Raw genomic sequence first — 55838 nt, 5'->3', positions numbered from 1 at the left:
GACAGTCCGGGTGCACCGGCTAGCGACGCGATCGGCAGCAGCGGGCCGTCGACCTGTGAGAAGGCAAGACGTCCCCATGGGAAGCCGCCGAACGGCAGCACCGACCGGACCTGCTCGCCGGTGACCCACACGGAAGCGAACACCACCGCACCCAGGCCGGGAACCCTCACGACGAACGCCGCCCGCCGGGCCAGGGACCACGCCATCCCGGTGACCGCGACCACGGCGGCCTCGAGAACCGACAGCGCGACCCACGCGAGCGGTCCCGCTGCTTCGCGCGCCCAGCTCAGATGGGGCAGGAAGAACGCCGCTGCCCACCCGAACCAGACGAGCGCAGTCGACCCCACGCCGAGGCGGCGAGATGCCAGGACGAGAACGCCGATCCCGGCGAAGGCCACCGGCCACCATCCGCGCTCAGGGAACGCTGCGCTGGTCAGCGCCCCTCCCGCCGCGGCGCACAGCAACGCCCGAACTGGCCGAGTGACCTTGCCCGTCTCGACCGTGCTCGCCGTCGCGGCCGGGAGCACGGCAGGCATGTCCGGCACGGCTCCTGGGGCGGGAAAACGACGGATGGGCCCCGCGGCGGCGGGGGGCTCGGATCCATCGAGCGCTACCGCCGCGGGGTGTTCTCACCGTAAGCGCTGGGTGCTCTCACGGACCGCCGGCGGTGGTTGAGGTTCGATGAAGACTCCGGCAGGGTCTCGGGGGCGGTCACTGGTAGACGAAGTTGCTGAAGTACACGTCGACGACCTCTCCCTCGTAGACCTCGGTCAGCTGGGTCGCGAGCTCGTTCTTGAGTGCGTCCCTGCCCTCGGGGGTGTTCAGCTCGTCGATCGACCGCTGGGAGAACAACGCGATCGCGAGATCCAGCGCCTTGACGGTGTCGACGTCCTCGGCCACCTCGGCGGTGAGCTGCAGGCCGAGGCCCAGACGCAGGTAGCGGCCGTTCGCGAGGTTGATGCTGATCGGTTCGACCGCCTGCACGGTGCCGAGCTCGACTTCCGCCGGTTCCGCTTCCGATGCAGCGTTCCCGCGAAGCAGGTACCAGGCCACGCCCGCCACGGCGACGAGGATCGCGACGAGCACGAGGGTGCGTCTGCTGCGCTTGGCCGGTGTCGGTACGGGCGCGGGCGTGGGCTGGGAGTCGGTGCTCGCCGACGATGATGGTCGCTGGCCACCGATCCTGCTGCTGGAACCGATGATTCGCTGTTCGGGCATGCGCCCCTCCTCGCTGCTGGCACGCGCGCGGTGCGGTGCAGCGACTGGATCGTCCCTGGCAGGTCCGTCGGTGAGGGGCCGGCTGATGAAGATCCGACTAAGCTGGGATCACCGGTCGCCGTGCTCCAGGTCCTCGCCCCGGGTCCCGAAGTTGCGTCGGCGCAGGCGCAGCGCGACCACGACGAGTGCGCCGGCTGCGGCAGCGATCGCGACCAGGGCGATGATCGAGGTCGGGCCCCACTGCCAGGAGATCTCCTCCTCGTCCATGCCGCTCGGCGCGGCGGTCTCTGCAGTGTTCTCGGCGCTCGGTGCGGTGGTCTCCTGGATCGGTTCCGGCTCTGGATGGGTGGATCCCTCGTCGACCGACGCCTGGACGCCGGTACCGGCCGAGGCCGTGAACGTGAGTTCACCGGACAGCGGGTGCCCGTCGGCAGAGGTCACCCGCCACTGGATCACGTAGGTCCCGGCAGGTCGAGTCGCGGACAGGGCCTGGGTGACCGTGACGTCGGCGACCGTGGTTACGCCCTCGCTGACGCGCGCTCCATCGGGACCAACCACCGCGACCTCGGTACCGAGCGCCTGCGGTGCCTCGTTGAACGTGAGCGAGACGGCGTCGGGCGCGACATCGACCGTTGCGCCGTCCGCAGGATCCGAGCCCGTCATCCCCGAGTGCGCGGCGGCCGGACCGGTGGACACGGCAAACGCTGCGAGGGCGAGCACCGGGATCAGCGCGAGGCGGGCCACCGACCGTCGGCGCAGCGGCGTGGGCGTGGGGACGTGGTGCATGTCGGACCTCTCGGGGTGGCGCGGTTGCTAGTGGACGTGGTTCGGAACGGGGACCCGGCGGGACGGGTCGCTCAGGTGGTGCGCCGGTCGCGGGCGGCGAGACCGGCGAGGTAGGCGTTGTAGGCGTCGAGCTCGACGTCGCCGTCCCTGTCTGCGCGGCGGTCGCGCAGCGCGGTGCTGACCGTCTCCTCACGGTGCCAGCGGGACAAGACGATGAGCAGCACGATCAGCGTGGGCAGTTCCCCGTAGGACCAGGCCAAGGCACCGGCGGTCTGCTGGTCGGTGACCAAGTCCACCCCCCAACTAGCTGGCGGGTGCCCGAACGCCGTGACCACGGGCATGGTCGCCATCATCAGTACGACCCCGAAGAACGCGTGCAGCGGCATCTCCACCGCCACGTCCAGCGCACGCCCGGCGTGGCTCTGTCGACGCGGTAGCGGGTCACGCGACAGCACCGGGGCCGCGAACAGCACGCCCGCGACGAGGAGCGCCACCTCCAGGGCCGTGTGCCCGGACCACGAGGACAGCACAACACCGGCGGCGTCGGTTAGGTACAGGCCGTAGAACGCGAGCAGGAACAGCGGCACCGTGACTGCCGGGTGCAACGCTGCGGCGGCGATCGGCGACCGCAGCGCGCGGCGCGCCCCGACCAGGAGCACCCGGCCCGGTCCGTGATGCGGGGCCGCGTGCAGGAGCAGAGTGCCCGGTCGGCCGAGCACCAGCAGGGGAGCGACGAACATCATCAAGGTGAGCTGCTGGAACATGAAGACCGAGAACATCTCGTAGCCGTAGCCCTCGACGCCTGCCCCGGTGACGATCAGCAGCACGACGCACCCGCCGAGGAACGACAGCGTCCGGCTCACGGGCCACCGGTGCCCGCTGCGGTGCCGCAGGATGACGCCGATGACGTAGGCGGAACCGAGAAGCACGGCGATCACCGGCAGCACGGGAACCGGCTGGATCCACGGCGCGAGGTAGGAGGCCATACCCGGCGGGACGGTCGGGATCCGAGCCGGCCCTGAGAAGTCCGCGGGGAGCATCAGGTGTCGCGGCGCCCGGTCACGGCGCACCTGACTCGGCGACGACGTCGTCGACGACGGCGCCGAGGGTGGATTCCTCGGCGAGGCCGACGATTCGTGCGGCGACTCGTCCCTGGCGGTCGAGGATCACGGTGGTGGGAACGGCCTGGAGCGGGATGGTCCCCGACAGGGCGCTGACCGCCGTGCCCCCGGAGTCGTCGATCGACGGGTACGGGATGTCGAAGGTGCGCTCGAACGCCAGCGCCGCGCCCGCGGCGTCCTCGACGTTGATCCCGAGCAGACGAACGCCGTCGTCTGCGCGGTCGCGGGCGAGCGCGGCGAGCGTCGGCGCCTCGCTCCGGCACGGCGGGCACGCGGCGTACCAGGTGTTGAGCACCACGATCTGCCCGAGCCAGTCCGCAGTGTCGACCTGTTCGCCCTGGTACGTCGTGCCGGTGACCGCGACCGGCTCGCCCCGTTCGTCGACGTCCCAGGTCTGGACGCTGCCGTCGCCGGAGACGTAGCCCTGGTTCGGCACACTCGCGCCCGTGGTCTCGGACGGGGCGCACCCGGCCAGCGCCACAACGGCAGTAGCGACAAGTGCCGCTGCGCGGAGAGCAGTACGCATCCTGGTCACCGCCCCAGCAGCGGTGCGGGGTCGACGGTGGAACCGTTCACGTACACCTCGAAGTGCAGATGGCAGGCACCAGACAGGCCCGTGTTGCCGGAGTAACCGATGAGGTCGCCCCGGCGCACCTGCTGACCGGTCGACACGGCAAAGCTCGTGAGGTGGTTCGAGCTGCTCATCATCGGCTGACCGTTCACGGTGCCGTAGTTCAGCATCACCTGATTGCCGAACGTCCCGCGCCGCTGCGCCCACTGCACGGTCGCGTCGCGCGGGGCGTACAGCGGGGTGTTGCAGTAGGTGCGTAGGTCGATCCCGGCGTGCAGGCGCGTGTACCCAAGGATCGGGTGCAGCCGCATGCCGTAGCTGGACGTGACGTACATCGGGTTGATCGAGGTCGGGTTGGCGAAGATCGCACCCGCGCCGTTGGAGGGCGGCGGGGGCGCGGCCGGTTGCTGTGCGCCGGGCGCCGCGGGCGCCGGCTTGGCTGCGGCGGCGCGCTGCTGCTCGGCGATGATGCCGGCGAGCTCTTGCTCGACCGCGGCGCGGTCGCTCTCGACCTGGGCGCGCTCGGCTTCGGCCTGGTTCTTCATGCCGGCTAGGCGCTGCTGGGTTGAGCGCTGGTCGGCGATCAGGTCCTCGATCTCCTGCTCACGCGTCGCTGCGGCGGCGCGAGCCTGGTCGGCGCGCACAACCTCGGCCTCGGCCTCGGCCTTCAGCTCGCCGATCCGATCGGTGACGGCGGTCAGACGGGTCTGTGCGTTCCGGGCGTCGCCGGCGAGGTCGGCAAGCTCCTGGACGAGCTCGCGCTGGGCGCGCTGCGCGGTCGCGGCGGCCTGGTAGCGGCGGTTGAAGTCATCGACGCTCTGGGCGTCGAGGACCACCGCGATGGCGGACATGTCACCCCCGCCCTGGTACGCCTGGCGCGCGAGTTGGCCGATGCTGTCCCGGACGTCTTGGTCGCGTGCGGCGTTCTCGGTCAGGTCGGCGCTGATGCTGTCGCGCTGGTCCGTGGCGTCGACGAGGCGGGCCTGCACGAGCTCGGCGCGCCGTTCGGCGCCGGCCAGTTCGTCCTGTGCGGTCCTGAGCTCCTGCTGGGCGGCGGGCAGCCGGGCCTCGGTCGCTGCGAGATCGCTGACGGCCTGCGCGAGGTCGGCGGACAGGCCCTCGATCGACGCCTGCAGGTCCTCGGCGCGGCGCTGGGCGGCGTCAGCGCGTTCCTGGGCTGCACGTCGCCGGTCGTCGAGGTCGTCAGCTGAGCCCGCTGCGGGGGCGAGAGCCACCAGGACGGCCACGGCGACCAGGGTCGCGGTTGCGCGGCGCCACAGACGCGGGGGGCGGGCAACGGGTCGACGCATGCGGGATTCCTGTCGTGGAACGCGAGGGCGCGACCACGGTAGGCCGGGGCGTCGACGACGCAGCGGCGCGGGGGCGCGCCTTCAGCGTTCCTTCATCTGGCGCTGTCTGCGCCGGCTCGTGCCCGCCGTGCGGGTAGCCGGAGCGTGAAGGTGGCGCCCTGCCCGGCGCCGGGGCTGGCGGCTTCCAACGATCCGTCGTGTGCCTCCGCGAACGCCCTGCTCACCGTCAGCCCGATCCCTGAGCCACCGTGGTCCCGGTCGCGGGCCGCGTCGGCCCGGTAGAACCGGTCGAACACGTGGGACAGGTGTTCCGGGGCGATGCCGTCGCCCGTGTCGTGCACGCCGATGGCGACGGCGTCCCGCTCGGCGCGGACCCGCACGACGACGGCGGCTCCGGGGTCGCTGTGCCGCAGCGCGTTGTCCAGAAGGTTGGCCAGGACCTGCCCGATGCGGTCGCGGTCCACGACGACTGCCGGGGCGCGGGCCGCGGTGTCGACCTGGAGGTACACGCCCTTGGCGGCATAGGCAGGGTTGGCCGCAGCGGCCGCGGCGCGCACCAGGTCCTCCGGGGCGGCGTCCGCGAGGCGCAGCGGCAGGCGCCGCTCCTCGGCGAGTGACACCGCCGAGACGTCCTCCGCGAGCCGGCTCAGCCGGTTCACCTGGTCGCGCAGCACCTGCAGCGTCGCGGCGTCAGGGTCCCGCAGCCCGTCCTCGATCGAGTCGACATACACGGTCAGGGTGGCCAGCGGCGTGCGCATCTCGTGGGCCAGGTCCGCCAGCAGCCGGCGGCGGGTGCCATCGACGTGCTCGAGGCGCTCGGACATCGCGTTCATCGCGGTCGCGACGTCGTCGAACTCGGCGCCCAACCCCGGGACGGGAACCCGGCGGTCATACACCCCACGCGCCACGCTCCCGGCGGCCGCGACGATCGGTTGCAGCGACCGGGTCACTCGCCCCGCGATCCAGATGCTCAACACCGAGGACACGAGCAGCGCGAGCAGCAGGGCCGCGCCCAGCGAGACGCTGCCAGCCGTGCCGAACGCCGCTTCGGCGTGCTCGGTCGCGTCGTCGGACGCGTCCTCGTTGTGCTGCAACAGGTTCTCGTGGAAGATCCCGGGCCCGATCAGCGAGGCGACCAGCCCGGCGGTCGCGACGGTGACCAGCGTGACCGCCGAGAGCGCGACGCTCAGCCGGAGGGCGACCCCCCAGCCCCGCCACGGTGCGCGGCTCATCCGTCGCCCAGCTGGTAGCCGATGCCGCGCACTGTGCGGACGAACCGCTGAGTCGCGGCGTCGTCGCCGAGCTTGCGCCGCAGGTGCAGCACGTGCACGTCGATCAGGCTCTCGTCGCCGAACCAGTTCTCCCCCCGCAGCGCCTCGATCAGCGCGCGCCGCGACATGGCGGTCCCGGCGTTGTCGATCAGGCAGGCGAGCAGGTCGAACTCGGTCGGCGTCAGGTCCACCGCCGCCCCTTCGAGTGTGACCTCGCGGCTGCGCAGGTCCACGCGCAGGCCGCCGATCTCACGCGTCGGCGGTGCCAGCGGGCCGGGTGTGCGAGCGCGTCGCAGCAGCGTGCGGACCCGGGCGAGCAGCTCGCGCGGCCGGAACGGCTTGGTCATGTAGTCGTCCGCACCGGAACGCAGGCCCTGCAGCACCTCCGTCTCGTCCGCGCGTGCGGTGAGCATCACCACGTAGGCGTCGGAGAACTCCCGCAGACGCCGGCACACCTCGATGCCGTCAACTCCGGGCAGGCCGAGGTCGAGCACCACGACGTGCGGCGCGATCGAGCGGGCGGTTTCCAGCGCGTGGGCGCCGTCGCCGACCACGGCCACGTCGTAGCCGTCGGCACGTAGGTAGTCGCCGATGACGGCGGCGAGCACGCTCTCGTCCTCGACGACCAGCACGCGCACGCGTTCGGTGTCAGTGGGCATGCGGCACCTTCGCACGTGTGGTCGGCCGCTTCGAGCGACCCTGGATGGGGCCGGGCGCGGCCTTCATCGGATCTTCATGGAACCGGTAGCGGCGACCACCCGCACTGAGCGCAGGTCGGCCCATCGGGGGACCTCGGCGCAGTACCGCGCGTAGGACTCCCCGAACCGCTCGTCAAGCGCGTCTTCCTCCGCAGTGATCTGCCCGGCCGTGAGCACGGCGACGAACCCGGCCACCGGGGCGAGCGCGGCGGGCGACCGCAGGGCCACCGCGTGCGCGAGCAGTGCCGCGGCCATCCCCAGGTACATCGGGTTGCGGCTGACCCGATTGGCCCCGGTGGTCACGAGCGTGCTTGCCCCCGCCGGGGCGAGGGGGTCGACGGTCGTGCGGGCGCGACGGAATCGGACGAGCGCGTCGCCGAGCAGCCACGCCGCGGTGGCGGCAGGAAGCGCGGCGGCCGCGAGCGAGCCGGGGGTGGGCCGCCTCCCCCGGGAGACCGCCAGCTGCACAGCGCCCGCGACCGCGGCGAACGCCACGGGCGGCATCGCCGTACCGACGCGGCGGCTCATGCGTGCCCGAGGTGCTCGTGCGTGCGGTGCGACGCGGGTTCGATCTGGAACGTGGAGTGCTCGACCGAGATCGGGAAGTGCGAGGTCAGGCAGTCCTGGAGCTGGTCAAGGATGCGGGCGGTGTGCCCGTCGGAGAAGCACTCGTCGTCGACCGTGACGTGCGCCGTGATGACCGGCAGGCCGGTGGCGACCAGGGTCGCGTGCAGGTCGTGCACCGCGCGCACGTGCTCGACGCCCAGCAGGTGGTCGCGCACCGCGTCGAGGTCGAGCCCGGCAGGAGTGGACTCGAGCAGCACGGCGCTGGTCTCGCGGAGCAGCTTGATGGCGCGCGGGACGATGAGCGCGCCGATGAGGAGGCCAGCGATGGCGTCGGCCTGCTGCCAGCCGGTGGTCGCGATGACGACCGCCGCGACGATGACGCCGACCGAGCCGAGCGCGTCGTTGAGCACCTCCAGGAACGCGGCGCGCAGGTTGAAGTTCGCCTTGCGCCCGCTGGCCAAGACCGCGATGGCCGCCACGTTCGCGACCAGGCCGATGATGCCGAACACGATGAGCTCGGTCGACGGCACCTCAGGCGGGGAGAACAGCCGCCGGATCCCCTCGACAAGCACGTACCCGCCGACGGCCAGCAGCACCGCGGACTGCGCCAGCGCGCCCAGCACCTCGGCCCGCCGGTAGCCCCAGGTCCGCCGGGACGTCGCCGGCTTGAGGGAGAGGTGCGCGGCGACGAGCGCCATCGCCAGGCCGGCGGCGTCGGTGAGCATGTGCGCGGTGTCGACCAGCAGTGCGAGGCTACCGGTGATCAGGGCGCCCACGGCCTGTGCGACCAGGACCGTCGAGGTCAGGCCGAACGCGATCGCGAGCCGGCGCCTGTGGTCGCCACCGCCCACGGGCGAGTGGTCGTGCCCGTGGCTCACCGCTGGTCCCCCGCGAGGTGCGCGCACGCGTCCGGGCTCGACCCGCCGCGCAGCAGGTCCTCCGCCGCGCCGACGAGCGTCGCCAGGCGGCCCGGGTCGGCGATCGCGTAGATCGAGGACCGGCCGCGCTGCCGCACGGTGACCAGCCCGCAGTCCCGCAGGCAGGCCAGATGCACGCTCACCGTGGACTGCGCGAGGCCGAGGTGCTCGGTCAGCTCGCGCACCGAGTGCTCCCCGGTGAACAGGTGGCGCAGCATCGTCAGCCGGGCCGGCTCGCCGAGGGCCCGGAACAGCGCGGCGGTCGGGGCCGTGAGCACGGCGTCATCAGCGGAGCGGGCGTCGTTCTCATTATCGACCATTGGGGATGTCATCGTCACACAGCGATGGTAGAGCGTTGTGTGCGACGCGTGCCACACCTCAGGTCGAGCCTTCATCGAATCTCAACCTCCGAGGGCCGATGTGCCGCCTGGGGTCGCCTACCGTGCGACCGGAGGGCAGCGCTCCACCCTCTTCCTCACCACCGCAAAGCCGTGCTCTGCCGCGCGGCCGCGCCTGACGACCCGCAGGAGAGACGCCATGAAGACCGACGCTGCCGCCGCGAACCCCCCGCGGCCGCTGAGTCCGCGCGTGCGCAGCGCCCTGATTGCCGGCGCGCTGGTCGTCGTGGCGATCACCGGCCTGCTGATCTATGCCCTCGCCACCGGCCCCCGGGGGCCGGCGCCTCGGCAGGAGGCCGGGGCGCTGCCCGCGACCCGCGCGGACTCCTACGTCCTCGACGACGCCGGCCCGGGCGCGCCGACGCTCGTCGAGTTCATGGACTTCGAGTGCGAGGCCTGCGGCGCCTTCTACCCCGTGGTGGAGCAGATCCGCGAGCAGTACGCGGGTCAGATCAACTACGTCATCCGCTACTTCCCGATCGAGAGTCACGCCAACGCGATGAACGCCGCGCTGGCGGTGGAGGCGGCGGCGCAGCAGGGCCAGGTCGAGGACATGTACCACCGGATGTTCCAGACCCAGGCTGAGTGGGGCGAGCAGCAGACCTCACAGGCCGACCTGTTCCGTTCGTTCGCCGAGGACCTGGGCCTGGATCTGGCCGCGTACGACGACGCGGTCGCGGACCCGGCGACCCAGGAGCGCGTGCAGCAGGACCTCGACGACGGGCAGGCGCTCGGGGTGCAGGGCACGCCGACGTTCTTCCTCGACGGGCAGCGCCTGGAGCTCAGCAGCGTCTCGGACCTGACCGACGCCCTGGACCGCGCGCTCGACGAGTCGGGCGGCGCGTGACCGCCGTCGCCGCCACCCCCGATACGGTCCTGTTCGAGCCCCGGACAGCCGAGCGGCGCCGCGCCGTCGCCCTGGCGGCCCTCGCCGCGGTTGGGCTCGCTGCGGCGTTCGCCCTGCTCCTCGAGCGGTTCGCGGTCCTGGAGGACCCCACTCACGTCCCGAGCTGCACGCTCAACCCGATCCTGTCCTGCACCTCGGTGATGACCTCGGAGCAGGCGTCGGTGTTCGGCTTCCCCAACCCGCTGATCGGCATCGTGGGCTTCACAGTGGTCCTCACCGCAGCCGCGGGCATGCTCAGTGGCGCTCGGTTCGGCGAGTGGTACTGGCTCGCGCTGCAGGCCGGGGTCACCTTCGGGGTGGTGTTCGTGCACTGGCTCGCGTTCCAGAGCCTCTACCGCATCGGCGCGCTCTGTCCGTACTGCCTGGTGGTGTGGGCGGTGATGATCCCGTTGTTCCTGTCGGTGACGCTGCGCAACCTGCAGCGCTGGCAGCTCTCGCTGACCCGGCCTGCCCGAGCGGCCCTCGCGGTGGCCGTCGACTACCGCTCGACGATCCTCACCGCGTGGTACCTGACGATCGCGCTGCTCGCGCTGCAACGGTTCTGGTTCTACTGGTCCACCCTGCTGCCGTGACCGGGACCCATCGCCCTCGGGCGTCGTGCTCGTCCACGAGGTCGCCGAGGTGGTCGTGATCCACAACGGCGTCCGCGCCGCCCGCGCGCCGCGAGGCCCCGCGACCGGGGACGCGCAGCTGGGCCGCGCCGGGGTGGCGCGGGTCGCCGCCGCATGAGACCCACCGAAGCGGTGCTCCTGGCCGCCGACGTCGGATCGACGTTCGCCACCGCCGCCTTCTCCGGCCCCCTGCTCCTCGCGGTGCTCGTGTCACTCGTCGCGGGTGCGGTGTCCTTCGCCTCACCGTGCGTCCTGCCTCTGGTTCCCGGCTACCTGGGGTACCTCAGCGGGCTCACCGCGCAGACCATGCAACCAGTCGGCACCCCGCTCTCGGGCTCCGCACCGGCGCCGCGCCGGGGACGTCTCGCGCTCGGGGTGACGCTTTTCGTCCTCGGGTTCGCGCTCGTGTTCGTCACTCTCGGCACGCTGGCCGGATCCCTGGGCGGGACGCTGCTTCGCTGGCAGGACCCCATCACGCGCGCGCTCGGCGTCGTGGTGATCGTGATGGGCATCGCGTTCCTCGGCGGGGTGCCGTTCCTCCAGCGCGAGGCGCGGGTCCACCGCCGCCCGCCCGCGACCCTGTGGGGCGCGCCGCTGCTCGGGGTCACGTTCGGGCTCGGTTGGACGCCGTGCATCGGCCCCACGCTTGCCGCAGTGATGGCCCTCTCCCTGGAGGGTGGCTCCCCGGCCCGCGGCGCCTTGCTGTCGTCTGCATACGCCTTGGGTCTCGGGTTGCCGTTCGTGCTGCTCGCGCTCGGGCTGCAGCGCAGCTCGCGGCTGCTCGAGGTCGTCCGCCGGCGCCGGCGGATGATCTCCGTGGTCGGCGGCGGCATGCTCGTGCTTATCGGGCTCGCCCTGGTCACCGGCCTGTGGGGCAGGTGGGCGCAGAGCCTGCAGGGGCTGATCGCGATCTTCCAGCCCGTGGTGTGACAGCCACCGCCCGGCCGCGCGGAGGCATGAACCACGCCCGCCTCACCGGACGCGCGATCGATTCCCTGTCGGGGGCGGGGTGGTACCGGCCCTGGTGAGCCGCGAGGCCCGCGAGGCCCCCTCCGGGCTGGGGATGGACCGCAGAACGGTGATCGTCTCGGTGTTCCTGAGGTGAACCTTCAGCGGACCTTCATCGACGACGGAGCTGTTCTCGCCCTGTTGCCGCGAGAGCAGCGGCGATGCTGTCGGAGACCCCCGACGATCCCGGCATGGAGGCCTCATGAGTAGAGACGGCGACCGCCGGTCTGACGTCGTTGGGTGGCTTGCTACCGAGCCCACTTTGGAGGAACTGCGGCGGACCTTCCCGCACGAGTGGGAGCAGGTGCAGATCCGCCTGGTTCGTGCAGCGGATGCTGGCGAGGACGCGCTTCGCGCTCTGGTTGTCGAAGTCAGTGCTCCGCGAGCCGGATCGCCGGACCGGCAGCCGCGGGCGAAGGACCTGGTCGCCCACGAGGTGCGCCGTCAGATGCTCGCGCACGCGATCCAGCGGGCCGCGTTCGAGGCTGAAGCCGGGGCCGACAAGTCCCAGATCGCGTTCGACGCGTTCAGCGGCCGGGTACTGCAGCGGCTGTTCTTCCGGCGCGGCCTGGAGCGCAGACCTGTCTCGATGCTCGCGTACGCGGTGCTGTGGCCGCTCGCGCGCCAGCGCCGCTACGTCATGCCCCTGGTCCGCCCGCGGGGAATCTACTGCTTCTACTCCGCGGCGCTCGTGCGTCAGCTCGCAAAGCTGATCGGGCCGCGCGAGACCCTGGAGATCGCCGCCGGCGACGGCACGCTCACGCGGTTGCTGAAGGAGCGGGGCGTCGACGTCGTCGCCACGGACAACCAGAGCTGGTCGCGGTCGATTGACTACCCCGACCACGTCGCACGCCAGGATGCCGTCTCAGCCCTACGTGCCCGCAAACCCCAGGTCGTGGTGTGCTCGTGGCCCCCGGTCGGCAACGTGTTCGAGCGTGAAGTGTTCCGCACGCCAAGCGTCGAGACCTACATCGTCGTCGGCAGCTCTCGCGAGACCGGCAGCGGGAACTGGTTCGACTACCGGCGACAGACCGGGTTCCAGTTCGTCCACGACTACTCGTTGAGCCGGCTCGTTCTTCCCCGGTACCAGGGGAACGCGGTCCTCGTCTTCCAGCGACGGAAACTCGATGAAGGTGTCCTTGGGATCGACTCGATTCGCTGAGCCCCAGGCCCCCACGCCTCGCCTCGATCGACGTCAGACGACCTCACCCGACCAGCCGGGCTGAGACCAGGACACCGATGCGGCGCCGGATCGTGCGCCACACCCGTGGGAGGTAGCGCGGCCGTCGCCGCACTGTCTGCAGGTCGGCTCATCCGCGGCGGCGGAAGTACCAGAACCGAGTTGCCGTCGAGCAGATGAAGAGCAGCGCGACCCCCGCGATCATCGGGGCGGCGCTCCTCGCCACGACACCGGCGACCGTCAGGCTGCCGCCGACGACCAGAGCCGCGACGATCCAGATGATCGCGACCCGGTCGCCACCCGGCTGGCCGGCCTCGTTACGCACCTTGTGGTCCTCACGGTCCGGGGCGGTCGTCAGATGCCCGAGTACGAGTGCTTGCCGTTGACGAACAGGTTCACGACGGTGAAGTTCGCGATCACGACGGCGTACCCCACGTAGACCAGGTACGCGGCACGCCGGCCCTGCCAGCCACGAGTGGTGCGCGCGTGCAGGTACGCCGCGTACACCACCCACGCGACGAACGTGGCGACCTCCTTGGGATCCCAGCCCCAGTACCGGCCCCACGCCTGCTCAGCCCAGATCGCCCCACCGATCAGCGTCAGCGTCCACAGCACGAACGCGATCGCATTCAACCGGAACGACAGCGCCTCGAGGCGCACCGCGCTGGGGACCGTCCGCAGCCACAACCATGACGGACCGGTGATCCGCCACCGACGCAGCGAACGGCGCAGCTCGTCGCCCACGCGCCACGGGCGATCCAGCCGGGACCGCCCGGACTCGCGGGAATCCTGCAGGACCTGCAGCACCGAGGTCGCGAAAGCGACGGTGAAGATCCCCGTTGCTGCGATGGCGATGCTGACGTGGATGACCAGCCAGTAGCTCTGCAGCGCCGGCTGCACCGCGTCCGCCCGCAGGTAGAACGAGTTCAGCGCGACCACGAGGGACAGCACGGCGATCCCGGTCACAAGCACCCCGACGAACGGCAACATGCGGGTGCGCCGTACGGCAAGAAAGACCACCGCCGCGACCAAGATCCCGACGATCGTGAACTCGTACATGTTGGCGGTCGGCCACCGCCCGGCCGCCACTCCACGCAGGACCACACCGCACAGCAGCAGCGCCGTCGCCAGCGTGGCGGTCGATCGCGCGATCCCCGCCGCGCGGCCGGGCGCGGCGATGGTCGATTCTGCGGTCGTGATTTCGGCCGCGCCGGCACCGACGGCGACCGGGCGGCGCTGCGTTCGGGCCGAGGCATCCGCGACGCGGGCCAGAGCGGTCGAGTACGCGACCAGCGCGATCGCGTACGCAGTCACCGCGCCCCACACGAGCAGGGTGCTGAGGTCTCCGATCGGCACGCCGATCAGCCGATCCGGATGAACAACGGGTCGGACTGCCAGATCTTCCGGATCTGGACCGTCTTGCCGGGTACGGGCGCGTCGACCTGCAGGTTGTCACCGGCGTAGATCGCGATGTGCCCGGGCGACCAGATCAGGTCGCCCGGCTGCGCCTGGTCGCGCGGGACGACCGTGCCTGCGTCTCGTTGGGCCGTCGACGTGCGCGGGATCTTGATGCCGACCTGCGCGTACACGTACGAGGTAAAGCCGGAGCAGTCGAACCCGCTCGGGGTCGTGCCGCCGTACACATAGGGCACACCGACCAGACCCGAGGCGACCGCGACGACGGCGCTGCCGTTCGCGGACTGGGGCACTGGTGCGCCGATCGCGGTCAGCTCCTGCGGTTCGGTGGGCTCGGTTCGTCGCGAGGAGCGGGCTGCCGCCTGATCGGGTCGAGCAGCCGCTTCCTCGACCACCGGCGGGGGAGGCGGTGGCAGCACCGCGGTCGCGCCAGGGACGTCGAACGACCAGGTCGCGGTGACGGGCGCGACTGCACTCGGGGCGGCGGAGGCCAACGCCCGGGCCCCGGCCAGGGCGTTGAGATCGAGAATGCCGGCGCTGCTCTCAGCCGGTTGTGCGGACGCCGGAACCGCTGTGAGCGAGACCGCTAGCCCCGAAGTTGCGACAAGCGTGCCGACCCGACGGCCGGCGAGCGCTCCGGTCGCCCGCGCATTCGCGCTGGCGTCGGTCAACGGCGTCCGGGCGGGGCCGGGAGTGCGATGGCGCGAGCTGACGCGCAGATGAGCAGGCATGTGGGCTCCAGTCGCCTGCGAGGTGCGTTGTCGGTTCGAACGAAGCTCTTCGACCGACCCGGGACTCGCTTTGCCGCCGAGGGCGGTTGAGTGCCCGTGGAGACTGGGTCCCCCCGCTCCTGCCGCGCAACATCGACAAGCCGGGCGGTGGCAGGACTCGGCGTCCGCGCGGCCCCGGACGGCGCCCGGTTCCGAGCGACGCTAGACGGAGCGTCTCAAGCGCTGGTGCTCGCCATCGCACTCTTCAGCGAACCTTCATCACCGCTCCCCAGCCGGGAAGGGCTGCGGGCCACCCGGACGCCCGCGCAGAACGCCCTAGCACACCTCGGGCCGTGGCTGGCAAGCGGGAGGCCGTCGGCCCTCCTCGGCGAGCGCCCGGGCGAGTTGCAGCCTGCCGGGACCGTCTGCTCCCCGGCTGCGACCAGCGGTCCGCAGCTGGTGCGTCAACGCCACCCCCGGGCCGGAGACGCCTGCTAGACATCTTGGCCGGTCCCGAAATCCGGTCGTTGCCGGGTGCCCGCCCGGACGTCCCCGTCGCGGAGGTGGAGCCTGCGACCGGAGCACGTGACCATCCAGCTTCGACCCCCCGGATAGGACGGCGTTCGCTGCTCTGGACACTCCTCTGCGAAAGCGCCCACATCGGCCTTCACCTGCGGCTACGTTGGCCGCAAGGGGCGAAAGTACAACGATGGGATCTAGCGCATGTTGAAGGAAGTCACCACGACGGCACTGGCGGTGGGCCTGGTCCTGCTCGGCACGGCCCCGGCGATCGCCGCCGGCGCGCCGTCGCCCGATGTGCCGCTGACGCAGGGCGAGCCCGGTGACGGTGTCGTCAACGACGACACCGCCCTGCGGGCCGAGCTCGACGCGCTCGCCGCGGTCCAGAGCGAGGACGAGGTCGACGCGATCCTGAACTCCGGGCAGCAGGTCCAGGCCCTGTACGACGTCGAGGCCGGCGAGTACGTCTCGGCGTTCGTCGAGGAGCCCACGATCGTCACGCGGGCGATCACTCAGCGCGGCCCCGGGTGCGCGAGCGGTGACGCGTGCATCGTCAACAAGACGATCGGGTTCTACGGGACCGGTCAGCTCACGTTCAAGTCCTCGATCTCCGGGGTCACCAAGGTCAGCGCCGGCAACAAGGTGACGACCTGGTGGCGCAGCGCCACGGTCGGCGTCTACCAGAACGTGAACGTGACGACCACGTTCACCAGCCCGATCACCCTGGTGTCCATCACCAGGAGCTGACGGCGCGCGCCGGCGGCGCGCACAGGAGCAGGGCAGGAGCCCCGGGGCGCCTCGGCGACCCGGGGCTCCTGCGCGTCCCGACCCGCGAGCAGGCCCGGTCGCGACCGCGGTCAGCCGGGGATGTTCCGGGGGTCGCGGCCGTAGGAGTTCTTCTCGTGCACCTGGCCATCCAGCCCGTGGATGTGGTGCTCGGCGCCGCGCGCGATCGCCTCCTCGCGGCCCGCCGCCACCGCGGCGTCCTTCGTGTCGTGCCGGTCGCCCACCTGGCGGCCGGCGACCTCGTTGATCCACGCACCGTCGCTGTGCACCGTGTGCACGCCGTTGCCCTGGCTCATTGGAGACCTCCTAGTTCGACGTCACGGCCAGTTTCACCGCGCCATCGATCGACGGCATCTGCAGCCGGGGCAGCACGAGGTGGGCAAGCGCGGAATCGTCAGGCATTCGCGTGGGAACCGGGGTCGGCGCGTTGAACGCGACCCGTCCCGGGGACCGAGCCGCGGGTGTGTCAACGCCACGCCCTACACTCGTGCCTGCCACCTCACATCACGTAGCTGACTGTTCCAGGACCCGGTGGGAGGGGTCGCCTCATGCCTCGCAGCTGCGGGGAGATGGGAGGTGGTGGCAGTGGCAGACGAACCGTGTCAGCACTGTCAGAGGACCGAAGCTTCTGAACAGCGAACGACCGGCCGAGCCGCGAAGGTTGCACCCTTCGTGAAGCAACTCATGCCGGTCGTCGTGGAAGTTATTCGCCTCATCCGTGAACTCGTAGCCTGAGTTCACAACACCGTGGTGACGTCCCGTCATGGACCTCGTCCGTGGCGGGGCGTCGCCACACTGCTATCAGGATGTTAACACCGTGGTGGCTAACGGGCACAGAGCCCGTGAGCCACAGCGGGACTCGCTGACATGACGAGTGCGGGAAGTTCCGTCGTCACCACGAGCGCAAGATCTTCCGGACGCGCTGCGAGAACTTCTCGCGGACAAGATGGCGGACAAGATCCCGGAGCGCCCGGCTCCCCGACGCCGTGACCTGCGAGAACATCGACGCGACGTCGCGCCTGCCGCCTGCCGTATCCCTCGCAGCGACTCGCGCTCCGCGCTCCTAGCTGCTCGCCCCACCCCGGGTCCGGGGCGCTCGAGGTGCACCACCGCCAGCCGGCGCCCCAGGGGCACCAGCTGGTACCGGTCGCGCCTACGGCGCGCTGCACCCCATCGGCGCCCGAGCCGGCCTCCCACCACCAGGCCATCGCGGCCCACCTCGGCCGGTATCAGGCCGTCGCTCCCCACCCGATGCCTGCGCGCCATGACGTAGCCCACCCCGTCGCTGCGCGCCGGCATGCGCGACGTCACAGCGCTCCGGCCTCGCGCGGGGCCCCTCCCGCTCCTCGGCCTGATACCTCGCGCCTGCCGGTGAGGCCCGAAAGACACGGGCACTCACCGGCCGGACCAACCGGTACCGGATCACACCGAGGAGAGGGTCACCATGACCACCACCAGCACCACCCAGCCCGCACCCGCCGCACTGCCTGACGGCGTCGAGTTCCTGTACATGAACCCGGCCGACCTCATCGTGGACGCCAACATCCGCACCGACGCGGCCATCACCCCCGAGTTCCGCCAGTCGATCCGCGACCTCGGCGTCCGCGTCCCCGTCACCGCGGTCCGCGCTCCCGAGGGCATCAAGGTCCGCGAGGGCCAGCGCCGCACCATCACCGCCACCCAGGAGCAGGTCCCGGCCATCCCCGTCTACGTCGTGCCCGACGGCGGCGACGTCGAGCGGATCATCGGCCAGTTGGCCGAGAACCACGACCGCGCCGCGATGACCCAGCCCGACACCGCCGCCGCCTACGAGCAGTTGGCCCTGCTCGGGCTGTCCGCCTCCCAGATCGCCAAGCGCACCCGCCGCACCAAGGCCGAGGTCACCGCCGGGCTCACCGTCGCCAAGTCCACCACCGCCGCCGAGGCCGCCGAGGGGTACGCGCTCGACCTGGTGTCCGCCGCGCTGTTCGCGGAGTTCGACGGCGACGAGGACGCCACCCGGACCCTGCGGTGGGCCGCCGAGCGCGGCGGCTCCCTCGCCCACGCCGCCCAGCGCATCCGCGACGAGCGCGCCCGCACCCAGGCGCTCGACACCGAGCGCGCCCGCCTCACCGCCGACGGCGTCACCATCACCCCCAAGCCCGGGTACTACGAGGTCACCCCCCGCCGCGAGGTCACCGCCCTGCGCGCCAAGGGCCACACCGAGCCCCTGACCCCCGAGCAGCACGCCACCTGCCCCCACCACGCCGCCTACGTCCACTACGACGACGCCACCGCCACCGCCGAGGCCGTCTACATCTGCACCGACTACAAGGCCGCCGGGCACCTGCGGTGGACCGACCCCGCCGCCAAGGCCGAGCGGACCCCCGTGTCCGAGGCCGAGCGGGCCGAGCGCCGCCAGGTCCGCGAGAACAACGCGGCCTGGCGCTCGGCCGAGAAGGTGCGGCGCGACTGGCTGGCGGCCACCATCGCCCGCCGCAAGACCCCGCCGAAGGGCGCCGCCGAGTTGGTCGCCGACGCCATCGTGAACCAGGCCTCCCGGCTCTCCTACGCCGCCGACCGGGGCTTCCAGGTCGCCGCCAGCCTGCTCGGGCACACCGGCGAGTACGGCGGCCGCCAGTACATCGCCAACCTGCTGAGCAAGGCCAACACCCCCCGCTCGCACGTCATCACCCTCGTGGTCGTCCTGGCCGCCATCGAGGAGTGCACCGGCGTGCACTCCTGGCGCAACGCCTCCGGCGACAGCGGCGCCGCCGACTACCTGACCACGCTGGAGACCTGGGGATACCAGTTGTCCGACATCGAGCAGGTCGCGTGCGGCCGCACCCCCGCCACCGACCCCGACCCCGAGCCCGCCGAGGCGGCCGCACCGGCAGCCTGACCCCCAGCCGCAGGACGCCCGGCCGGAACCAGTCCGAATGGCTCCGGCCGGGCGCGGGCGGCGGATCGCAGGGGCAGGACCACCGCCCGCCACACCGTAGCGAGGAGAGGACCACTCACCACCCCATCCTGGTGAGCCCCCGCGCGCCCACAGCCATCGGGCGGGTGTGGCCGGCGCCGGGCGCATCGAGCGCCGGCACCGACCGCCAGGGCCTCCGGCCCCGGACCCCGGCGACGATCAGCCCGCAGCCGGTCACCGCACGCTGTTCACCGCGGCCGCGGACCTGGGGGCCGCTTCAGCAGGAACGCGCTCGAGCCCGATCCGGCACCTCGCATTTGGGCGCCAGCAACTCTACTCGCGGTTCGAGATCCACTGATCGAAAGTCCCCCGACGCAGCGCTCTGACCTGCTAGGTTCCGTCTGGGCGCCGATTGGCGCCCAGAATGCAATTTTCCAGGGGGCTTTTCCGCATGCGCTCTTTCCGTTCCCTCATCGCCGTGGCCACGTGCGCAGGAGTCCTGGCCATCTCCGGCCAGGCCGCGATCGCCGACGACGACACCGACGCGACCGTCATCGACGGCATCGAGGTGAGCGTCCCGGGTGTCGAGACGTCCGCTGACCTCGAGGCGTTCATCCTGTCCGACGAGTCGAAGACCGTCACGAGCAACCCTTCGAACGGCGAGATCATCTCGGTCGAGACCGGTCAGTCCCTGGTGTCGCCGCTGACGACCTCCTCGAACGTGTGCAAGACCGGCAACATGTGCCTGTTCGGCACCGGGGTGCCCAACGCCAACTACGGCTTCACCGGCGCCGGAACGATGCGGGGCAACTGGCCGGCTCGCACCAAGTACACGTCCGGCAGCTGGACCGCCAAGGTCAGGTTCGCCAACGGGATCGTGAGCCCCGAGGTCGGCCCGAACAGCACCAACCTCTTCGACAGGGTCACCGACGTCATCGCCGTCAGCCTGCGATGACGCACCGCGCCTTCTGAGACCAGAGTCTCCTCGGCGCCCACGCGAGTACGACGAAGGCTCGTTCACCGGCTCGGTGAACGAGCCTTCGTCGTCACCGGACGGCCTGGCACACGAGCGACGCCCGCGTCCCTGGCCCACACGATCCGCTTGATGACCGCGGCCATTGCTGCGGGCGCGGTCACCGGCAGGCCCGGGCTTGCACCCACTGCTCCGGCAGGAACGTGCCTCGGCCCGGCACCAGCACCCCGTGCTCGGTCACCAGCAGCTCGTAGGCGCACAGCGCCTCGTCGACCGCCAGCGGCTGCCCGCACTGCAGCACCGGGTGCGACGTCAGGACGACCAGGGTCAGGGCCCGGGTGTCCTCCCCGCGGTCCCGATCGCGGATCCACGACCCGTCGACGGTCGCCGGCCCGCCGGCGCCCGGCGGGGCCGCGAGCACTCCCTCGGCATCGACCAGGAGCTCGTACACCCGGGCGGCGTCCTCCGGGTCGAGCGGCGTTCGTCCTCCGGGGCAGAACAGCACGCCGTTCGTCGTCAGGACCTCGATCGTCTGCGTCTTCGCGTCGTTGCGAGCCATGCCCGACGGTCCCGACAGGTCGTTGAGTGTGGCAAGGGCGAGAACCTCACACCCGGGTCCTGCTCGCTGGCCGGCGCCGACCCTCCACGGCTCCGACCAGCGAGGACGGCGCCCGCGATCGGGTCCGGGACGCCGCCGGACCGCACCGTAGCGACTCATCCGTCTGTTGCGTACACCCAGGTGACCACCTATCCGGCGTGCCGTAGGTGCCCGCGCGCCCAAGATACTCAGCCGGCGCCGGCAGACGGCACCAGCTGATGCCCGACGCGCCTACGGCGCGCAGCACCCCTCCGAGCGCGCCGGTCGGTCCCGTCGTGCCTGGCCATCGCGGCTCACCAGGGCCGGTACCACCCCGCCCGCACCCCACCCGATGCCGTGCGGGCCTGAGCGATCCCACACCGACGCTGCGCGCCGGCATGCGATCCCTCACCCCCACCCGTCCCCGCGCGGGGCCCCGACGCGGACGGCGCGGCACCTCGCGCACGCCGGTGAGGCCGGGCACGCCCAGCGCTCACCGGCCCACCAACCCCGACGCGAGGAGGAACCCGTCATGGCCCGCAAGATCACCACCCGCACCACCCCCGAGCAGCGCCGCGAGCAGGCCACCGCCCTGCACAACAGCATCGCCGAGCAGGTCGAGACCCTGCGCGGAACCGACCAGTGGCGCGCGTTCCTCGACCTGTCCCGCGGGTTCCACGCCTACTCACTGAACAACCTGCTGCTCATCTGGTCCCAGCGACCCGACGCGACCCGCGTCGCCGGGTTCCGCCAGTGGCAAGCCCGCGGCCGCCAGGTCCGTAAGGGCGAGAAGGCCATCCGCATCTTCGGATACGCCACCGCGAAGATCACCGACGGCACCGACGCCCCCGACGACGAGCGCACCGAGACCGACGAGAACGGCCAGCGCCGCCGCGTCTGGTACCCCGTGCTGTCCGTGTTCGACATCGCCCAGACCGACCCGACCGACCCCGACGCCGCCGACCCCGCCGACCTGACGAAAACCCTCACCGGCGCCGACCACCTCGGAGTCCTCACCGCCGTGAGCGACTACCTGACCGCCGGCGGCTGGCGCGTCGAGCGCGAGGCGCTGCCCCCGGGCCTGGGCGGGTTCACCGACTTCAAGACCCGGCGCGTGGTCATCGCCACCGACGTCGAGCCCGCACAGGCCGCCAAGACCGCGCTGCACGAGGCAGCCCACGCGTACCTGCACGGCGACCTGGAGCCCGGGGAGTACCAGCAGCACCGAGGCACCTACGAGACCGAGGCCGAGTCCGTCGCCTACGTCGTCGCCGGCCTGCTCGGCCTCGACACCAGCGCCTACACCATCGGGTACGTCGCCGGATGGTCAGACGCCGACACCGACCTCATCCGCTCGACCGCCGCCAACGTGCTGCGCGCCGCGCACGCCATCGCCGACGCCATTACCACCCCCGCCAACCTCGACGCCGCCGCCTGACCAACCACGGTGCCCGGCCGCACACCGCAGCCGGGCACCGCGGCCCCCACCCCCCGGGCGGTGCGCGGCCCTCGCCGGCATCGAGCCGGCGAGGACCGCCGGCCGGGCGCCGACGCGAGGACAGGTGGCCGTCGCTGCCGTCGCCCGGCCGTCGCGGACCCCGTGCGCCGCGGGCGCCGGCGCCCACGGCCAGGGCCTCCGGCCCCGGACCCCGGCGACGATCAGCCCGTAGCCAGCTGGCCCGGTGCACCCCTCGCCCACCCGGGCACGCCGCGAGCTCCATCGCTGCGCGGCTCGCGGCGCACACAGGTGGACGACGGGACCCAGCAGGCGCCCGCACACAGGCCGCGCCGTCACCCCGAGCAGTCGGCCGGCGGTTCGGATCGCGCGACCTGTGCACGGCCTCACCCCGGTGGCGCTCACCTCGAGCGCGTGGTGCACCGCGGCCGCCGCGGGCGGCGCGGCCCACCGCCAGGGCCTCCGGCCCCGGACCCCGGCGACGCGTCGCGAACCCGGTGCTGTGGTCCCGGGCGGGGTGCGGGTCACCTGCGGGCCCATCGATCCGAGCCGCTGATCGTTGTCGCGCCGCCGTGGGCGTCAAGGGCCGATCACCTCCCGTAGCCGGTCCCGGAAGGTGCTCCGCACCTGCGGTGGCTGCGTCGGTCGGTCTGGCCCTTGACCCCCACGGCTCTGCGACATGGGCCTCCGGCTATCGAAGCGATGGCCAGCCGCACCGAGGCCACCGGCGCCGGAACCAACCGGCTCTGACCAGGAGGAACACCCTGCGCACCACCCTGAACCTCACCGTCGAGATCGACACCGCCGCCTGGGCCGAGGCCTACGGCAGTGAGACGGCCGCCGACATCCGCGCCGACGTCCTCACCTACCTGCGCACCCACGTCAACGGCGCAGCCGGCCCCGTCAGCGTCATCGCCGCCAGCGTCGTCGCCGATCCCGAGCACGGCGACCAGCACCCCACCCCGGCAGTCCAGATCGGCCTCCACCGGGCCAGCGCGCTCGCCCAGGTCTGGCTCAGGAGCGTGGACCTCCCCGCGTACAACGCCTGGCAGCAGCGCTACATGGCCGCCGACACCGTCGAGGACGCACGCGCCGACAAGCACGAGCTCATCGCCCAGTGGTGCGACGCCGGCTGCCCGGCGCCCGCACCGGCCCCCAGCCCCGCGCCCCGCGGCGGGCTGGCCCGCATCGTGCGGCGCCTCACCCGTCGCTGACTCCACCCGCTCGCCCTGTCAGCCGCCCACCCGACAGGAGGACCACCGTGAACATCACCGTCTACAGCAAGCCCGACTGCGTGCAGTGCGACGCGACCTACCGCGCCCTGGACAAGGCCAGCCTGCAGTACGAGATCGTCGACATCACCACCGACGCCGACGCCCGCGACTACGTCATGGGCCTGGGGCACCTGCAGGCGCCCGTCGTCGTCGCCGACGGCCAGCACTGGTCCGGGTACCGCCCGGACCAGATCACCGCCCTCGCCGACCACTCGCACGTGAGCGTCGCGCCGTGAACCCCGCCGACCCGACCGAGGCCCAAGTCGTCGACGAGCTCGCCTACCGGGCGCTGTGGTCCCGCGCCGAGGCCGAGACCATCCGCGCCCGCGACCCGCGGTGGGCGCTCGGCGGCGCCGCGCTGCGGCCCGCGCTCGCCGCGCTGATCCACGACCACGACGCCCACCGCCCCGACGCCCCCGCCCGCGGGCCGGCCCGCGCAGCGAGCATCTGGGACTGGATCGAGACCCGAGCAGCCCAGGTCGACGCACGGCGCGCCGCTCGCCAGTCCTGGGCCCTGAACGGGCGGCGAGGACCGCAGCCGGCCGGCCCCGCACGCGAGGTGAGAGACGGCCTCTACGCCCGCGCCGAAGGGCGGCCCGACCCGGGCCTGCTCGCCCACGCGCCCGCCGTGCTCACCGCGCTGCCCGCCATCATCGCCCCCGACGCGCACCAGGAGGGCAGCACCGCGCGCCTGCTGCACACCCTCGGCCGGCTCCGCGACGCCGACCTCGCTGCCCAGCTGGAGGTGCTGGCATGACCACCACCCTGCCCATCGATCGGATCGTGCCGAACCCCGAGAACATCCGGAGCCAGCTGCGGGGCATGGACGAGTTGGTCGCGGCCGTGCGCGAGGTCGGGATCCTGCACCCGATCACCGTCACCCCGAGAGCCGACGGCCGGTTCCGCATCATCGACGGCCACCGCCGCTACGAGGCCGCCCGCCGCGTCGGGCTCCAGGTCATCCCCGTCATCGCCCGGCGCACCCGAACCGGGATCGACCACACCTTCCTCATGCTGATCGCCGCCCTGCACGACCCGCTCACCCCGCTCGAGGAAGCGGCCGCGTTCGCCAAGCTCCGCGACGCCGGCGTGCCGTTCGTCGACATCGCCCGCAAGAGCGGACGGTCCGCCGGCACCGTCCGCGACCGCCTGGCCCTGCTGCGCCTGCCCGAGGAGGCCCGGGCCATGCTCGATGACGGCCGCCTGCCGCTGTCCAGCGCCGTCGACCTGGCCCGCGGCGTCACCACCGGCACCCCACGCGCGGTCCCCGCCCGCACGGACGGCCGGCGCACCGGCTGGTTCACCAAGACCCACCGCCTCGCTGACGCCGTCCGCGCCGCCTGCACCCACCGCGGCACCCGCCAGATGGTCGGCGGCATCGGCTGCGGCCAGTGCTGGGAAGACGCCATCACCGAAGACGCCTCGCAACGGCCCGATTCTGTGGTCCCTTTTCGTGGTACTCTTTAGTCATGCCGGTGGAGTGGACGGACAGCGCAGCGCGACACGCGATCTCGCGTGAGGACGCCCTGTACGCAATCACCCACGCCGTCGGCAGCGAGGAGTTGGAAGGGCGACCTGGGGAGACGACGGTGGTGTACGTCGGCCGCCCGCACGCGCAGTCCGACCGCTACCTCGAGGTGATCGTCGCCCAGCGCCACCCGCGCACGATGGTCATCTTCCACGTGATGGAGCTGTCAGACCTGTACCGGCACCTGGTGAGCGAGGGAGAGTGAGCACGATGAGCGAGTACGACGAGCTGGCCGACCGCGCGCAGCGCGGCGAGATGACCAGCAAGCCGGGCACGGCGCGCCGAGGCCCGAGCGCCGCCGAGGCTGGCCGGCAGATGCTCATGCAGGCCACCGGGCAGAACGACCCGGACGAGGCCGTGCGGGTCGCCCTGGGTCGACCGCGCCTGGGTTCCGAGGGCCCGTCGCCGGTCTGGAAGGTGCGCGCCAGCGCCCAGCTCGACGCCCAGGTCCGCGCAGCGGCGGCCGCCAGGCACGTCCCGATGTCGCAGCTGGTCCGAGAGGCTGTCGCCGCGTACCTCGTCAAGGCCGGCTGAAGTCCTGACCCCCCGGGCGGCGGCCGACGACGGTCGGACCCCGACGGCCGGGCGTCGACGCGCGGACAGGTGGCCGTCGTTGCCGTCGCCCGGCCGTCGCGAACCCCGTGCGCCGCGGGCGCCGGCGCCGGCGCCCGCGGCCAGGGCCTCCGGCCCCGGACCCCGGCGACGCGCGCCCGCCCGGGCCGTGGTCCCGGGCGGGCGCGCGGGTCACCCGCGGGCCTACTGATCCGAGCCGCTGATCGTTGTCGCGCCCCCGTGGGCGTCCTCGGGTTCTGACCAGAGGACGCCTTGGCCGGCGTCGATTGGTCGAACGCCGGCCGCGATCGCGGCCGCAACGTTGTCTCCTGCGCGGACGGCGTCCCTGACCGCAACAGCCCGGCCGCGCGACCCGCGTACGTCACGCAGCGGGCTGCCGAGCTGGTGGCGCCGGGCGGCCCACTCGCGGCGGTTGCCCGTCTGGTCCGTCGCGTGCAGGTGCTCGGGGTTCTGGCAGAGCGAGTTGTCGCACTCGTGCGCGAGAAGCCGGGGCAGCACATCGCCCGGATGATCGAGCGCCCACGCGAAGCGGTGTGCGATCACGACCAGTCCGCTCCTGATCCAGAACCGGCCATGCCCGGCCGAGGCGACCGCGCCACACCACCACCAGCAGTCCGACGGCCCGCCTGATCGCACGTAGCGCTGGAACCGGTCGACCACCCGCGGGTCCTGAGCCGCGTCACGCACGTCGCGCGCGCGTTCACCGCCGCTGTTCCCGGCTCCGCGCGTACGCGGAGCCGGGAACAGCGCGTCCTCGCTCACGAAATCAGTGCGTCCGTCAGCTCGGGCGCGGCGCCCGTCGCCGACGCGCCCGGCGCCGGCACCGGCACGAGGGCCGGCGCCGGCGCCGGCACGTCGTCGGCAAGTGCTCGCAGCCGCTTGCGCTCGGGCTCGTCGAGCTCGAGCAGCGCCCGCTGCCACGCTGCCGGCTCGCCGGCTTCGGTCAGCCGCGCGACCTGCGCGCCCATGCGGCGCTCGACCGCACCGACTTCGTCCTGCAGTCCCGCGATGCGCTCGAGCAGCTTCGTTCGCTCGTCGCCCGCGGCGAAGAACGCGGCCGCCGCTTCCTCGACCGCGCGGTCGCGCTCGACGCGCGCGGCGTCGGCCCGCGCTCGTGCCGCACGCGCACGCTCACGAGCCGAGATCCTTGCTCTCGTACTTCCAGCCATCCCCAGGAACCTCCCTAGTCGACCCAGGTCGAAGCACGTAGCTCGACCCAGGCGCCGAAGTTCCCCTAGCCAGCACCAACCCTAACCCTCACTCCCTCGACCTCCGGCCCCTGCGACTCACGCGCAGCACCCCAGACTCAACACACCTCTTGCACTACAGTGAGTGGCCGCGAGGTTCAGCCGCCTCCGCTCGCTATCGAGAACGATTCTCGCTCGGGTGGAGGTGTGCGCCGCGGTGATGACCGTCCACGTGCTGCACGCCGGCGACGGGTACACCTACCTCACCCGGCAGGTCGCCACCGGCGACGTCCCCCGCCAGCGCGGGGAGGACCTGAGCGCCTACTACACCGCCTCGGGGAACCCGCCAGGCCGGTGGGTGGGGGAGGGCCTGGACTCGCTCGGGGTGTCCGGAAGGGTCACCGAGGCGCAGATGAAGGCGCTGTTCGGCGAGGGTCGGCACCCGGACGCCGATGCGATCGAGCGCGCGCTGGTCGCCGGCGGCGCGAGCGTCAAGGACGCGATGGCCGCGACCCGGCTCGGCCGGCGGTTCATGCTCGCCGACCGCAAGGACGACGACGGGTTCATCAAGGTCCTGCGCGACGAGCACGCCCAGTTCCGCGCCAGGCACGACCGTGACGCCGAGCCCGGCGCGGAGCGCGACGGCCTGCGCCGCTCCGCCGCGGCCCGGTTCCTCACGGCCAAGGGTGAGGCCGCGGGGCCGGCGGCGGTCGGGAAGTACCTGGCGGCGCGGGGGAGCGCGGAGCGCCAGCCGGTCGCCGGGTACGACCTGGTGTTCACCCCGGTCAAGAGCGTCTCGGTGCTGTGGGGGCTGGGAGATGAGCACGTGCGCGGGCAGGTGCTCGCCGCGCACGAGGACGCCTGGCGCGGCGCGCTGTCCTGGCTGGAGTCCCAGGCCGCGCTCACCCGGGTCGGGGCTGGGGGAGTGGCGCAGGTCGACACCCGCGGGTTCTCCGCCACCGCGTTCGACCACTTCGACTCCCGCAGCGGAGACCCGAACCTGCACACCCACGTCGCGGTGTCGAACAAGGTCCTCGGCCTGGACGGCAAGTGGCGATCGCTCGACGGCCGGGTCATCCACGCCCTCGGCGTCGCGGCCTCCGAGCGGTACAACACGCTCGTCGAGACCGGCCTGAGGTCGCGCCTCGGCGTGCGGTTCGTCGAACGCTCCACCGGGCGCGCAGGGCGCCGGCCGGTGCGCGAGCTCGACGGGATCCCCGTCGAGCTCAACACCGAGTTCTCCCGCCGGCGCGAGAGCATCGAGGCCACGTACAAGGACCTGGTCGCCGACTACCGCGCCCGCCACGGGCACGAACCACCCCGCCCGGTGCAGCACAAGCTGGCTCAGCAGGCGACCTTGACCACCCGCGCGGGCAAGGAGACCGGCGTCTCCCAGGAGACCCGACGCGCGCAGTGGATGCCCCGCGCGATCGCGGTCCTCGGGTCGCCCGAGGCCGTCGAACGCACCCTTGCAGCGACCCAGAACCGGCCAGCGCCACCCCTGGAGGCGATGCCCCCGCACGCCGTTCTGGCCGACCAGGTCCTCACCGAGCTGATGACGACCCGGGCGACCTGGAAGTACAACCACGTGCTCGCCGAGTCCCAGCGCGTCGCCCGGCAGTGGGTCGACCACGTCGGGCCCGAGTCCGTGCAGGCACTGGCCGAGGTCCTGACCGACCGCACCCTGGCCGCCTCGATCCGGCTCACCCCACCCGAACCGAACCCCGTACCCGCGGCGCTCCAGCGCGTCGACACCACGAGCGTCTACGTCCAGCACGCCGGCGCCAAGTACACCGCCAACCCGATCCTGGACGCCGAGGACCGGCTGCTCGCCGCAGCCCGCCGGCCCGGCGGACTCGTCATCGGCGAAGACGTCGTCGCCCGGCACCTGGCGGGCCCAGGGGCCTCGCCCGACCTCGGACGCGCGCCACTGGACCCCGGGCAGGCCGAGCTGGTGCGCCAGTTCGCGACCGGGGGGCGCCTGCTCCAGGTCGCGGTCGGACCCGCCGGCGCCGGCAAGACCACCGCCATGCGCGCCTTCACCCGCACGGTTCAAGACGCCGGCGGCACCGTGATCGCGCTCGCGCCGGCGGCCAACGCCGCCGCGCTGCTGGGCAAGGAGATCGGCGTCGAGGCCTACTCGATCCACGCCTTCCTCGCCCGTCAGGGCCTGGACCCCGACGACGCCAAGCTGCTGCGCGGACCCATCCCGGCCGACCTGCCCGCCGGCGAGCTCACGCCCTCGACCATCGTCCTGATCGACGAAGCCGGCATGGCCGCGACCCCGCACCTGGACGCCGTGGTGCGCCTCGCCGCGATGCACGGCGCGAGCGTGCGCGCCGTCGGCGACTGGGCACAGCTCCAGGCCGTCGGCGCCGGCGGCGCGCTGCGACTCATCGACGAGCAGGTCGGCGGCGCGCACCTCGTCGACGTCCACCGCTTCAAGACCACTGGCGAGGCACAGGCCACCCTCCGCCTGCGCAGCGGCGACCTGAGCGTCATCGACGACTTCTACGCACCACAGGACAGGCTGCGCGGCGGCAGCATCGAAGCGATGACCGAGGAGATGTACGCGCACTGGTGGGCCGACCACACCGCAGGTCGCGACGCCGTCATGATCGCCCAGGCCAACACCGACGTCGTCGCCCTGGCCGCCCGTGCCCGCAAGGACCTCGTCGACGCAGGCATGGTCACCCCCGAGGGCGTCCGCCTGCACGACGACAACACCGCCGGCGTCGGTGACCACATCGTCAGCCGCCTCAACGACACCGACCTCAAGATGCGCACCGGCACCGACTACGTACGCAACGGCGCCACCTGGACCGTCCTGGCGACCAACCCCGACGGGTCGCTCCGCGCGCGCTCGATCGCCCACGGCGCGCAGGTCGACCTCCCGGCGGCGTACGTCGCAGAGCACGTCGAGCTCGCCTACGCCTCGACCGTCAACCGCACCCAGGGCATGACCGTCACCGCCGGGTACGCCCTGGTCACCGAACGCATGGGCCGCGACGGCCTCTACCCGGCGATGACCCGCGGCACCCACACCAACATGGCCTTCGTCGTCGTCGACGACCTCCTCGACGTCGACCCGCACCCACCCGGGGCCCCGCCCCGCGCGGTGCGCGAGGCGATGGCATCGGCGATGGGCGCGACCGACGACACCCCCTCGGCCACCGCGACCACCGCAGCGGAGGCCGAGCGGGTCGTGTCGCTTGCCACCACGCACCCGGCCTACGAAGACGCCCTCGCCCGCGTGCTCGACCCCGGCCGCGACGACCGGATGGCCGACGTCGTCCGCACGGCGCTGCCCGACTACGCCGCCGAGCTCGTGCTCGAGGACAACGCCTGGCCCACGCTGCGCGACGTCCTCGCTGCTCACGAGCGAGCCGGGCAAGACCTCGAACACCTCCTCAGCTCCAGCTTCGCCGAGCGCGAGATCGACACCGCTCGGTCCGTCGCGCGCGTCATGTGGCACCGCGTCGGCGCCCCCGAACTCCCCGCCCCGAGCGACGCGCGGCTGCCTTCGTGGGTCAGCCCGGCACCTGACCCGGGCGGCCACGAGATCGCCGACGCTGAAGTCGCGCGATGGGCTGTACGACAGGTCGACGAGATGGCGAGCCGCGTCGACCAGCTGGTCGACCGGGTGGCCGAACACCCGCCGGCCTGGGCCGAGAACCTGCACCCGCGACCTGAGCACCCCGGGCCCGAGCGCACAGCCTGGGAGGCCGACATGCGCACCGTCGTCGCCTACCGCGACCGATGGGACATCCGCGACGACACCGAACCCGTACCCGCCGACAACGTCGCCGGCATCCAGAAGGCCGCCCGCGACGAGGCCGAGCGGGCAGCCAGCCGGCTTCAGACCGACACCCCGAACCCCGAGGCCGGCGTCGCCGCCGAACGCGCCGCGCTCGCCGAACGCAGCCAGGCCGCAGTCCAGGAAGCCCGCCGCGCCGCGCAGCAGGCATCCGAGGCCGCCGACACTCTCGCGCACCCCGGAACCACGCCGACAGACGAACGCCTCGACGCACTGCGCGCCGTGCGCGACCGAGCTTCGACCCCCGAGCTCGACGACCTGCGCGATCGTCTGCGCACGCTCGCACCAGACACTGCACCGGCGAGCGGCTACGAGGACATCCGCGCCCTGGCGGCCCGGGCGCAGGCAGCCCAGGCCGACCGGCAGGCTCACGAGCAGCAACAGGCTGCCGATCGGGCACGCCAGGCCCACGTCGACCGCTACGAACGACCCGTGCCACCGCCGGCACGTGGTCCTGTCCAGCGCTAAGCACCGACGGTCAGGCATCGACGAGATGACCCGCACGAGCGCGAGCGCGGCGCGGTGGCAGGTTGCGTCTGAGGGCGGGCGCCCGGCCGCTACGGAACGGTCGCGCGCCGGCTGCGAGAACGCTCTTGACCGGGCTTCTAGATGTACTGCCTTGAACGCATGAACGCAGAGACTCCCCGTGCGCTGCCTGCCGGCTCGTGCTGGTGCGGGTGCGGCGCCGACGTCGGTCGCCGCGCCTTCTTCGCCAGAGGCCACGACAAGGTCGCCGAGGGTGCCCTGCTTGCGGCGAAGTACGGCGGCGAGGTCGCACAGCTTCTGCTCGAGCACGGATTCGGTCCCGGCCGGGAGTCGGTCACCGCGGCCGCCGTGGCGTCGGGCGCCTGGGAACGCTGCCCGGCGCCAGGCTGCGGTTACCCGGGGACCCCGGAGAGCGTGCGGAACCACCGCCGCAAGGCCAGCCACTAGTCATCCCGGTCAAGACCACCACGGAGGAACGCATGGACGAGCTCCACACGAGGCTGCGGGCCTGGGCGCGCGGCATCTACCCGACGGAGGCGGCGACCGAACTCCTGATCCGCACCGGTTTCGCCCGGCCCGGCAACCCCTGGGTCCGGCGCGAGCCGTCCGGAGGGACGGCGCCCGATGACATCTGGATCGACTTCGCGGAGATCCCCGAGCACGTCGGGTCGCTGTCGTCCGGTGAGCGCCGCGTGCTCATGTTCGCCGCGTCGCTGTCGGACGTCGTCGGCGCCCCGGAGGTGAAGATCGGCGACCTGGTCTCGGTCGACCCGAACTGGCTGACTCTGCTGGCGGCCGCCGTCCAGCACGCCGGCGGGCGCCGCGACGCCTGGGACCGGGTGCCCGAGGTCGTGGACCTGGCCCCACATGTAGTGGCCGCCTGGCCCGACCTCAGGTGGTCGCTCGGGGACCGCGACGCTGAGGGCGGGGAGCGGTGATGAGGCGGCGTGCCGCGGCCTCGCGAGCTGAGGAAGAGGCTCGCGCGCTGGCGGAGACGGTGCGCGCAATGGCGGAGCTTCGGCGGGACGAGTACCGGAGGAAGCGGTTCGCGAGTCTCGTGCTCGCCGCCGGGCTCGGCATCGCTCTTGGCGCGACGTTCCTACTCCCGGGCGATGACTCCGCGCTGCTGGTCGAGGGCGATCACTCCACGGTGCTGCCGGCCCCGTGGGTAGGCGCCATGGTGCCCGGTGTGCGGTGGATCGCTGCTGTCGCTCTGCTGCTGTTGCTCGTCGCCGCCCTCTGGTGGTCGGTGCGGATGCTGTCGGTCCGTCACGCGGCTGACCGCGTGATCGCGGGCTCGCGCTGACGGCTTCCGCAGGTGGCGCAGCGAGTGGTCGAGGCAACGCCGTTAATGTAGGTTATGTCCGCTTTGTAGTCGGCGCATCTCTCTGGCCAGCGCGCTTGACCGACTCTTTAGGTGGCCGAGTGTGGGGGCGCTTCGCTGGATCCCGCATCTGACGCGGAGTGGGAGCGGGACGCAGGCGTAGCTATCCACGAGCTGAGGATGCGCAGTTTGTCTTCGCTCGCGGAGCCGGGTTCCGGCGACCATGGCCTCGAACTCGGCCATCGCCGCGAACACGTGGAACGTCAGCCGTCCGGCTGGCGTGGTGGTGTCGATCCCCTCGTTCAGCGACCGCAGCTCGACGCCGCGGGCTCCGAGGTCGGTGACGGTGGCCACCAGGTGCTGCACTGACCGCCCCAGGCGGTCTAGCCGCCACACGACCAGGACGTCGCCGGCGCGCGCGTAGTCGAGCACCGCGGCGAGCTGCGGACGGTCCGCGACCGTGCCGCTCGCGTGATCGGTCCAGACCCGGTCGACGCCCGCACGCTCGAGCGCGTCGTGCTGCAGCGCCGGGTCCTGCAGATCCGTCGACACCCTCGCGTACCCCAGCAGCTGTCCCATGGGCTCGGAGCGTACGGAACTCGTCGACGACGACGTTGCGGACACCTCGGTTTCGGACACGGGTTCTGGACACCACTCCCCTGGCGTGTCGTGTGACTTTCGGCGCTAAATGGCGGGGTTCTGCCGCCGCAGCGTGGCGGGACAGTCAGGTGGCGCCGGGAGTGATGGGTCGCAGGACATCCTCGACCTCGTCGTGTCCCTTCCCGGGCCCGATCTCGGCGCGCTGGTGCTGGCACCACTCCAGGGGCGTGCTGCCAAATCTCGTGTCGCGGCGCGTGGGGTCTGCGCCGTGATGGAGCAGGCGGGTAACGCTGTCGGCTCGGCCGGAGAAGGCGGCCTCGTGCAGGGCGGTGGATCCGTCCCGGTCGACCCCATCTACGGGCGTGGACGCTGCGATGAGCTGATCGATCACGTTCAGCCGGCCGTGTGCCGCGGCAGTCCGCAGGGCCGCGACGCGATCCTCTTCACAGGTCTCGGAGCTCAGGGCGCCGGTGACGTCACCAGCAGCCGCAGCCTGAACCAGGTCCTGCGCTCCGGCGGCGAGTAGGACGTCCACGACGTCGGTCATGCCGAAGACGACAGCGTGTCGGAGGGCGGTCCCTCCTGGGACGCCACCGGCGGTGGGCGACGCGGTCGCGTCCAGGTCCGCTCCAGCCTCGACGAGGACCCGCGCGACCTCCGCGTCGCCGTAGCTGGCGGCGGTCATCAAGGGCGTCTCGGCGTCCAGGGGATCGCCTTCGACCGGAGCGCCGGCGTCGAGGAGCGCGCGGGCGAGAGCAGCGGTGCCGGGGACGTCTCGCCAGGTGTCGCGCGTGGTGTCGAAGCGCATCATCGCCACGTAGCCCAGGGGGCTGGCTCCGTGCAGGTGGTCACACCACCCGGACATCCTCTGGACGGCCAGCTCGGGGTGCGCGGCGAGCAGGTCGACCAGCCGGGCGGCGTCGCCGCTGTCCAGGATGGCGCGTCGCTGGACCTCGAGCTTGAGCTTGGCCCAGTGGGGGAACCCGATACTCGCGGGCCACGGAGAGTTGCGCTGAGCTCAGGGCGAGCTGCTCGGATACGGAGCGGATCCGGGCGACGGCAGCTGGGTCACCGCGTTCGGCCGTCCGTAGAAGGTCCTTGGCCTGGCGCCGGAGCTGCTCGAGGTCGGCGCGCGCTGGCAGAAGGGGCATGACGTCTCCTTAGGAGCTGGCGGCCCGCGCTGCCAGGCAGAGGAGATCGTCGACGGGAGTGGTTCGTCGTGGTGCTGTGGAGGTGGACTCAGTCCTGTCCGCGGGCCCGGTGGCGCCCTCCGCGCCAGCACCGACTCTAAGCCCGCGGCCGCCTGTCAGTGGGTGGGGATGACGTGGCAGACGCCGTCCTCGGAGCAGGCCGCGGGGTTCAGGGTGGCTGCGCGGTCCCGGAGCCGGCGGACCTCCTCGCGCGTCGCCTCGAGCTCTGCGATGCGCTCGTCCAGGGCAGCGGCGTGTCGGTCGAGCAGCGCGGTGACGTGTCCGCAGGGCGGCCCTTGGTCTTCGCGGACCGTGATGATGGTGCGGATCTCGGCGAGGCTCAAGCCGGCACCCTGGGCGGCTCGGACGAAGCGGAGCCGCGCGAGCGATGTCTCGTCGTAGTCGCGGTAGCCCGACGCGGTCCGGGCCGGCTGCGGCAGCACCTGCGCCTGCTCGTAGAACCTCAAGGTCTTCGTCGTCATACCCGCCTGCTCGGCCAGCTCCCCGATCCTCATGGTCTCAAGGCTACGTCTTGACCTTGCCGTGCGGTGGAACGTTTACGGTCCGTCGATGGGCATGGAAGAGACGTGGGACCTGGTCGTCATCGGTAGCGGAGGGGCGGCGATGGCCGCGGGGATTGAGGCCCGGTCGCGCGGGAAGTCGGTCTTGCTGGTCGAGCACGGGGTGCTGGGTGGAACGTGCTTGAACGTGGGGTGCATCCCGAGCAAGAACCTGCTCGCGGCCGCGGGGCGCCGTCACCGGGCGCTCGTCAACCCGTTCCCCGGCCTCCCGACCGGCGCGGGGGGCGTCGACCTGGCGGCTCTGATGGCGCAGAAGCAGGAGCTGATCGACCGGCTCCGTCAGGCGAAGTACACCGACGTGGCCGAGGCGCACGGCTTCCCGGTCATGTACGGCCACGCGCGATTCGTCGACGAGCAGACGCTCGAGGTCGACGGTGAGCGAGTCGCCGGCGCGGCATACATCGTCGCGACAGGCTCGGCCGCTCACATCCCGGCCCTGCCAGGCATGGACACGATCGACCCGCTGACGAGCACCACCGCGATGGAGCTGCAGGACATCCCCTCCTCGATGGTGGTGCTCGGCGGTGGGTACGTCGGGCTCGAGCAGGCCCAGCTCTGGTCCCAGCTCGGTGTCGCGGTCACGCTCGTCGGCCGGCTCGCGCCTCACGCCGAGCCAGAGGTCGCGGACGTGCTGCGGACCGTGTTCGCCGACGACGGCATCACCGTCGTGGAGGAACGCGCGGTGGCGCTCGAGCGCACCGCCGACGGCGCCGTGCTGGTCCGGACCGAGCGCGGCGCGCAGCTGACCGGTCAGCGTCTGCTGGTGGCCACCGGGAGGCACGCGAACACCGACGACCTCGGGCTGGACGACGCCGGGGTGCACACCGACGACCGACGGTTCATCACGGTGGATGCGCACCAGCGCACGAGCAACCCGCGGATCTTCGCCGCCGGTGACGTCTCCGGCGCCCCGCAGTACGTCTACGTCGCTGCACAGACCGGTCACGCTGCAGCTGCCGGAGCCCTTGGCCGGCCCACCACCGTCGACTACCGCGGCCTGCCGTCGGTGACGTTCACGACCCCCCAGCTCGCCTCCGCGGGCCTGACCGAGCAGCAGGCACTGGCCGCCGGGCACGAGTGCGACTCCCGGGTCTTGGATGCCCAGGACATCCCCCGATCGCTCGCCAACCGCGACACCCGCGGCACGCTCAAGGTCGTCGTCGACGCCCACACCCGCAAGATCCTCGGGGTCCACGCCGCCCTCGACGGCGCCGGCGACGTGATGCTCGCCGCGACCTACGCGATCAAGTTCGGGCTCACCGTCGACGACCTCGCCGACACCTGGGCGCCCTACCTGACCATGAGCGAGGCGTTGCGCATCTGCGCCGGCCTCTTCCGCAGCGACATGCCAACGAGCTGCTGCGCGTGAACGGCAGCGGCTGACCGGTTCCGCGCGGCCCGTGTCCCACTTCCTTGGAAGTGGAACAGGCGGGGAGCCCGCAGTTCGTGCGGAGACCGTGTGGTCTTGGCGTTCAGGTGGCGGGGCCTTGTCGGTGTTCTGTGGCGGTCGGGTCAGCTGGCGCCGACAACCAGGGGGTGATCGCGGGTCTACCGCGAGATCTGCCAGCGCGGCCACGCGATGGCAACGCCGGCGCGGCTATCCACCATGCCTCTCCTCGGAGCTCTTCGCTCCGTGCGTGCAGTCTCTCAACCGAGATGCGTCATGGGCCGGGGCAGGGCGTCAGAGGCCGAAGGCTCCGCCGCTGACGAGGATGACGATGCCCAGGCCGATCAGAACGATCGGGAACAGCACGTGTTCCCAGCGTTCGAGGACTTCGGCGATCGGTCGGCGCGTGGCGATGAACTTGGCCAGCATGACGAGGATCGCGACGAGCAGGAGGAAGACGACACAGTAGGCGACCACGGCTACAGGTCCCACGTTGAGGAAGACCGGGACGTAGACGCCGATGTTGTCTCCTCCGTTGGCGAAGGTGACCGCGGCGACGGTCAAGACGCCGACGTTCTTGCCCTCAACCTTGGCGTCATCGTCATCGTCGTCGCTCCCGCGCCAGGCCCGCCATGCGGCCCACAGGCCTAGGGCCAGGGGGATGAGCCCGAAGTAGGGGATGGCTTCTTCAGGAAGGAATGCTCCCGCGCCCAGTGACACGAGCACGGCGGTGCCCAGGATGCCGGCGAACCCGAGGTACTGGCCTGCGGTGATCCGGGCCGTCGTCCCGCGTTGCCCTGCGCCCCGGGCGAAGAACAGCGAGAGCACGATGATGTCGTCGATGTTGGTGGCAACGAACAGGCCGATCGCCTGCAGGACCGAGGAAACGATCACGCGTCAGGCTCCGCGTTGGCGCACCCGGGAACAGGGCAGGCAGGATCGATGCAGGGAGCGTTCTCATTCACGGCGAGGGTGACCTCGACCAGTGCGTTGAGCGCCCGTGCCAGGTGCGGGTCGGCGATCTCGTAACGTGTCTGGCGGCCCTCGGGCTCGGCGACCACGATGCCGCAGTCGCGCAGGCAAGCCAGATGGTTCGACACGTTCGAGCGCGTCAGCCCGAGGTCGCGTGCCAGCTCTGCCGGATAGGCGGGCCGCTCCAACAACGCCATCAGGAGCCGTGACCGTGTTGGGTCGGCCATTGCCCGGCCCAACCGGTTCATCACGTCCAGGCGAGTAGCAATGCTCAGCATGTGCTGAACTATACAGCACTGACTGAACCGGCAGCCTGTGCCGCAAACGAACGATTCCGCTACACGCGCCGGAGGGCCGGGCGGCGCGCGTCGTCGACGAGGCGCCTGATGTAGCGGAACTGCGTGCCGAAAACTACGGCGCGATACTTCCCGTGTCGGACGGGTTTCGCTACGGTCGACGCGTGGGGCATCTCCTGGGGTACGCGCGCGTGTCGACAACCGATCAGGACGCGTCGCTGCAGGTCGATGCGCTGACCAAGGCCGGGTGCTACCGGGTGTTCGTCGACACCGGCTCCGGGTCGCTGCAGCACCGGCCGGAGCTGGACAAGCTGCTGGACCAGCTGCGCCCGGGGGACACCCTGGTGGTGTGGCGGCTGGACCGGCTCGGCCGGTCGATCCGCCACCTGATCGACCAGCTGCAGGTCCTGGCCGACCGCGGCGTGGGGTTCCGGTCGTTGCAGGAGACCATCGACACCACCTCCCCAGGCGGACGGTTGGTGTTTCACGTCTTCGCGGCACTGGCCGAGTTCGAGCGCGACCTGATCCGAGAGCGCACCAACGCCGGCCTGGCGGCCGCTCGTGCTCGGGGCCGCAGCGGTGGGCGGCCGTCGGCGTTGTCCGCGGACCAGGTCCGGGCGGCCCGACGGATGTATGAGCAGAAGGACATGACCGTCGCCCAGATCGGGCAGGTGCTCGGCGTCTCCCGCACCACCATCTACCGGGCCCTGAACCGCGCGCCCGCCGCGGCGGCCCCGTCACGACGAGCCACGAGCGCCGTGTAGGCCGGCCGTGGACGCGGACGGGCGGTGGCGGATCCTGCGGCTGCATGTCGAGGACCAGGTCCCGCTCGCCGCGCTGGCCCGTCACCACGGCCTGGGAGTGCGCACGCTGGAACGCTGGCATGCCCGCTACCGCGCCGGCGGCCTGTCGGCCCTGGGCCGAGTGCCGCGGGCGGACGCGGGCGGGCATCACCTGCCGGCGGACCTCATCGCGCTAATCGAAGGGCTCGGGCTGACCCGGCCCCGCCCACCGATCGCCGCGATCCACCGGACGGTGGTGAAGGTCTGCGCCGGCACCGCGTGGCCGGTCCCGTCCTACGGCGTCGTCCGGTCGATCATCACCGCCCTGGACCCCGGCATGGTCACCCTCGCCCTCGAGGGAGCAGGCTCCTACCGGGACAAGTACGAGCTCGCGTTGCGGCGGACGGCCGACCGCCCCAACGCGATGTGGCAGGCCGACCACACCTTGCTGGACATCGTGCTCGTCGGCACGGACGGCAAGCCGGCCCGGCCGTGGCTGACCGTCGTGATGGACGACTGCTCCCGCGCGATCTGCGGCTACACGGTCTTCTTCGGTGCGCCGTCAACGATGCACACCGCCCTGGCGCTACGGCAGGCGATCTGGCCCAAGGCCGACCCCCGGTGGCCGATGTGCGGCATCCCCGACCTGTTGTACGTCGACCACGGGTCGGACTTCACCAGCGACCACCTGGCCCGCACCGCCGTCGACCTGCACATCCGCCTGATCCACTCCGCCGTCGCGCGACCCCAAGGGCGAGGCAAGGTCGAGCGCTTCTTCGGCACGGTCAACACCGAGCTGCTCACCACCCTGCCCGGACACCTCCACAGCGGCGCGGAGCGCTGGCCCGCGCCAGCCCTGTCCTTGGCTGACCTCGACGCCGCCGTCGGGGCGTTCGTCCTGGACTACAGCGACCGCGCCCACGGCGAGCTCGGCGTCTCGCCGCGGTCGGCGTGGATCGCCGACGGCTGGCTGCCACGCCTTCCCGACAGCCTCCAGGCGCTGGACGGGCTGCTGCTGACCGTGGCCCGATCCAGGACGGTGCGCCGCGACGGCATCCACTTCCAAGGCATGCGCTACGTCTCACCGACCCTCGCCGGCTTCGTCGGCCGCCCCGTGGTCATCCGCTACGACCCCAGAGACATCACCGAGATCCGCGTCTTCGACCACGACCAGTTCCTGTGCACCGCCGTCGCTCAGGAACACCACGCCAAGCAGATCAGCCTCAAGGACGTCCAGGCCGCCCGCAACGCCCGTCGCCGCGCCCTGCGCCGAGGCATCAACGAGCGGATCGCCGTCGTCGCCGCCCACACCCCCGACGCCCCTGCCAGGCCCGTGCCGCCGCGCGTGCCGACCGTGGCGCGGCTCAAGGTCTACAAGGAGGACCTCAGGTGAGCGAACGCTTCATCGTCACCAAGGAGCACCGCCGCTTCACCGAGTTCGCCGACTCCGTCCGGCGCGGGCGCACCATCGGGCTGTGCTTCGGGCCGGCCGGGGTCGGCAAGACCGTCTCCGCACGCCGCTACGCCCACTGGGACCAAGCCCACGAGCTGCTCACCGACTGGGGCCCGCGCTGCGATGACGACGCCAAGATCTACGCCGCGCTGGCCAAGAACCGCACCGCCCTGTACACCCCCGGGGTCCTGACCACCCCGCGGCTGCTGCGCGAGGACCTGGACCGGATCATCACGCGCACCAGCATCTGCATCCAGCAGCACGTCGAAGCCCCCGACCGCATCCCCTTGGACCGGTGGGGCACCCGGCGCACCACCAACTACGTCCAGCTCGTCATCGTCGACGAGTCCGAACGCCTGAGCCCCACCGCGCTCGAGCTCCTACGGGACCGCTACGACCGCGACCAGATCGCCCTGATCCTCATCGGCATGCCCGGGCTGGAGAAGCAGTTCAGCCACTACCCCCAGTTCTACAGCCGCGTCGGCTTCGCCCACCAGTACCGGCCCCTGAGCACCGACGAGATGCTCTTCGTCCTCCAACGCCACTGGCGCTCCCTGGGCAAGACCCTCAACCCCGACGACTTCACCGACGCCCAGACCATCGCCGCGATCAGCCGCATCACCCGCGGCAACTTCCGCCTCCTGGAGCGACTCTTCCCCCAGATCGAACGCGTCCTGAAGATCAACGAGCTGCAGACCATCACCAACGACGTCGTCGAAGCCGCCGCCAGCACCCTCGTCATCGGAGTCAACTAACCGTGCCCCTGAGCGGCTGAAGACCGCCGCCACTCACCGGAGAAAGTCACATGTCGCGCGGCGGCCGCCGGCGTCCGAAAACGGTCGGTTTCGGACGGAGCCTTGGAGCGGCTGCTCGCTCCCGTGCAGGATCTTCGGGCTGTGGGGGCGTGTGGCACTTTGGGCTCATGACTCCGGAGTTGGTCGCCACCGTCCTGGTAGCTCTCGCTGGCCTTGCTGCGACCGTCTTCACTGCTGCCCAGGCGCGGAGACACGCTGAGCGGCTAGCGGCTCAGAATCATCGACGAGAGCGAGCGGAGCGGGTCCGCCAGGATCGTCTGGCCACGTACGCCGACGCTCTGGGACACGCCATCGACCAGGATCGGAGGCTCAACGCCGTCTGGGCGTTCAACGGCGAGCAGCAGTTCAACCTGTCGCCCGAGCCGCCTGGCGCCCCGCTGTCCCTAGCCCCGATGGACGAGATCACTGTCCGCATGCGGCTGCTGGCTGACGGCGACGTCGAGGCGGCCTGGGGCGCGTACGTGAGCGCGTGGAACGGCTACCACTTCTGGGGCAACGTCGAGGGCGGCGCTCCGGACGAGGATCCGCCCGAGTCCGTCGTCCAGCCCTTGCGCGACGCCATCGTCGACTTGAATGTCGTCTGTAAGCAGTCGCTCGAACGAGACGGGGATGCCCCGATGTGAGCCTTCAACGCCGCGACCCTCGGTACCAGGCGCCGGGTCGGCGAGGGACGCCGGCCGGGAAGTAGCGACGGCGGCGCCAGGTGATCACCGCGGTGGTCAGCAGCGTGGGCATCCGGCCGCCCTTGGACTGGTTGTGCCGGACGCATGCGGCGACCAGGTTCTCCGGTTCGGTCGCTCCTCCGCGTGCCCACGGTCGGAAGTGGTCGGCCTGCTCCGACGCAGCCGGGCAGCGCTGCCAGGACCACGCGGCGGTGTACTCGCAGCGCCCGCCGGCCCGCGCGCGACCGGCGGCCCGCTGGTAGGCGTCGAACCATCGTTGCGGGTCCCGGCGCCGCCAACGTGCGCGGCGGCCCCGAGCGAGGACGACCAGCGCCAGGAGGCCCCACCCCCAGGCCGGGACCCGCTCGGCGAGGGCCGCTGCGTCGGCGAACAGCTCGGCCGGGTCGTACGCGGGCGCGGGCAGCGTCATGTGGCGGCCTCGGCGTTCTGCGTGGTGCCGAGGGCGGCGAACCGCCGCGCGAGGGCGAGCATGTCCGGCTCCGCGGCGTCGCCGTAGGTCGCCTGGGGGCACGGCGAACCGTCGGCGTGCCGGAGGTTGTGCCGGCGGAGGTCGAGTGGGGGTCGCATCGCAGCCCCGCACACGCAGGCCACGCCGCCGGCGTAGGCCACGGCCTTGATCCACCGACTGAGCCGTTGACGGTCTCGGTCCGCGGCGGCCCGCGAGGTCTCGACCGCGCGCCGCGCCACCGCCAGCTCTCGCTCGAGCTGTGCGACCCGCGCGGGCGCGTCGGCGTTGTCGGCCTGGCGGATGCGCGCCTCGGCTCGACTCGCGCGCCGGAAGGCTTCGACCATGAACCCCGTCGGAGGTGGCTCGACGTCGGACCGCCGCGCCGCTTTCACTCGAACCTGTGCACGGCCGGCGGTGACCTCGATGAGCCCCACCCCCGCGCCCAGGTCCTCGTCACGCACCAGCCCTGCCGGCGTCGCGAAGTAGACCCGGTGCGCGTACCGGGCGAAGGCCGCGAGCTTGTCCGGGGAGGCGAGCTCGTGCGTCAGGTCCGCGCGCGAGACCTTCACCTCCACGAGCACCCGCTCGTGGCCGCGGGGGGCGCCGGACCACGCCCGCACCAGGAACAGGTCGGCCCGGCGGGACATGCCCCACCCGCCGGGGCTGCCGGTGAACTCCTCGAGCGCGGCCCACTCCGGACCGAGGCCATCGCGCTCGGCGCCGAAGTGCCGCCGGACCGCCGACACCACCGCGGCCGCGCTGACGTCGCAGCTGGCCAGCACGCCCCTCACCGCCCCGTCTCGGCCGGCTTCACGTCCGTCAGGATCGCGACCGCGTCCTCGCCGTCCAACGTCCCGCGCGCCACCAGCGCCGCGGTGAGCTCGTCCAGCGCGGGAGCGTTCGCTGCGAGCAGTGCGGCCGCGTGCCCGCGCGCCGCCTCGAGCAGGCGATCGACGCTCAGCGGTCCCGCGAAGCCGACTGGCCGTTGACCGCTCGACGCGATGAACATGGCTGCCGCCGCTGCCTGGCCCCAGTCGTCTCGCGAACCCGGCCAGGCGTGAGCGCCCTCGGTGACCTCGACCGCGCCGGCGACCGCGGAGCACAGCTCGCGCCACGCCTCGTCGGAGGCGCACTTCTCGCTCTTGGCCGACCAGCTGCACCGGCCGGCGCTCTCGTCGTTCGGCACCGCGCGCACCATCAGGAGCGTCGCTCCCATCGCATGAGCGACCACCGCGTGCGCCGCCTCGTGCCGGGCGACCCGCTCGTCCACTGCGCTCACACCGCGCGCTTGCGCGGCCCCGACGGTGACGATCGGGGGTTGTGGGCTGATCCGTGCGGCCAGCCGCCGCGAGGACGCCGACCTGACCGCTCGGGCGATCCACCAAGCGAGCAGCCACACACCGATCACGATCGCGATCGCCCGGTCCTGCGCCCGCGGGCCCGCGACCATCAGCGCGCTGACGAGGTCGCGACCGTAGGCCACCGTGGCCGGCCCGATCGCTGACCAAACGGTGTACGTCGCCATCGCGCCGACGGCGCTCAGCCCGATCGTGCGCGAACGGTGAACGATCAGATCTCGCCGGCGCAGGCCCGTCGGCCATACCGGCCGGTCCAGCCACCTGGTCATCGAGGCGTTGATCCACCGCCCGGCGGAAGTGAGGCGTCCGCGGACCGTGGTGGGCGCGGTCATCGGGTGGTCCGCTGGACGAGCACCGGGGTGAACCGCAGGGACACCCCGATGGCGTCGGCGATGACCCGGGGCGCGGTGCGCTTGCGCTGCGTCTCAGGGTCGGTCCAGCTGTCGGTGACGACCCTGCCGGTGACCACGACCCGATCGCCGCACTGCAGGCACGCGGCGGCGTGCTCCGCGGCCGGGCCGGGGACGCGCACGCGATGGCGGGTGGGTTCGGGCCTGGTGGACTTGCCGTCCTCGTCGACCTGCTCGCCGGGCTCGTTCACGAGCACGACGAGGTCGGCGTAGGGGCGTTGCGTCTCGGCTGAGGTACGGCGTTCGGGGTCGGCGGCTAGGTTGCCCTCGAAGGTCACGGTGGTGGTCAGCAGCATGGGTCGTCCTCTCGTGGGCGGGTCGGTGCGGGCGGTCGCGATCAGGTAGGCCAGGGAGTGGGTGGTGTGCCGGTCGGGTGCGGCGAGCTCGACGGCGAGCGGCGCCACCCTGGCGGCCAGGGTGAGCAGGCGCGGGTCCGGAAGCCCGCGCGCGGGGCCGTGCATCGCCAGGGCCATGTCGCGGGACCAGTGCGCCGGCTCGGGACCGTTGCGCCCGGTCTCCCTCCACCGCTGGTGCTGCTCGGCGGCCTCGGTGACCTCGCCGGCTCGGCGCAGGATCCACGCGAGGATCGCGGCCGCGCGCTCGTGGCCGTCGACGTCGGCTGCCTGGTGCGTGTCGTGGTCGTGGATCAGTGCTGCCAGGGCCGGGCGCAGGCCGCCGGCGGCCGCTGCCCACCACGCCGGCAGCGCCGCGCGGATCCGCTCGGCGTCGGACCGGGACCACAGGGCGGCGGTGAGCAGGTGGTCGACCGCGATACCCGGCTTCATGCCGGCCCCGGTGTCCGGCGCGCGGCCAGGGCGGTGATCTGGTCCGGGCGGTACCCGGACCAGTGCTGGCCGTCGGCGACGACGACGGGCGACTGCAGGTGCCCGAGGCCCATGACGTAGTCGCGGGCGACGTCGTCGGTGGTGATGTCGACGATCTCGTACTGCAGGCTGGCCTTGTCCAGGGCGCGGTAGGTCGCGTCGCACTGCACGCAGTCGGGCTTGGAGTAGACCGTGATCCTCACCGGTCCTCCTCAGCTGGAGGTTCGCCCAGGGGCGGCCCCTCCAGCGCGTCGGTCGCCGGTCCGGGTGCCGGAGTGGCTGTCTGCGCGTCGGCGGCGATCGCAACCGCGAGGGCTTCGGCGGTCGCGGCGGGTACGTCGAGGGTGTGCCGCAAGTCGTGGGTGGTGGCGGTGCAATTGCGGAACCCGCCCGGGCGGGCGTGCAGCCGGTCGATGGCGGGCCACAGCCACCGGTCGTGCCAGGCGATGATCGCGTCTGTGGGGTCCTCGCCGGCGTAGGCGGCGTCGTGGGCGACCATCAGCGCGGTGAGCTCTTCGACGGCGGCCGGATGCTCCGGCCAGCACGGCCAGATCGCGACCGACTGCGCCGCGTGCCCGTAGCGGGCGTTGTACCAGCCCACGAAGGCAGCGACCTGGTGCCACAGGCCCTCGCGCGCTGGTCCTGGCGGAAGGGTGCGCCACCGCCAGCGGGCGCGGCCGTTCTCGACGTCGTGGTCGGTCAGGTCGGTGACGCGTCCGGCGATCTTGGTCACCACGCCGGCGAGATCCCGCACCGCCCCCGCGAGGTCGGTGTGCTGCCTGCTCAGGTCGTCGTGCTCGGCACCGACGGTGCGCAGCGCGGCGACCAGGTCGTCCTGGGTGACGTACGCGCCGCCCGGCAGGTGCTCGCTCACTGCTCCATCCGCCTTCCGGTGAGCCGTTCGACCTCGAGGCTGTCCTGGCGGAGCTGGTCGGCGTCGGGCCGCTCTTGCCACGGCGTCAGTCGCAGGTGGACCGCGGGCATGTTCCCCGCGATGAGCAGGGCGGTGCCCATCGGCATGTTGTGGATCTCGTCCTCGGCCATCCGGTTCTCGCGTTCACCAGAAGTCGTGGCGCTGGTGCGGCCGTCGCTCTCGGTCACCGAGAACCGGGCGACGCGGTGCTGTCCGGTGAGGAACGACAGGTGACGGAGGACGTCCGGCTCGGTGATCGACGGGAGCGCCAGGAGCGCGTTGACGCCGGCGAAGATGGCCTCGGTCTGCTCACGGCCCCACCGCTTGACCAGCTGAGCCTTGGTCTGGGCGATCATCCGTACCGAGATGCCGCGCCCGCCGGAGTCCGAAATCAGCTGATCCAGGTCGGGCAGCGGGGCGATGTTCGCGATCTCGTCGCCCACGAGGGAGACCGGAGGCCAGAACCGGCCGCCGGGCAGCCTCTGGGACATCTCGTCGGCCGTGCGCAGGATCATGTCGGCGAACGCGGTGATGACCGGGGCCACGCTCTTGCGGCCACCCTTGGACAGCAGGTACAGCGTCGAGCGGGTCGTCAGGAAGTGGTTCACGTCGAACGGAGTGGTCCCGGGCTGCGGGCACACGGCGGTCATGACGGCGGGGTCCGACAGGGGTTCCAGGACGCCCAGGAGGGTGATCTGCATGGACCCGACCGTCTGCTCCGACTCGTTCCTGGTCTGCGAGGCCAGCAGGTCCGCCCAAGAGGAGGTGTCCGGGCGGTCCTCGGTCGGGCGCGGGACGCCGAGCTGGCGCAGGGCGTCCACCGGTTCGGGGTTGTCCAGGTCGCTGGCCCAGGCCAGGACGTCGCGGGCGGTGCCGCCGGGCTTGAGCGCTGCGGCGTGCAGCAGGTACCCGAGCACGCGTGCCGCCAGTGCGTTGAACCAGTCGCCGTTCGTCGTGCCGCCCGAGGGCGCAGCGCCGGCCATCGCGGTGGCGCGGGCGACCGCCTCGGAAGGGTCCTCGCAGCCGCCGACCAGGTCCCAGGACACCTTCTCGGGCCACCCGGTGATGTCGCGGAGGTCGAGGACGTACACGTCGCCCAGGCGCCGGCGCGCCAGGATCGTCAGGTACGGCACATCGCTCTTCGTCGACGTCGCGATGACCGGGCCCGGGGCGTCCAGGACCCACCCGATGACGCAGTTCGAGGTCTTGCCCGATCGCGAAGGTGCGATGCCCAGGAGGCTGAGCTCGTGCTGCAGGTAGATGCGCTTGGACCCGACACGTCCGAGCGGCACGACCAGGTCCTGCGATGACATGTTCGCCACCGCGTCCCCGCCGATGCGCCGCGCGGTCGCGACGGCCTGCTGCTCCTGCAGCGGCGCGACGTCGGCCGCCGCCGCGAGACTCGCGCTGGTCGGCGCCTCCCGGTACCGGCGCCGGCCCCAGGCGAGCAGCACCCGCCACCCTGCGAGGAGGAGCAGCCCGAGCGCGACGCCCCACAGCGCGTACGGCGGCCAGGTCGGCCCGATCGGCTCGCCCAGGGCGCTGACGGGGTCGCCGGGTCGGGCGACCACGGCTCGGGCTGTGCTCGCGAGCGGGGGCGCGGGGTGACCGTTGGCGTGCGCGGTCAGCGCGATCGTCGCGTGCAGCAGCAGCACCGACAGCGCCACCGCGGCCATCACCGACATGATCGCGACGAACGCCGCGGTCGACCCCGACGTCGGCGGTCGCGTCGGTGCCGGGGCGCTCATGCCGCCTCTCCTGCGTCGTGCAGGGCGATGGTCGCCTCGGAGGTCATCGCGTCATCGGTGTTCGCCACCGACACCTCCCAGTCCGAACGCACGTGGTTCAGCACGAACGGCTTGCCGCCACCGACACGGACCAGCGCCGCCCCGTCGGGCAACGTCTGGATCAGCGAGACGCACTGCGCGGGCAGTCCGAAGGTCTGCACACAGGCGCGGGCCTCGTCGGGCTTCTCCTGCCGGTAGACCACGACGGTGCCGGCCTCGCGCAACGTGGCCAGGGCGTACGGGTCGCCCTGGGTGTCCGAGACGTGCTGCATGCCGCTGACGTTGCTCAGTGCCTCGCCGCGGGCGACCTTCTGGTTGCGGCGGGTGACCTTCGCGAAGCTGCCCTCCATGACCAGCCCGGCCTCGTCGACCACGAACACCGTGGGCACCGTGTCGGCCTGCGCCGCCAGCGTGCCGCGCAGCCAGGTATTCACGATGGCCATGACGATCGGGACCGCGGGCCCGTCCTCGGGCAGCGCCGAGATGTCGAACACCGTCAGCCCCGCGGTCAGGTTGATGTCCGGGGACGTCGGCCCGTCGACCAGCCCGGCCAGGTCCTCCTCGACCATCCGGGACAGCTCGGCGGCCGCCTCCCGGCCCCACCCAGCGAGGTCCTCCAGCGACTCGTACTGCGAGAGCCGCCCCTGGGCGCTCGGTCCCGGGTCGGCGAGCTGAGCGATGACCTCACGGATCGTGGCGACCTGACCACCCGCCTCGGCGTCAGCGATCGCGACGTCGACGGCGATCCGCAGCGCCCGCCCCTCGAGCGGGCGGATCGGCCGGCCCAGTGCCTCGGCCAGGATCGCGCGCAGCAGCTCGTACCGGGATACCTGCCCGGCCCCGATCGCCGGGTCCAGCGGGTTGATCCGGGACCCGCCGGCTCCGCCGCCGGTGGCGAACCGGATCGGGGTGACGCCGAGCTCGCGGGCGAGCAGTGCGTACTCGCCCTCCACGGTGCCGTCCGCGCGACGTTGGGACTTCTTGTCCACGATGACGACCCGACGCCCGAGCAGGAGTGCGCGGATCACCAGCAGGGTCTTGATGAAGGAGGACTTGCCGGCGCCGATGTCACCGACGACGACGATGTTCGGGTTCTTCAGCCCTCCGTCGAGGTAGAGGGTGAACACGTCGAGGAACACCGCCCACCGGTGGTGCCAGTCCCGGCCGGCGAACAGCCCGCGGTGAGAGGTCGGTGCGGCGCTCGTGCCCAGGTGCAGCGCTCCGATCTGCCGGGTGGTGGAGAACGCGGCCGTCAGCAGCAGCTCGTACCAGCCCCACCGGTTCAGCAGCGCGATCCGCGGTCGTACCCGCGCCCGGCGAAGGTGCTTGTGCAGCCGGCGCGCGCGGGCCTTGTCCCGCCGCTGCCGGTCCTTGTCGCTGGGACCGGCTCCGGGTGTGGCAGGAGTCGCCGTCTCGGGTGCGGCGGTGCTGGACGCCACCGGCTCGTGGGTCGTGGTCGGGGTGCTCATCGGGTCCTACCCATCCCGTGCGCGAGCGGGAGCGTGGTGCAGAACGCCCCGTCGTGCCATCCGTCGACGAAGTCCAGCCGGGTGATCGCGGCTTCCTCGGCCGCGGTGGCCAGCTGCTTGCTCGCGCGCGCCAGGTCCCGCAGCGACGGCGCCTGGATCGTGATGGTCGCGACCCAAGCGGCACCGTGGTGACCGCTGCCGGCGGCCAGGTCGACCAGGTGCTGCTCGGACAGCGACAGCTGGCGGCCGGCGCCGCCGTCGTCGACCGAGCTGGTCACCGCTTCCATCGCGGCGGTGCCGTCGGCCGTGACGTCGTCGCGGGCCTTGGACCGGGCCCTGTCCGCCGGGATCAGCTCGACGTGCGTGCTGACCGTGCGGACCAGCGTCGGGGTCATCGACCCGATCAGAGGCCACAAGAAGTCCGCCGGCAGTGCCCCGGGTGCCACCGCGTCGGCGGGGATCACCGCGGTGCGTGTCCACCATCGACGATCGGAGCCGTGGACCACCATGTGCCGGGGGTGCCAGGTCTCCCACGGCGCCCACGCGGAGTCCCAGGCCATGCCTGCGGTCTGATCCAGCGGGTGATCGGGGTCTTGCAGCCCGCGGATCACCGCGGCGAGGCGCGGACCTGTCAGCGCCCGCAGCTGGATGCCCTGCATGGCCGCGAGCTGGCTCACGGACTCCGCGATCTGCTCGACCGACCGCAGCACCCGCTCGTCGGCGTCGAGGTCGTCATCGTCGTCGTCCAGGTCGTCGGCGACGTCGACGAGGCCGGCGTCACGGACGCGCGCCACGAGCCAGGTGCGGGTCTGGTCGGACTGCTCGCCCCCGATGTCCAGGAGGTTGACGTAGGAGTCGATGAGCCGCTGGTTCGTGCCCGGCGGGATCTTCCCGGCGATCCAGTGCACGTGGTCGGCCATATCGTAGGACCCCACCCGCGACACCTGCTGCAGCCCGACGACCCGCGGCTCGGCGGTCACGCACGCGGCGGCGAGCTTGCCGAACCGTTCCTGGTCGGCGCCGAGCATGTAGTCGTTGTCGAACCCCGCGCGGGCGCCGACCATCTCCCACGCAACGGTCTGGAACGCCCGCCGGCCCGGGCTGTGATGCCGCACGACCGACAACCCGGAGGGGGCCTCGCGGGCCTTGAGCGGGGCGAGCGGGCTCGGTGGTGCGGACTTGCCGTCGCGCGCCAGGGCGAACACCGACATCGCACGCCGCCGCCGAACCCAGAACCGCAGCCACCACAGCGCCCACAGCACCGCCGACCGCTCCTGCATCCCCGGCCACGGCGTCCACGCCCCGACCGACACCGCGGCGCCCGCCACCGCGACCAGAACGGTGGACAGGCTGAGGGTTCCCCCGACCAGGGGCATCAGCGACACCACCAGGCACCCGATCATCCCGGTCCACTGGAACCCGGACCGAGTGCCGCCCAGGATCCCGCGCGAACGGGTCGCACCGCCCAGGTGCACCCGCCGGTCGATCAGGTCGGGCGTGCTCACTGCTCACCACCTCCGGTCTGCGGCGCGGCAGCAGCCGACGCCTCCTTGGCCTTGCTCGCTACCGCCGTCACGCCGGCAGCGGCGAGCTGGGCCGCCAGCAACGCCCCGCCCGTCGCAGCACCTCCCGCCGCCGAAGCCGCCTTGCCGCCCGTCGCGCCGGCCCCGCTCGCCGAACCACCGCCGGCCCGCGCAGCACCCGCGTGCTTCGACCCCAGGCCCCCAGCGCCCTTCGCGGCGGGGCTCGTCGACGTCGCCGGGTCCGGCGGCGCGCCGTCGCGCTCGGCGCCCGCCCCGGTGCCGCCGTTCCTCGACGCCCTGCTCCCGCGGCCGCCTCCGGTCGCGCCCGAGCGGGCGCCGCTCTTGGAGCCAGCGCCCGAGCCGCTCTTGTCGGGCTGCTTGCCCGTGCCCGGGTTCTGCTCCTGCCCGCCGGACTTGGGCTTGGTCGCGCCGCCGCCGCCGCTCTTGGCCGACCTGGGGGCATCACCGCTCGAGCCGCCGCCCGAACCACCACCACCGCCGCCGCCGCCCCCGGAGCCGCGGGCGTGCAGCATCAGCATCGTGGTGGCGATCGACCCCATGCCGCCGGCGACGGAGGTCGCCACCGTCGGGCCGGAGGAGTTCACCGACTCGCTGCCGTCTGGCAGCAGCGGGAAGAACTTCATCACCGCCCACGGTGAGAAGGCGATCATGACCAGAGCGATGATGAACGTCAGCCCCTGCACGAGCAGCTGCGTCGGGTCGTCCAGGCCCCCCTTGGGGTCCATGTTCCCCAGGTACTTCGCGATGATCCCGATGACCAGCAGCCCGGCCGGCTTGGCGAACAGCAGGCCGACGAACAGCCACACCACCCGCAGCGCCTTGGGCCGCCACTGCGGGTCCACGCTCATCCCCCAGGCCACCCCGCCCACCGCGCCGATCACGTGGGTCGACAGGGACTGCGTCAGCCACGTCCCGAACACCCCGAGCGAGGCCAGCAGCAGCACCAGGAACATCAGGATGCCGATGCCCATGCCGAACCCCGAGGCGGCCGTCATCTGGGTGAACACGGCGCCGTTGGTCAACATGTCGACCACGTCCGGGCCCATCCACTTCAGGATCCCGGCGTTCATGCCCCCGGTGATCCGGCCCAGGACGTAGCCGACCGGCGGGCCGAACATCATCATCAGCACCGCGACCGGGACGTACTGGGTGATGACCTCCGATGCCTTCGCCGGCCCGATCTTGCCGACGGCGGCACGCCGCAGCGTCGTCAGGATCATCACGACCATGACCGCCATGCCGATCCCGGCCGTCGCGGCGTAGGCCTCCCGCCACCACTGGGCGCCGGCGTCGAAGGTGGTCTCGTCGACGACGTACGAGATCGACCTGGTGAACCAGGTGATCGCGTCCTCCTTGAGGTCGTTCGCGAAGTGCTGGTAGGCGCGCTCGGGGTTCAGGACCAGGCCCGCGACCTTCGCGACCTGCTCGACCCCGTCGACCAGGACCGGGCACACCAGGCCGAGCACCGGGCTCACGATCGGGGCGACGGTGCACACCAGCGACGACCCGCCCGCCGACGACTTCTCGCCGTCCCCGCCGTCCTGGTTCTGCAGGACGCCGCCGACGATGTCCTGCCCGACGCCGCACACCATCCCGTTGATCGGGTTGATCGTGCCGAGGATCCCGCACACCAGCTGCTCACCGATGCCAGCGGTCTGCGAGGTCGTCGTGATGCTCACCGGGGCGGTTGCCGGTGTCGGGGCGGCTGCAGCAGCCCCGACGCCGGTGACCCAGACCAGGACCGCGAGGACCGCGACCCACGCGGCCCGAGCGCGACTACGAGGGCTACGCGCCGGCATCGGTGAACTCCGTCCACCCCGCGCCGCCGGCGGCCGCGATCGCCGCACGCCCCCGCGCGTCCACCGGCGGGGTCCACCCCTCGCCCGGGGCGGTGGTCATCGTCTGCCAGGTGTCCCACTGGGCGAAGGGGTCGAGGGTGACCAGCCGCCAGTCCTCGCCGTGCCACGCCAGGTCCACGGCCACCGGCATCACCCCACCGAACGGGGTGCCCGCGGCGGTCCCGCCGGTCACCAGTGCCAGATCCACCCCGGCAGACGTCCCCTCCACGCACGAGCGCACCCGGAACAGCGAGTCCGTCGGGTACATGCGGGTGTCGGGCACCGCGCTGGCGACCGCCGGCGCGGTGGCCAGCACCTCCAGGAGGTGCTCGGTGGAGTGCTCGCCGGCCGTGGCGTGCAGGCCGGCGGACAGCTCCTCGAGCATCCCGGTGTAGGACTCGCTGTCCCAGCCGGTCGGGTCGACCAGCGGGGTGATGACCGCCACCGCGTAGGACGCCGCCGCTGCGATCGCGCTGCCGCAGTCCGGGTCGAACCCCACCGGCACGCCGGTCGAGGACCGGTCGGACCCGCCCGAGCCGTAGGCGACCAGGTACCGACCGTCGGCGTCGACCTCGGCCGTGGGTGCCTCTTGGGTGACGCCGCCCGGGCCAGCGGGCGGCGGCTCGTCGGAGCCGCCATCGACGAGCCGGCCGCCCAGCAGTCCGAGGCCGACCAGTCCGAGCGCGATGCCGGTGCCGAGCAGCACCTTGCCGCCGCGCATCAGCCGTTCGCCTGCTGCGCGAAGATCAGGACCGCACCGATGATCAGCGAGAGCATCGCGGCGATCGCGAAGACGACCAGGGCCTGCTTGAACTCGTTCGCGCCCTCGGCCAGCGCCTCACGGTTGTGGGAGACCTTCTTCGCCCACGCCCACTTCGCCAGGCCGATGATCACCGCGGCGACCGTGTAGAACAGCACGACCGCCCACAGCCCGCCCAGTGCGAGCTGCACGGCGCCAGTGAACTTGACCCCGAACACGTTCAGGTCCGGGGTCACGTTGTCCAAGGGGTTGGGGATGTCGGCCGGCAGGCGGGAGGCCACAGCCGCGGTGAGCTCCAGGGGGGTGTTCATCGGTTCGTCTCCTTCAGGGGGAACGTCGACCAGCCGGGGCGCTGGCCGGGTCGGGTGGACAGCACCTGAGCCACACGGGCACCGGCGCGCAGGTACGCCCGGCGGGTGGCCGGGGCGAGCTGGTCGAACGTGATCGGCCCCCCGACGTTCAGGTGCGGGTCGAACGGCACGTGCACGACCGCCGCGGTGGTCTCCTCGAAGAACGCCGACCACCGGGCGATGTCCGCCGGTGCCTGGCCGGACTCGCCGCTGTCGGAGATCACGGTCACGGCGTGCTCGACCAGGTCGCCGCGGCCGTAGGCGCGCAGCTGGTCGATGAGCCGGCCCGCGGACAGCACGCTGTCGGGCTTGAGCGACAGCGGGATGACCAGGGCGTCGGCGACGTCGACGGCCGCGAGGAAGTTCGGGGAGCGGGCGTTGTTGCCGGTGTCGACGACCAGGACCTCGTAGACCCCGGTGAGCAGGTCGTGCAGGCGAGCGAACGCCGCGGCGTCGATCTGGCTCATGCGCGCGGGGTCCTCGTCGGACACCAGCACGTCGAAGCGGCCCGAGGCCTGGTGCCGGACGAGCGCGGCCAGGTCCCCGGCGCGCACCCCGGTGCCCTCCAGGTGGCCGAGGGCGCGCAGCAGGTCGACCGCAGTGGTGGCGTACCGCTGCGGGAAGGTCCGGACCCCGAGGGTGCCCATCGTCTCGTTGTTGTCCCAGGCCAGGACCCGCCCGCCGCGCACGCACCCGTACGTCGCAGACAGCCCGACGACGGTCGGTGTCTTGCCGCCGCCGCCCTTGGGGTTGGCGACGATGACCGTGCGGGCGCCCGCCAGCTGCACGCCGACCGCGGCGGTGTCCGCGACCAGCTCGCGGGCCTCGCGCGAGGGACGAGGTCGGACGATCCCGAGGCTGGCGATGCGCACCGCGCGCCGCCACCCGGTCAGCGGGGCCGCCGCGGCCGCGGCGTCCGGGTCCGGGCTCGCCAGCAGGTCCGCCGAGACCGACGTGCGTGGCGGGTCGCCGGCGAGCACGTGGTCCCACGCCGGAACCGGCGCGACCGGCACGCCGCGCACCGGGGTGGCGACGTCCGCCTGCGCCGGCGGCGCGGTTGCGGCCGCAGCCGCCGGTGGGCCCTCGCTCTGCGCGGTCGAGTCGGTGGGGTCGCCGGGGGTCTTGCTGGCCAGCAACGTGCCGGCCGATGTGGGCTGCGGCCCGCCGCGTGGACCGGCTTCCTTCCCAGCCGGCGAGGGCTGCTCCGCGGGCTCGGCCGGCGCCGGTGGCGGCGCAGCTGTCTGCGCGGTCGCCGCCACCTTGGCTGTGACCTCCTCGTCGTCTGCCTCGTAGGCCGACCCGGGCCAGATCAGGTTCATCTGCGCTTCCCCTAGCTCGTCGTGTTCTGCCGCCGTCGTGCGGCGCTACTCGCGGTACTCGTCCCCGGTCGGGTCCAGCGCCCACATCGCCTCGACGTCGTCGACCAGCCACGGCGCGCTCACCTGTGTGCGGGTCAGGCGGAACGTCGCGACGACGTACGCCTGCTCGCCGGTCCACCCGTCCTCGCTGACCGGGGTCAGTCGCACCCCGCGCGTGCGGACCGCGACGGTCGTGGTGTCGGGTGTGCGTCCGACCAGCTCGTCGACGTCGTCGACCGCGGCCAGGCGCCTGCCGGAGTGCGCGGCCAGCTCCAGCCAGTCGGCGTCGATGGCCGGTGCGGAGGTCACCTGCTCCAGCGCCGTCGGCGTCAGCCAGGGCGCGGCCCGGCGGGCGGTGTCGGCCGGGGATGCGTCGGTGCGGGTGTCCGCGGCCCACAGCAGGCCCGCGACCCGGTCCGCGACAACCGAGGGGTCCTCCACCGCTGCCGGCTCCGGCGCCGGTTCGGGCGCGGGGTCAGCGGTGGTGGGCGCCGGCGCGGTCGCTCGGGGGTCCGGAGCCGTGCTGGTCCGTGACGGGCTCGCTGACGCGGTCGGCGCCGGGTCGGGCGCCGGCGAGGTGCACCCCGGCGTGGTGGTCACCACGATCAGGGCGAGGGCCAGGGCGGTCTTGGTGTGCTTCATGTGCGGACTCCCACGTACTCCCAGTGCCATGCCTCCGGCTTCGAGCCGCCGATCCGGGCCCAGGACGGGTGCTGCCAGCCGTAGGTGGGGCCGTGCTCGCGCAGCCACCGGTACCGCTCGGAGCCCTCCGGGCTGACACCGATCAGGTCGGCCGCCAGGCCCCACCCGTGGTTCGAGGTGCCGGGCTTGGCCGCCAGGTGCGGCTTGGCGGCGGCGATCGCGACCTGCGAGGCGTAGTCCCGGTACCCGTCAGAGACCCCCAGCGGCGCCCCGAACCGGTCCGTGTACGCCACGTTCAGGCGCTCAAGGGCCTGGGCGGCGTCGCAGCGCAGCAGGATCCGCGGCGACCACGACAGCTCGCAGAGCGTCGAGGGGTCCAGGTGCCCGGACCCGGGCATCGAGACCCGGTAGGTCCCATCGGCCGACACCCCGGGGCCCTGGCCCTCGTACTGACCGTCGTCTCCGGTCAGCGTGTACTTCGCGACCGCCGCCAGGACCCGGTCCACGTACCGGCGGGTCTCGGTGAACGGCGGGATGCCGCGGTGCTTGGCCACGGCCCCGGGCCCGGCGTTGTACGACGCGAGGGTCAGCTGCACCGCATCCCCGGACATCGCCCCGGACGCCAGGCCCGCGTCGCTCAGGTCCCGCAGGTGGCACATGTAGTCCGCCTGCGACCCGATCGCGTCGGTCGCGTTGAACGGGTCCGCGACGCCGTCGCCGGAGTAGTCCCGGCCCCACGTCCGCCAGGTGCCCGGCATGAACTGCGCGATCCCCTGCGCCCCGGCCGGGGACACCGCCGCCGGGTTCCAGCCCGACTCGACCTCGATCTGCGCGGCCAGCAGCGGCCCCGACACCCCAGGGCAGCGTCCAGCGGCGTCGAGCAGCGCGGCGCGGAACTCCTCGGGCACCGCATCCAGGTTCAGTTCCCCGGAGCCTCCCGAGTCCTCGACCGGGCGAGGCTCGTCGTCCAGGACCACTCCCCCGACCACGAGCAGCCCCGCGAGCAGCGCCCCGAACCCCGCGATCAGCGCGCGCATCAGAACACCGTCGCCTTCGACCCGTGCGCGGTGAGGCCGTCGGCCGTCACCGACCAGCTGTGGTCTCCGGCCGGCAGCCCGGTGAACGTCGCCGAGTACGACCCCGTCCCGGTGCTGACCATCGGCAGCGTCACGCCGGCGACCGTCGCCGTCACCGAGGCGGCCGCCCACGACGTCGTCGCGGTGACGGTGACCTTCCCCGGGGTCCCGTCGGACACCGCGCGCCCCGGGTTCAGCACCCGCTGCGTCGACC

The 55838-nt window shown here is 72.4% G+C and carries 62 protein-coding genes (1 of these 62 running past the window's edge); 23 read left to right on the top strand and 39 right to left on the bottom strand.

Annotation, left to right across the window (positions count from 1 at the left end):
• The 11 genes from lnt to MHY85_RS01600 form a co-directional block, all read right to left on the bottom strand.
• A protein-coding gene (gene lnt / locus MHY85_RS01650; protein WP_218706746.1) for an apolipoprotein N-acyltransferase crosses the window boundary here: on the bottom strand, positions 1-536 show its beginning. It extends 1057 nt beyond the left edge of the window; the window shows 536 of its 1593 coding nt (coding positions 1-536); it begins with the start codon at positions 534-536; the stop codon falls past the left edge of the window.
• Between the two features lie 175 nt (positions 537-711).
• Entirely contained in the window at positions 712-1218 is a 507-nt protein-coding gene (fliL, locus tag MHY85_RS01645; protein WP_218706745.1) for a flagellar basal body-associated protein FliL, read from the bottom strand.
• A gap of 108 nt (positions 1219-1326) precedes the next feature.
• Positions 1327-1962, bottom strand: coding sequence for a copper resistance CopC family protein (locus tag MHY85_RS01640; RefSeq protein WP_218706744.1), 636 nt, complete (start codon positions 1960-1962; stop codon positions 1327-1329).
• A gap of 113 nt (positions 1963-2075) precedes the next feature.
• Entirely contained in the window at positions 2076-2990 is a 915-nt protein-coding gene (locus MHY85_RS01635; protein WP_239192361.1) for a cytochrome c oxidase assembly protein, read from the bottom strand.
• 73 nt (positions 2991-3063) lie between these two features.
• On the bottom strand, positions 3064-3561 hold the full coding sequence (locus MHY85_RS01630; protein ID WP_239192358.1) for a TlpA disulfide reductase family protein: 498 nt from the start codon (positions 3559-3561) through the stop codon (positions 3064-3066).
• Between the two features lie 95 nt (positions 3562-3656).
• Complete coding sequence (locus tag MHY85_RS01625; protein ID WP_239192355.1) at positions 3657-4943, bottom strand: M23 family metallopeptidase; 1287 nt, start codon at positions 4941-4943, stop codon at positions 3657-3659.
• A gap of 155 nt (positions 4944-5098) precedes the next feature.
• A complete protein-coding gene (locus tag MHY85_RS01620) occupies positions 5099-6238 on the bottom strand; it encodes a cell wall metabolism sensor histidine kinase WalK (protein ID WP_218706741.1) in 1140 nt (379 codons plus the stop codon).
• Entirely contained in the window at positions 6235-6936 is a 702-nt protein-coding gene (locus MHY85_RS01615) for a response regulator transcription factor (protein WP_147794759.1), read from the bottom strand. The genes MHY85_RS01620 and MHY85_RS01615 overlap by 4 nt, the downstream gene beginning before the upstream one ends.
• Positions 6937-6999: 63 nt before the next feature.
• Positions 7000-7503 (bottom strand): isoprenylcysteine carboxylmethyltransferase family protein, encoded by a 504-nt coding sequence (locus tag MHY85_RS01610; RefSeq protein ID WP_210417389.1) that lies wholly within the window; start codon positions 7501-7503, stop codon positions 7000-7002.
• Positions 7500-8420, bottom strand: a complete 921-nt coding sequence (locus tag MHY85_RS01605; RefSeq protein ID WP_239192352.1) for a cation diffusion facilitator family transporter — start codon at positions 8418-8420, stop codon at positions 7500-7502. The genes MHY85_RS01610 and MHY85_RS01605 overlap by 4 nt, the downstream gene beginning before the upstream one ends.
• Complete coding sequence (locus tag MHY85_RS01600; protein ID WP_218706793.1) at positions 8417-8791, bottom strand: metalloregulator ArsR/SmtB family transcription factor; 375 nt, start codon at positions 8789-8791, stop codon at positions 8417-8419. Before MHY85_RS01600 ends, MHY85_RS01605 begins: the two co-directional genes overlap by 4 nt.
• 205 nt (positions 8792-8996) lie before the next feature.
• On the opposite strand from MHY85_RS01600, the gene MHY85_RS01595 reads away from it, so the two are divergent.
• The 5 genes from MHY85_RS01595 to MHY85_RS01580 all read left to right on the top strand — a co-directional run bounded on the left by MHY85_RS01595 (position 8997) and on the right by MHY85_RS01580 (position 12545).
• The gene (locus tag MHY85_RS01595; protein WP_218706739.1) at positions 8997-9704 is read left to right on the top strand and encodes a thioredoxin domain-containing protein; all 708 of its coding nucleotides are present in this window, start codon (positions 8997-8999) and stop codon (positions 9702-9704) included.
• On the top strand, positions 9701-10336 hold the full coding sequence (locus MHY85_RS01590) for a vitamin K epoxide reductase family protein (protein ID WP_239192350.1): 636 nt from the start codon (positions 9701-9703) through the stop codon (positions 10334-10336). The genes MHY85_RS01595 and MHY85_RS01590 overlap by 4 nt, the downstream gene beginning before the upstream one ends.
• Positions 10337-10361: 25 nt before the next feature.
• A complete protein-coding gene (locus MHY85_RS21215) occupies positions 10362-10493 on the top strand; it encodes a hypothetical protein (protein WP_255589584.1) in 132 nt (43 codons plus the stop codon).
• Complete coding sequence (locus tag MHY85_RS01585) at positions 10490-11305, top strand: cytochrome c biogenesis CcdA family protein (protein ID WP_218706737.1); 816 nt, start codon at positions 10490-10492, stop codon at positions 11303-11305. The genes MHY85_RS21215 and MHY85_RS01585 overlap by 4 nt, the downstream gene beginning before the upstream one ends.
• Positions 11306-11687: 382 nt before the next feature.
• A complete protein-coding gene (locus MHY85_RS01580; protein ID WP_218706736.1) occupies positions 11688-12545 on the top strand; it encodes a class I SAM-dependent methyltransferase in 858 nt (285 codons plus the stop codon).
• Positions 12546-12693: 148 nt separating this feature from the next.
• On the opposite strand, the gene MHY85_RS01575 is transcribed toward MHY85_RS01580, so the two are convergent.
• The 3 genes from MHY85_RS01575 to MHY85_RS01565 are packed head-to-tail and all read right to left on the bottom strand — an operon-like array spanning position 12694 to position 14710.
• Entirely contained in the window at positions 12694-12888 is a 195-nt protein-coding gene (locus tag MHY85_RS01575; protein ID WP_218706735.1) for a hypothetical protein, read from the bottom strand.
• A gap of 29 nt (positions 12889-12917) precedes the next feature.
• The gene (ccsB, locus tag MHY85_RS01570) at positions 12918-13919 is read right to left on the bottom strand and encodes a c-type cytochrome biogenesis protein CcsB (protein ID WP_218706734.1); all 1002 of its coding nucleotides are present in this window, start codon (positions 13917-13919) and stop codon (positions 12918-12920) included.
• A 5-nt stretch (positions 13920-13924) separates the two neighbouring features.
• On the bottom strand, positions 13925-14710 hold the full coding sequence (locus MHY85_RS01565; protein ID WP_239192347.1) for a C40 family peptidase: 786 nt from the start codon (positions 14708-14710) through the stop codon (positions 13925-13927).
• Between the two features lie 702 nt (positions 14711-15412).
• Here MHY85_RS01565 and MHY85_RS01560 point away from each other — a divergent pair.
• On the top strand, positions 15413-15955 hold the full coding sequence (locus tag MHY85_RS01560; protein ID WP_218706732.1) for a hypothetical protein: 543 nt from the start codon (positions 15413-15415) through the stop codon (positions 15953-15955).
• A gap of 110 nt (positions 15956-16065) precedes the next feature.
• On the opposite strand, the gene MHY85_RS01555 is transcribed toward MHY85_RS01560, so the two are convergent.
• Positions 16066-16290 carry a DUF2188 domain-containing protein gene (locus tag MHY85_RS01555; RefSeq protein ID WP_218706731.1) on the bottom strand — a complete coding sequence of 75 codons (225 nt, stop codon included), beginning with the start codon at positions 16288-16290 and terminating at the stop codon, positions 16066-16068.
• 1148 nt (positions 16291-17438) lie between these two features.
• Here MHY85_RS01555 and MHY85_RS01550 point away from each other — a divergent pair.
• Entirely contained in the window at positions 17439-18875 is a 1437-nt protein-coding gene (locus MHY85_RS01550; protein WP_218706730.1) for a ParB N-terminal domain-containing protein, read from the top strand.
• Between the two features lie 469 nt (positions 18876-19344).
• A complete protein-coding gene (locus MHY85_RS01545; RefSeq protein ID WP_239192345.1) occupies positions 19345-19848 on the top strand; it encodes a hypothetical protein in 504 nt (167 codons plus the stop codon).
• A 178-nt stretch (positions 19849-20026) separates the two neighbouring features.
• Here the strand turns inward: MHY85_RS01545 and MHY85_RS01540 are convergent, their stop codons facing one another.
• Positions 20027-20425, bottom strand: coding sequence for a hypothetical protein (locus tag MHY85_RS01540; protein WP_218706728.1), 399 nt, complete (start codon positions 20423-20425; stop codon positions 20027-20029).
• Between the two features lie 550 nt (positions 20426-20975).
• On the opposite strand from MHY85_RS01540, the gene MHY85_RS01535 reads away from it, so the two are divergent.
• The 7 genes from MHY85_RS01535 to MHY85_RS01505 all read left to right on the top strand — a co-directional run bounded on the left by MHY85_RS01535 (position 20976) and on the right by MHY85_RS01505 (position 25235).
• On the top strand, positions 20976-21881 hold the full coding sequence (locus MHY85_RS01535) for an ArdC family protein (protein WP_218706727.1): 906 nt from the start codon (positions 20976-20978) through the stop codon (positions 21879-21881).
• 650 nt (positions 21882-22531) lie between these two features.
• Positions 22532-23113 (top strand): hypothetical protein, encoded by a 582-nt coding sequence (locus MHY85_RS01530; protein ID WP_218706726.1) that lies wholly within the window; start codon positions 22532-22534, stop codon positions 23111-23113.
• A gap of 47 nt (positions 23114-23160) precedes the next feature.
• Positions 23161-23409, top strand: a complete 249-nt coding sequence (gene nrdH / locus MHY85_RS01525) for a glutaredoxin-like protein NrdH (RefSeq protein ID WP_218706725.1) — start codon at positions 23161-23163, stop codon at positions 23407-23409.
• Complete coding sequence (locus MHY85_RS01520) at positions 23406-23930, top strand: hypothetical protein (RefSeq protein ID WP_218706724.1); 525 nt, start codon at positions 23406-23408, stop codon at positions 23928-23930. Before nrdH (MHY85_RS01525) ends, MHY85_RS01520 begins: the two co-directional genes overlap by 4 nt.
• Entirely contained in the window at positions 23927-24640 is a 714-nt protein-coding gene (locus tag MHY85_RS01515) for a ParB/RepB/Spo0J family partition protein (protein WP_218706723.1), read from the top strand. Before MHY85_RS01520 ends, MHY85_RS01515 begins: the two co-directional genes overlap by 4 nt.
• Positions 24641-24642: 2 nt before the next feature.
• Positions 24643-24906 carry a hypothetical protein gene (locus tag MHY85_RS01510; protein ID WP_218706722.1) on the top strand — a complete coding sequence of 88 codons (264 nt, stop codon included), beginning with the start codon at positions 24643-24645 and terminating at the stop codon, positions 24904-24906.
• 5 nt (positions 24907-24911) lie between these two features.
• A complete protein-coding gene (locus MHY85_RS01505; RefSeq protein ID WP_218706721.1) occupies positions 24912-25235 on the top strand; it encodes a ribbon-helix-helix protein, CopG family in 324 nt (107 codons plus the stop codon).
• Positions 25236-25457: 222 nt separating this feature from the next.
• Here MHY85_RS01505 and MHY85_RS01500 read toward each other — a convergent pair whose 3' ends face one another.
• Both MHY85_RS01500 and MHY85_RS01495 read right to left on the bottom strand, forming a co-directional pair.
• On the bottom strand, positions 25458-26036 hold the full coding sequence (locus MHY85_RS01500) for a hypothetical protein (protein WP_218708667.1): 579 nt from the start codon (positions 26034-26036) through the stop codon (positions 25458-25460).
• Positions 26033-26443, bottom strand: coding sequence for a hypothetical protein (locus tag MHY85_RS01495; protein WP_218708665.1), 411 nt, complete (start codon positions 26441-26443; stop codon positions 26033-26035). The genes MHY85_RS01500 and MHY85_RS01495 overlap by 4 nt, the downstream gene beginning before the upstream one ends.
• A 238-nt stretch (positions 26444-26681) precedes the next feature.
• Between MHY85_RS01495 and mobF the strand changes: the two genes are divergently transcribed.
• The 3 genes from mobF (at position 26682) to MHY85_RS01480 (ending at position 32070) form a co-directional block, all read left to right on the top strand.
• The gene (gene mobF / locus MHY85_RS01490; protein ID WP_218708664.1) at positions 26682-30746 is read left to right on the top strand and encodes a MobF family relaxase; all 4065 of its coding nucleotides are present in this window, start codon (positions 26682-26684) and stop codon (positions 30744-30746) included.
• A 497-nt stretch (positions 30747-31243) separates the two neighbouring features.
• Entirely contained in the window at positions 31244-31702 is a 459-nt protein-coding gene (locus MHY85_RS01485) for a hypothetical protein (protein WP_218708663.1), read from the top strand.
• Positions 31703-31770: 68 nt separating this feature from the next.
• Positions 31771-32070, top strand: coding sequence for a hypothetical protein (locus MHY85_RS01480; RefSeq protein ID WP_218708662.1), 300 nt, complete (start codon positions 31771-31773; stop codon positions 32068-32070).
• Positions 32071-32112: 42 nt separating this feature from the next.
• Here MHY85_RS01480 and MHY85_RS01475 read toward each other — a convergent pair whose 3' ends face one another.
• The 3 genes from MHY85_RS01475 to MHY85_RS01465 form a co-directional block, all read right to left on the bottom strand.
• Positions 32113-32667 (bottom strand): recombinase family protein, encoded by a 555-nt coding sequence (locus tag MHY85_RS01475; RefSeq protein WP_218708661.1) that lies wholly within the window; start codon positions 32665-32667, stop codon positions 32113-32115.
• Positions 32668-32812: 145 nt separating this feature from the next.
• The gene (locus tag MHY85_RS01470) at positions 32813-33499 is read right to left on the bottom strand and encodes an ankyrin repeat domain-containing protein (protein WP_239192388.1); all 687 of its coding nucleotides are present in this window, start codon (positions 33497-33499) and stop codon (positions 32813-32815) included.
• Positions 33500-33994: 495 nt separating this feature from the next.
• Positions 33995-34393 (bottom strand): heavy metal-responsive transcriptional regulator, encoded by a 399-nt coding sequence (locus tag MHY85_RS01465; protein ID WP_166771975.1) that lies wholly within the window; start codon positions 34391-34393, stop codon positions 33995-33997.
• Between the two features lie 55 nt (positions 34394-34448).
• On the opposite strand from MHY85_RS01465, the gene merA reads away from it, so the two are divergent.
• Positions 34449-35828, top strand: coding sequence for a mercury(II) reductase (gene merA, locus MHY85_RS01460; protein ID WP_094180443.1), 1380 nt, complete (start codon positions 34449-34451; stop codon positions 35826-35828).
• A 312-nt stretch (positions 35829-36140) separates the two neighbouring features.
• Here the strand turns inward: merA and MHY85_RS01455 are convergent, their stop codons facing one another.
• Positions 36141-36740 carry a cadmium resistance transporter gene (locus tag MHY85_RS01455; protein ID WP_013115601.1) on the bottom strand — a complete coding sequence of 200 codons (600 nt, stop codon included), beginning with the start codon at positions 36738-36740 and terminating at the stop codon, positions 36141-36143.
• Positions 36737-37096, bottom strand: coding sequence for a helix-turn-helix transcriptional regulator (locus tag MHY85_RS01450; protein ID WP_090034559.1), 360 nt, complete (start codon positions 37094-37096; stop codon positions 36737-36739). The genes MHY85_RS01455 and MHY85_RS01450 overlap by 4 nt, the downstream gene beginning before the upstream one ends.
• A 182-nt stretch (positions 37097-37278) precedes the next feature.
• Here MHY85_RS01450 and MHY85_RS01445 point away from each other — a divergent pair, with 182 nt between their 5' ends.
• From MHY85_RS01445 to MHY85_RS01430, 4 genes are all read left to right on the top strand, one after another.
• Positions 37279-37878, top strand: coding sequence for a recombinase family protein (locus tag MHY85_RS01445; RefSeq protein WP_147794727.1), 600 nt, complete (start codon positions 37279-37281; stop codon positions 37876-37878).
• A gap of 7 nt (positions 37879-37885) precedes the next feature.
• The gene (locus MHY85_RS01440) at positions 37886-39289 is read left to right on the top strand and encodes a Mu transposase C-terminal domain-containing protein (protein ID WP_147794726.1); all 1404 of its coding nucleotides are present in this window, start codon (positions 37886-37888) and stop codon (positions 39287-39289) included.
• Positions 39286-40104, top strand: a complete 819-nt coding sequence (locus tag MHY85_RS01435) for an AAA family ATPase (protein ID WP_147794725.1) — start codon at positions 39286-39288, stop codon at positions 40102-40104. The genes MHY85_RS01440 and MHY85_RS01435 overlap by 4 nt, the downstream gene beginning before the upstream one ends.
• A 179-nt stretch (positions 40105-40283) precedes the next feature.
• Complete coding sequence (locus MHY85_RS01430; protein ID WP_218708131.1) at positions 40284-40787, top strand: hypothetical protein; 504 nt, start codon at positions 40284-40286, stop codon at positions 40785-40787.
• 4 nt (positions 40788-40791) lie between these two features.
• Here the strand turns inward: MHY85_RS01430 and MHY85_RS01425 are convergent, their stop codons facing one another.
• The 16 genes from MHY85_RS01425 to MHY85_RS01350 form a co-directional block, all read right to left on the bottom strand.
• Positions 40792-41256 carry an HNH endonuclease gene (locus tag MHY85_RS01425; protein WP_239192342.1) on the bottom strand — a complete coding sequence of 155 codons (465 nt, stop codon included), beginning with the start codon at positions 41254-41256 and terminating at the stop codon, positions 40792-40794.
• Positions 41253-42086: a hypothetical protein gene (locus MHY85_RS01420; protein ID WP_239192331.1), complete on the bottom strand. Its 834-nt coding sequence runs from the start codon at positions 42084-42086 to the stop codon at positions 41253-41255. The genes MHY85_RS01425 and MHY85_RS01420 overlap by 4 nt, the downstream gene beginning before the upstream one ends.
• A complete protein-coding gene (locus tag MHY85_RS01415; protein WP_218708134.1) occupies positions 42083-42985 on the bottom strand; it encodes a hypothetical protein in 903 nt (300 codons plus the stop codon). Before MHY85_RS01415 ends, MHY85_RS01420 begins: the two co-directional genes overlap by 4 nt.
• Positions 42982-43848 (bottom strand): single-stranded DNA-binding protein, encoded by an 867-nt coding sequence (locus MHY85_RS01410; protein WP_218708135.1) that lies wholly within the window; start codon positions 43846-43848, stop codon positions 42982-42984. Before MHY85_RS01410 ends, MHY85_RS01415 begins: the two co-directional genes overlap by 4 nt.
• Entirely contained in the window at positions 43845-44090 is a 246-nt protein-coding gene (nrdH, locus tag MHY85_RS01405) for a glutaredoxin-like protein NrdH (RefSeq protein ID WP_218708136.1), read from the bottom strand. Before nrdH (MHY85_RS01405) ends, MHY85_RS01410 begins: the two co-directional genes overlap by 4 nt.
• Entirely contained in the window at positions 44087-44761 is a 675-nt protein-coding gene (locus MHY85_RS21710; protein WP_218708138.1) for a DUF4913 domain-containing protein, read from the bottom strand. Before MHY85_RS21710 ends, nrdH (MHY85_RS01405) begins: the two co-directional genes overlap by 4 nt.
• Complete coding sequence (locus tag MHY85_RS01395) at positions 44758-46548, bottom strand: type IV secretory system conjugative DNA transfer family protein (protein ID WP_218708140.1); 1791 nt, start codon at positions 46546-46548, stop codon at positions 44758-44760. The genes MHY85_RS21710 and MHY85_RS01395 overlap by 4 nt, the downstream gene beginning before the upstream one ends.
• A complete protein-coding gene (locus MHY85_RS01390; RefSeq protein WP_218708142.1) occupies positions 46545-48056 on the bottom strand; it encodes an ATP-binding protein in 1512 nt (503 codons plus the stop codon). The genes MHY85_RS01395 and MHY85_RS01390 overlap by 4 nt, the downstream gene beginning before the upstream one ends.
• Positions 48053-49561 carry a hypothetical protein gene (locus MHY85_RS01385; protein WP_218708144.1) on the bottom strand — a complete coding sequence of 503 codons (1509 nt, stop codon included), beginning with the start codon at positions 49559-49561 and terminating at the stop codon, positions 48053-48055. Before MHY85_RS01385 ends, MHY85_RS01390 begins: the two co-directional genes overlap by 4 nt.
• Complete coding sequence (locus MHY85_RS01380) at positions 49558-51279, bottom strand: hypothetical protein (RefSeq protein WP_218708146.1); 1722 nt, start codon at positions 51277-51279, stop codon at positions 49558-49560. Before MHY85_RS01380 ends, MHY85_RS01385 begins: the two co-directional genes overlap by 4 nt.
• 106 nt (positions 51280-51385) lie before the next feature.
• On the bottom strand, positions 51386-52159 hold the full coding sequence (locus MHY85_RS01375; protein ID WP_218708148.1) for a hypothetical protein: 774 nt from the start codon (positions 52157-52159) through the stop codon (positions 51386-51388).
• Positions 52159-52509: a hypothetical protein gene (locus tag MHY85_RS01370; RefSeq protein WP_218708149.1), complete on the bottom strand. Its 351-nt coding sequence runs from the start codon at positions 52507-52509 to the stop codon at positions 52159-52161. Before MHY85_RS01370 ends, MHY85_RS01375 begins: the two co-directional genes overlap by 1 nt.
• Positions 52506-53867 carry a chromosome partitioning protein gene (locus MHY85_RS01365; RefSeq protein ID WP_239192328.1) on the bottom strand — a complete coding sequence of 454 codons (1362 nt, stop codon included), beginning with the start codon at positions 53865-53867 and terminating at the stop codon, positions 52506-52508. The genes MHY85_RS01370 and MHY85_RS01365 overlap by 4 nt, the downstream gene beginning before the upstream one ends.
• Before the next feature lie 45 nt (positions 53868-53912).
• Entirely contained in the window at positions 53913-54548 is a 636-nt protein-coding gene (locus MHY85_RS01360) for a hypothetical protein (protein WP_218708151.1), read from the bottom strand.
• Entirely contained in the window at positions 54545-55585 is a 1041-nt protein-coding gene (locus tag MHY85_RS01355) for a transglycosylase SLT domain-containing protein (protein WP_218708152.1), read from the bottom strand. Before MHY85_RS01355 ends, MHY85_RS01360 begins: the two co-directional genes overlap by 4 nt.
• The coding region (locus tag MHY85_RS01350; protein WP_239192325.1) for a hypothetical protein at positions 55585-55838 on the bottom strand (254 nt) is incomplete at its 5' end. The genes MHY85_RS01355 and MHY85_RS01350, both read right to left, overlap by 1 nt.

Source organism: Cellulomonas sp. ACRRI, from assembly GCF_022346185.1.
GTDB lineage: Bacteria > Actinomycetota > Actinomycetes > Actinomycetales > Cellulomonadaceae > Cellulomonas.
This window is presented reverse-complemented; position numbering and strand designations above follow the sequence as displayed.

Coding starts and splice junctions, on each gene's coding strand:
- MHY85_RS01375 (WP_218708148.1), bottom strand. CDS start 52,159: ATGCGCGGCGGCAAGGTGCTGCTCGGCACCGGCATCGCGCTCGGACTG.
- MHY85_RS01615 (WP_147794759.1), bottom strand. CDS start 6,936: ATGCCCACTGACACCGAACGCGTGCGCGTGCTGGTCGTCGAGGACGAG.
- merA (WP_094180443.1), top strand. CDS start 34,449: ATGGGCATGGAAGAGACGTGGGACCTGGTCGTCATCGGTAGCGGAGGG.
- MHY85_RS01595 (WP_218706739.1), top strand. CDS start 8,997: ATGAAGACCGACGCTGCCGCCGCGAACCCCCCGCGGCCGCTGAGTCCG.
- MHY85_RS01610 (WP_210417389.1), bottom strand. CDS start 7,503: ATGAGCCGCCGCGTCGGTACGGCGATGCCGCCCGTGGCGTTCGCCGCG.
- MHY85_RS01550 (WP_218706730.1), top strand. CDS start 17,439: ATGACCACCACCAGCACCACCCAGCCCGCACCCGCCGCACTGCCTGAC.
- MHY85_RS01635 (WP_239192361.1), bottom strand. CDS start 2,990: ATGGCCTCCTACCTCGCGCCGTGGATCCAGCCGGTTCCCGTGCTGCCG.
- MHY85_RS01600 (WP_218706793.1), bottom strand. CDS start 8,791: ATGACATCCCCAATGGTCGATAATGAGAACGACGCCCGCTCCGCTGAT.
- MHY85_RS01465 (WP_166771975.1), bottom strand. CDS start 34,393: ATGAGGATCGGGGAGCTGGCCGAGCAGGCGGGTATGACGACGAAGACC.
- MHY85_RS01565 (WP_239192347.1), bottom strand. CDS start 14,710: ATGCCTGCTCATCTGCGCGTCAGCTCGCGCCATCGCACTCCCGGCCCC.
- mobF (WP_218708664.1), top strand. CDS start 26,682: ATGACCGTCCACGTGCTGCACGCCGGCGACGGGTACACCTACCTCACC.
- MHY85_RS01470 (WP_239192388.1), bottom strand. CDS start 33,499: ATGATGCGCTTCGACACCACGCGCGACACCTGGCGAGACGTCCCCGGC.
- MHY85_RS01545 (WP_239192345.1), top strand. CDS start 19,345: ATGCGCTCTTTCCGTTCCCTCATCGCCGTGGCCACGTGCGCAGGAGTC.
- MHY85_RS01410 (WP_218708135.1), bottom strand. CDS start 43,848: ATGAAGCCGGGTATCGCGGTCGACCACCTGCTCACCGCCGCCCTGTGG.
- MHY85_RS01505 (WP_218706721.1), top strand. CDS start 24,912: ATGAGCGAGTACGACGAGCTGGCCGACCGCGCGCAGCGCGGCGAGATG.
- MHY85_RS01495 (WP_218708665.1), bottom strand. CDS start 26,443: ATGGCTGGAAGTACGAGAGCAAGGATCTCGGCTCGTGAGCGTGCGCGT.
- MHY85_RS01480 (WP_218708662.1), top strand. CDS start 31,771: ATGGCGGAGCTTCGGCGGGACGAGTACCGGAGGAAGCGGTTCGCGAGT.
- MHY85_RS01620 (WP_218706741.1), bottom strand. CDS start 6,238: ATGAGCCGCGCACCGTGGCGGGGCTGGGGGGTCGCCCTCCGGCTGAGC.
- MHY85_RS01555 (WP_218706731.1), bottom strand. CDS start 16,290: ATGAGCCAGGGCAACGGCGTGCACACGGTGCACAGCGACGGTGCGTGG.
- MHY85_RS01510 (WP_218706722.1), top strand. CDS start 24,643: ATGCCGGTGGAGTGGACGGACAGCGCAGCGCGACACGCGATCTCGCGT.
- MHY85_RS01450 (WP_090034559.1), bottom strand. CDS start 37,096: ATGCTGAGCATTGCTACTCGCCTGGACGTGATGAACCGGTTGGGCCGG.
- MHY85_RS01415 (WP_218708134.1), bottom strand. CDS start 42,985: ATGACCGCGCCCACCACGGTCCGCGGACGCCTCACTTCCGCCGGGCGG.
- MHY85_RS01360 (WP_218708151.1), bottom strand. CDS start 54,548: ATGAAGCACACCAAGACCGCCCTGGCCCTCGCCCTGATCGTGGTGACC.
- MHY85_RS01390 (WP_218708142.1), bottom strand. CDS start 48,056: ATGAGCACCCCGACCACGACCCACGAGCCGGTGGCGTCCAGCACCGCC.
- MHY85_RS01535 (WP_218706727.1), top strand. CDS start 20,976: ATGGCCCGCAAGATCACCACCCGCACCACCCCCGAGCAGCGCCGCGAG.
- MHY85_RS01425 (WP_239192342.1), bottom strand. CDS start 41,256: ATGACGCTGCCCGCGCCCGCGTACGACCCGGCCGAGCTGTTCGCCGAC.
- MHY85_RS01475 (WP_218708661.1), bottom strand. CDS start 32,667: ATGGGACAGCTGCTGGGGTACGCGAGGGTGTCGACGGATCTGCAGGAC.
- MHY85_RS01540 (WP_218706728.1), bottom strand. CDS start 20,425: ATGGCTCGCAACGACGCGAAGACGCAGACGATCGAGGTCCTGACGACG.
- MHY85_RS01585 (WP_218706737.1), top strand. CDS start 10,490: ATGAGACCCACCGAAGCGGTGCTCCTGGCCGCCGACGTCGGATCGACG.
- MHY85_RS01395 (WP_218708140.1), bottom strand. CDS start 46,548: ATGAGCGCCCCGGCACCGACGCGACCGCCGACGTCGGGGTCGACCGCG.
- MHY85_RS01485 (WP_218708663.1), top strand. CDS start 31,244: ATGGACGAGCTCCACACGAGGCTGCGGGCCTGGGCGCGCGGCATCTAC.
- fliL (WP_218706745.1), bottom strand. CDS start 1,218: ATGCCCGAACAGCGAATCATCGGTTCCAGCAGCAGGATCGGTGGCCAG.
- MHY85_RS01365 (WP_239192328.1), bottom strand. CDS start 53,867: ATGAACCTGATCTGGCCCGGGTCGGCCTACGAGGCAGACGACGAGGAG.
- MHY85_RS01560 (WP_218706732.1), top strand. CDS start 15,413: ATGTTGAAGGAAGTCACCACGACGGCACTGGCGGTGGGCCTGGTCCTG.
- MHY85_RS01370 (WP_218708149.1), bottom strand. CDS start 52,509: ATGAACACCCCCCTGGAGCTCACCGCGGCTGTGGCCTCCCGCCTGCCG.
- MHY85_RS01515 (WP_218706723.1), top strand. CDS start 23,927: ATGACCACCACCCTGCCCATCGATCGGATCGTGCCGAACCCCGAGAAC.
- MHY85_RS01355 (WP_218708152.1), bottom strand. CDS start 55,585: ATGCGCGCGCTGATCGCGGGGTTCGGGGCGCTGCTCGCGGGGCTGCTC.